Source organism: Sphaerisporangium sp. NPDC005288, assembly GCF_040607475.1.
Taxonomy (GTDB): Bacteria; Actinomycetota; Actinomycetes; order Streptosporangiales; family Streptosporangiaceae; genus Sphaerisporangium; species Sphaerisporangium rhizosphaerae.
Genome location: NZ_JBEXGT010000034.1, coordinates 1 through 57,671, shown reverse-complemented (window position 1 = coordinate 57,671; position 57,671 = coordinate 1). Strand labels below are relative to the sequence as shown.

Sequence of the window (57,671 nt, the reverse complement as noted above, 5' to 3'; positions counted from 1 at the left end):
GCCGCTGTTCCCGCACCAGCGCGAGGTCGAGCTGTCCTGGAAGATCATGGACCCGATCGAGCACTACTGGGCGTCGCTTCCGGATCAGCCGGAGGGCTACCCGGCCGGCACCGGCGGCCCGGCCTCGGCCGACGAGATGATGTCCAGAGACGGCCGGGCCTGGAGGCGGTTGTGATCGGCAACGGAACGCGGGAGTCGCTGTGACCACTTTCCTGATGGGGTCGACCACGGCCTCCGACATCTCCTCGCAGCTCACGCGCCTGCGCCACCAGGTCGGCGCGCCGGCCGTCGGCATGGTGCTGACGCTGGTGGTGGTGTGCGACGAGAGCCACCAGTACGACGCGGTGCGCGCGGCCTCGGAGGCCGCGCGCGAGCATCCCTCGCGCATCCTCGCGGTGATCCCGAGGGAGCGCGGCGAGGCCACCCGGCTGGACGCCGAGATCCGGGTGGGCGAGCTGACGACCGGCGAGGTGGTTCTGCTGCGCCTGTACGGGGAGCTCACCGAGCACGCCGACTCGGTGCTGTCGCCGCTGCTGCTGCCCGACATCCCCGTGGTGGTGTGGTGGCCCGGCGACGCCCCCGCCTCGCCGGCGAAGGACCCTGTGGGCTCGTTCGGGCAGCGCCGGGTGACCGACGCCCGCTCGGCGCCGGACCCGGTGGCGGCGATCAGGAGCCGGGCCGACGGCTACTCGCCGGGCGACACCGACCTGGCGTGGACGCGCATCACGCCCTGGCGCAGCTTGCTGGCGGCGGCGTTCGACCAGCCGGTGGACCGGGTCCTGTCCGGCTACGTCGAGGCCGAGCCCGGTCACCCGAGCGCCTCTCTGCTGGCGGTGTGGCTGTCGGAGAAGCTCGACGCGCCGATCAAGGTGACCGAGTCCCGGGGGCCCGGCCTGACCAGCGTGCACCTGCGGTTGCAGGGCGAGGGCGAGATCGTCGTCGAGCGGCACGACTCGCGCACCGCCACGCTGATCCGGCCGGGGCAGCCCGACCGGCACGTGGCCCTGGCCCGAAGGCCGACCTCCGACCTGCTCGCCGAGGAGCTGCGGCGGCTGGACCCCGACGAGCTGTACGCCTCGGCGATCAAGCGCGTCGCGGACTTCGACGGTTCCTGACCCGTCCGGCGGCGCCGGCCCCTGATTCCGGGCCGGCGCCCCCGGCTTTCCGACCTGGCGGCCCGGCACCGCCCCCTGCTCCGATCTTCGGTGCATAGGGTGGTGCCGGGCGCCGTCGTTTCATGTAGCTGGAGGGGTGTTGTCGTGAGTGTTCCCTCGGTCCTGATCCACCGGGACGCCGATGTGCTGGCCAAGGCCGTCGCCGCCCGCCTGATCACCGGGCTGGCCGACGCGCAGGCGGCCAAGGGGTCGGCCCACCTGGTGCTCACCGGCGGTGGCATGGGCGTCGCCACGCTGAGGGAGGTCGCCGCCACCCCGGCGCGCGACGCCGTCGAGTGGCGCCGCCTGGACGTCTGGTGGGGTGATGAGCGCTTCCTGCCCACCGGCGACGCCGAGCGCAACGAGACCGGCGCGCGGGAGGCGCTGCTGGACCGGGTGGAGGTCGACCCCGCGCGGGTGCACCCGATGCTCGGCCCCGACTCCGGGCTGAGCGCCGAGGAGTCCGCCGAGCGGTACGCCGACGAGCTGCGCAAGGCCGCGAGGCCCGAGGACCACGGGCCGGTGCCCTCGTTCGACATCCTCATGCTGGGCCTCGGCCCGGACGGCCACGTGGCCTCGCTGTTCCCCGAGATGCCGGCCGTCCACGACGAGCGTGCGGTGGTGGCGGTGCACGGCGCGCCCAAGCCGCCGCCGACGCGCATCTCGATGACCCATCCCACCATCAGGGCGGCCCGCGAGGTGTGGGTCATCGTGGCCGGCGAGGAGAAGGCCGGGGCCGTCCGGCTGGCGCTGCAGGAGTCGGGCCCCTACCAGGTGCCGGGGGCGGGGGCCAGGGGGCGGCTGCGCACCCTGTTCCTGCTGGACCGGGCCGCCGCCTCCAAGATCCCGCCGGGGCTCACCCGGCGCGCGTCTCCCTGACAGGGCGCGCGGCGGGCCGTCCCGCCGCGCGACTCCGGCGCCGTCCGCCGAGACCCGCCGCCGGGTCATCGGAGCCGGCGGCGGGTCAGGCGCTGGCGGGCCGGCAGCAGCGGGTCGGCGGCGGGTCAGGCGCTCGCCGGCCCGGCCGCGCACACCTGGTCGATCTCGTCGATGATCTCGCGCTTGGCCCGCTCGCCGAGGAAGGACGCCCGCACGGCGTTGCGGGCCAGCGCGGCCAGCTCGGCCTCCCCCAGGCCGAAGACGCGGGCGGCGACGCCGTACTCGCCGTTCAGGGTGGTGGCGAACATGGGCGGGTCGTCACTGTTGAGCGTGACGAACAGGCCCTCCTCCAGCAGCCGGGGCAGCGGGTGGGAGGCCAGGTCGCGCACCTGGCCTGTGCACACGTTGGAGGTCGGGCACACCTCCAGCGGGATCTGGGTCTCCTTGAGGCGGGCCATGAGGCGGGGGTCGCGCACGCAGCTGATGCCGTGGCCGATGCGCTCGGCGCCGAGCCCCTCGATGACCTCCCAGATCGTCTCGGGCCCGGTCATCTCGCCCGCGTGCGGCACGCTGTGCAGACCGGCGGCGGTGGCCGCGCGGAAGGCGTCCCTGAAGGCGTCGCGGTACTTGGGCCGCTCCTGCTCGATGCCGGCCAGGCCGAGGCCGACCAGCGCCTCCGGCGGCGCGGACAGCGCGTGGTCGAGCGTCGCCCGCGCGGCCTCGGGCCCGGCCTCTCCGGGGATGTCGAACACGTAGCCGACGCGCACGCCGTGGTCGGCCGCCGCGGCCCGGGCGGCCAGGTCCAGCGCCTCGGTGATCGCGGCGTTGGACATGCCCATCCGCTGGTGGGAGTAGACCGTGACCGTCAGCTCGGCGTAGCGGACGTTCTGCGCGGCCAGGTCGCGCGCGGCTCCGGTGACCAGCGTGGCGACGTCCTCGGGCTCACGCACCAGGCGGTTGACGTCGGCGTAGATCTCCGCGAAGTGGGGGAAGTCCCTGAAGACGTAGAAGGCGCGCAACTCCTCCTCGCTGGAGGGCACCGGGCCGCCGGGGTGCCGCCGGCTGAGCTCCAGGACCGTGGGCACCGAGGCGGCTCCCACCAGGTGCAGGTGCAGTTCGACCTTGGGCAGGGCGGCGATGAAGGCGTGTGTCGAGGCGGTGCTCTGCGTCATAGCGCCCGACCCTAAGCAGCCCGCCGGGATCGGTGGTAGTGTCCCGGCGGAAATCTCACACGAAGATGTCAGTTTCCGGTGCTCAGCTGCGAATGGCGCACAGCAAGCGGTCGTTCCCGTTCTGCCACAGGGTGCCCACCTCGGCGAAGCCGGCGTCGCGCAGGGCGGTGACGTGCGCGGACAGCTCCAGCGACTCCGATCCACGGTGGGCCGCGCCGGCGACCTTGCGGGCGCGCTCGTCCGCCAGTGCCGCCAGGTCGGGGTCGGCGGCCACGGCGTCCCACCACTGGCGCCAGTCCTCGGGCCGTCCGGCGCCGAACCTGCGGCGCATGGCGCGCTCGTGCACCGCCCGCTCCAGCTTGGCCAGGGCCGGCGCGATGTCGATCACTTCCATGTGGTCGCCGTTGAGGAACACGCCGCCGGGCTTCATCACGCTCGCCAGCTCGGGGTACATCACGCGCAGTTCCGGCTCGGCCAGCCAGTGCAGCGCGGTGGTGCTCACCGCCGCGTCCACCGGGCGGTCCAGGCCGAGGGACGAGGCCCACCCGGGGGTCCGCAGGTCCACGTCGGCGAAGCGCAGCCCCGGCCTGCCCTCGTGCGCGGCACGGGCGAGCGCGAGCAGCAGCGGGTCGGCGTCCAGGGCCACGACGGTGGCCTCGGGCAGGCGGTCGAGCAAGCGGACGGCGAGCGAGCCGGGCCCGCAGCCGAGGTCGAGCACCAGCGGGTCGGGCCGCCCGGCCCCGGCCTCCACGGCGTCGATGAGGGCGGCGAAACGGGCCTCGCGGTCGGGCATGTAGCCCTCCTGCTGGCGATCCCACCGCAGGATCCAGTCGCGGGCCCGCTCGCGGGGAACAATGGACATGAGGACTCCCTGTAACTGCCGTAAACTATTTGGACAGTCACACGGTAAGACGCGAGGATGTAACCGGTCAAGTGAATTTCAACAGTCACACCGATGCCGTCGTGGCCGTCGCCGCCGCCCTGGTCAACCGGCTCACGCCCGGCGAGGCGCACGGGAGGCCGTACACGCCTCCGCCGCCCGGCCCCGACCGGCGCGCCACCGTCACCGAGGCCCTGCGCGCCGGCCACCGGGGCTCGAGGGAGGTCACCGACGCCGAGGCGGCCGAGCTGTCCCGGGTGGCCGCCGAGCTGCGGGTGGTCTTCGACGCGGTCGAGACCGGCGACCTGGACACCGCCGCCCGGCAGGTCAACCGCGTCCTTGACCGCACCCAGGCCCGGCCGCACCTGGAGCGGCACGACGGCGAGCCCTGGCACCTGCACTTCCACGGCGGCGGGGGCACCCTGGGCGACGACTGGGCGGCGGGCTGCGCCAGCGGCCTGGCCATCGTCCTGGGCGGCGACCTGTACGACCGGCTCGGGATGTGCACGGCGTCCCACTGCGACCGCGTCTACGTCGACGTCTCGCGCAACGGCACCCGCCGCTTCTGCTCGACCACCTGCCAGAACCGGGTCAAGACCGCCGCCTTCCGGGCGCGCGCGAGCCGTCCGTAGCCCCCCGGGCGGCCTCGACGCCGGCGAGCCGCCTCGACCCCCGCGAGCCGCCTCACTCCTCGGAAACCGCCTCAGCCCCCGCTGGAAGCCTCAGCGCCCGCAAGCCGCCTCACTGCTCGCGAGCCGCCTCAGCCCCCGCGGGAGGCCTCAGCGCCACACCATGCCGGTGAGCCCCCAGACCTCCGCTACGCGCCCGTCGGCGAGGCGGATCATCTCCATGAGCGCAGGGTCCGGCCGCCCGTCCGCCCCCACGGCCCCGTGCACGGTGGAGCGCAGGGCGATCTTGTCGCCGTCGATGAGCATGTCCTCGAGGGTGACCCGCAGGTCCGGGTAGCGCTCGCGGATGTCCCTCCAGGCGCTCTTGACGGCCTCGGGTCCCGTCGTCCCCATCGGGTGGCTGTAGAAGTCCGGGGCGAAGATCTCCTCCACGGCGTCGAGGTCGCCCGCGTTGGCGGCCGCGTACATGCGTTCCACGATCGCCTTCATGTCGTCCCTGGTCATTTCGCTGCTCCGTCCGCTTGCCGACCGTTCGGTAAGTAAGCGTGCAGCACTTACTGAACGGTCGTCAAGTACACTGCTCCATGGAGGCGCGGACAGCGGGTCCGTCCTCCGCGGCCGGAGGGCGGGCGATGTCGGGCACCAGAGAACGTCAGGGCGGCCGAGCCGGGCAGAACGCCCAGGAGACCCGGCGGCGCATCCTGTCCATCGCCCAGGAACTGTTCGCCGAGCAGGGGTACGCCGGGACGTCCATCGCCGACATCGCCGGCCGGCTGGGCACGAGCAAGGCGGCCCTGTACTACCACTTCGCCTCCAAGGCCGAGATCATCGAGGCGCTGATGGCCGAGCCGCTGCTGGCCTACCAGCGGCTGGCCGACGCCGCCGCCTCCGGCCGCGCGGACGCCGGAGAACTGCTGGGCGCGGTCATCGACACCACGGCGGAACTGCACACGCTGATCGACCTCATCGGCGGCGACCCCTCCGCGCGCGCCGCGCTCCAGCGCGTGGTCCCGAGGTCCCAGGAGATCAACGCCGCCCTCACCGCCGCGCTCACCCCGCCCGGGCCTGACGCGGCCGGGCCTGACGCGGCCGGCGTCGTGCGGGCGCACGCCGCGTACGCGGTGGCGAAGAACGGCACGCTGGCGCTGCTGTCGGCCGGCGACGGCGCCCTCACCCCCGCCGAGCGGTCCGGCCTGCTCGCCGCCGCCCTCCGCGCCCTGCACGGCTGACGCCTTCAGCCCGCTGACCTGCTCTTTTCCGCGGTGAGCCGGTCGCGTATCCTGTGAGCGCGGAGGGGAGTACCCCTAGACGCCAGGGTCGTCAGTACGGCGGGCCCGATGCCCGCCCGGTCCTGGCGCCGTCCCGGAACACCATGTGGCCTGGGCGGCGGAGAGACCTCCGGTCGTCTCGACCGGAAAGGTGTCCCCTTGTGAACGTCGCCCTGTGGGCCTGGCCGGCGGTGCTCGGTGTCATCGCCGCGATGCTCGCCATCGACCTGTTCACCCATCGCCATGCCCATGTGATCGGCATGCGCGAGGCGGCCCTGTGGTCGGCGATCTGGGTGTGCCTCGGACTGGCCTTCGGCGCCGCCGTCTGGTGGTGGTGGGGCGCGGAGTACGCCGGCCAGTACTACGCCGGTTACGTGATCGAGAAGTCGCTGGCCGTCGACAACATCTTCGTGTTCGCGATCATCTTCGGCCACTTCGCCGTGCCGGCGCGCTACCAGCACCACGTGCTGTTCTACGGCGTGCTGGGCGCGCTGCTCTTCCGCGGCGTCTTCATCGCCGCGGGCTCGGCGCTGATCGCGAGCTTCTCCTGGGTCCTGTACGTGTTCGGCGCCTTCCTGGTGCTCACCGGCGTCCGCCTGGCCCTGCACCGCGGCCAGACCGTCGACCCGGCGCGCAGCAGGACGCTGCGGCTGCTCCGCCGTCTGGTGCCGGTCACCGACGACTACCACGGGCAGCGGTTCTGGGTCCGGGAGGCCGGCAGGCGGGCCGCCACCCCGCTGCTGTCGGTACTGGTGCTGGTCGAGGTGACCGACATCGTCTTCGCGGTGGACTCCATTCCCGCGATCTTCGCCGTCACCACCGAGCCGTTCCTGGTCTTCACCTCCAACGCCTTCGCCATCCTCGGCCTGCGCGCGATGTACTTCCTGCTGGCCGGGCTGATGCACCGATTTGTCCACCTGAAGCTCGGCCTGGCGCTGGTGCTGGTGTGGGTCGGGGTGAAGATGCTCCTGCTGGACGTCTACAAGATCTCGACCTGGGTCTCGCTGGCGGTGGTCGCCGCGATCCTCGCGACCGCCGTCATCGCGAGCTGGCTCACCACCCGCCAGGGCGCCGGCCCGGCGCCGACGAGCCGGCCCGCCGTGCCGGCGACCGGTGACCGGCCGGCATCGGAAGGCGATGGGGACAGCCCGTCGACCAGGGGCCAAGCCCTTCACAAGAGGCGCTCCCGAAGCTGAGCCGTATGAGGAACCCCATCACGGCCAGGTGCCGGGGGCGGCGTACGGCAGGTCGGGCAGACCGGCCTGGAACAGCGCGTCGACCTGCGGTGACACCGTCCCGGGACGCGCGAGGGGGATGTCACTCGATCGAGTGGCAGGAAGTGGTCAGCGGCGTGCAGTTTGCTGCCGCCGAATCGTCTGTTCCGAGGGCCCGCAATGGCGGAGAGTTGTTCTCACAAGGACGAACGACAAACCCTCCAGAAAAGAGACAGAAAATGACCGCCAACGCCTTCTCCGCCGCCACCGCCACTCGTTCCGCGGGCACCACCTGGGACTCCTACTCGCGCACCGCGGGCACCACCTGGGACGGTTACTCCCGCGCCGCCGGCACCACCTGGGACTGATATACGACCTTAACTTCGAACCGGATTCCAGCACCATCTACCCGATAATAGACCTCAAGCGAAAACGCCGGACGTACGATTCTCCGGCGAGGACGGCTGAACGCACCAGCCCGCCCGGGTGAACCGCATACGGTTCGCGAATACGGCGGAAGACAATGAACTCTTCGGCCCGGCGCCCGTATATTCGGAGAAATCGACGCCCGGCCGGCCGATCGCGACCGGCGCCCGGCCACGCGAGCGCACCACCGCTCCGGCCCTGCTCCCTCGGCCCTGCTCCCTCGGCCCTGCCTCGTCGGTTTTCCCCGTCGGCCCCGACCCTCGGCCCTGCTCCCTCGGCCCTGCCTCGTCGGTTTCCCCGTCGGCCCCGACCCTCGGCCCGCCTTGTCGGCCCCCGCCCTGTTGCGCCCCGCCGCGCACGGCACGTCGTTCCCGTCGGTCACCTCTCCGCACCGAGGCCGCCCTTGCGCCATGTCGTGGCCGTCGCGGCCATCGCACCAGGCCGGCGACGCCGGTGGCCCGTGAACGCGACAACGCCGCCGAGACCGCCATCTCGCGCGCACCGGTCCCGCGTCCGGCGGGACGATCGCATCGAGGCGATCCTTCCCCGGGCGGCCGATCAAGGCCGGACAAGGAGGGAACCGGCATGCGACGCCCGCGGCAGCCGTGTCCGCATCGCGCCACAACCCCGTCCAGCCCATCCGTGGCGCGCCGGCGCGGCCCGGCAACAGCGCCTGTGACCTGCACCGATGCGGGCAGTGCTTCTCTCGGCGACATGGCCGCCTTCCTGGTGGCAGCAAGTGGTCAGGGGCGTGCAGCTTGCTGCCGCCGAATTGTCTGTTCCGAGGGCCCGGAATGCCGGAGAGTTGTTCTCACAAGGACGAACGACAAGCCCTCCAGAAAAGAGACGGAAAATGACCGCCAGCGCCTTCTCCGCCGCCACCGCCACTCGTTCCGCCGGCACCACCTGGGACTCCTACTCGCGCACCGCGGGCACCACCTGGGACGGTTACTCCCGCGCCGCCGGCACCACCTGGGACTAAGACGGGAACCGGCACAACAATCCGGACGACGAGCAACGTCAGAGAAAAGAACACACTTCCCCGAACGAATTCTCGGACAATCCGGCACCCCACCGAGAAACCCCCACGAATCACCGACAGCGGCACCTCGCCGAAAAGCCCACCGCCATCCGGAACAAAACAGCGATTCCGGCCGACGGCAGCGGCAGCGGCAGCGGCAGCGGCAGCGGCAGCGTCCAAGCCACGAAATACGGAAACGCCGTGATCTGAGACGGCGACCATCGTGAGCCCGGATCGACGCACACGACCACCCTCCCGGCCCGCCGCCACCCTCCACGTCCGCGGCCCAGCCAGGACCCACCCCCTGAACGACCACCCCGGCAGCGGTCTCCCATGCCCTGACGCGCTCTCAGGGGCCGCGCCGACGCTCGGCTGAGCGCGGTGAGCGGGGCGCTAGACCGGCAGGGCCTCGACGCGGGCAGGGACGTGTTTGTGCCAGGGAGTGCCGGCGTAGGGGTCGCGGTCTTCCGAGGCGGTCAGCTCGTTCGGCGGGGCCCCGGTGGTGATCTCGCCCGTCTCGCCCGGGTAGGACAGGCCAAGGCCGTTGGGCAGGGATATGTGCCCCGCCTGGAGGGTGTCGGTGATCTCGACGGTCGCCTCGACCGAGCCGCGTCTGGTCGTCACCCGAGCCCGGGATCCGTCGGACAGGCCGAGGCCGGCGGCGTCCTTGCGGCTGACCCGCAGCACGCCGTCGGTGTCGCGCCTGCGCCAGGAGGGGTCGCGGAAGATCGTGTTGGCCGTGAAGGCCCGCCGCTCCCCTGCCGACAGGACGAAGGGATACTCAGGGTGCGCGTCCGGACCCGGCCCGAGGCGAGCCAGTTCGTCCAGCAGGTCGGGCAGCGCCAGGTGGATCTTCTTGTCCGGCGTGCCGAGCCGGTCCCAGCCGTCCCCGGGCTCGTCGACGGTGAACACCAGGCCGGAAGGGCTGTCCAGAATGGCGTCGAACAGCCGGTCGCCCAGCGCGAGGCCCTCGCCCTCGATGCCCGCCCGCCGCACCGCGTCGGGGTGGGCCATGGCGACCCGCACGGCCTGCGCCCACAGGGACGCGGCCGCCGCCGCGCCGCCGGGCAGCGTGGGCCCGAGGGTGCGGTAGAGCAGGGCGGGGGCCACCTTGGCCAGCTCGGGGTCGGCCATGGCGGCCAGGAACGCCTCGGCGAAGGCCGCGCGGCCCCGCTCGGCCGCATCGCGCAGGGTCTGGACGCGGTCGGCCGGCAGCGCGCCCACGGCCTCGCACAGCCGGGCGTGGATCTCCGGCTCGGGCAGCAGGTCGGCGCCCTGCGGCGGGTCCAGCACCGGGCGGCGCAGGTGGAAGTAGTTGGCCGGCGCCTCCAGGTTGAAGAAGGTCGCCTCCCACTTCTCGAACTGCGAGGGCGCCGGCAGCACGTAGTCGGCCAGCCGGGCCGTCTCGGTCATCGCGACGTCGATCACCACGAGCAGGTCCAGCGCCTCCAGCGCTTCGCGCATCCGCTTGGAGTCGGCGACCGAGTGCGCCGGGTTGGCCGTCTCGACGAGCATGGCGCGGTAGCGGCGCGGGTGGTCGGTGAGGATCTCCTCGGCGACCACGTTGGCCGGGACCAGGCCGGAGATGATGCGCGCCCCGGCCACCGGGCTGACCCGGTCGCGCTTGGGCCCGTGGTGGCCGAAGGTGATGAACGGCGCGAACAGGATGGGCGGGTTGTTGGTGCCGGGACGCCCGAAATTGCCGGTCAGCAGCCACAGCAGGTTGTCCAGATAGCTGTTGAGCGTGGAGTGCAGCGTCATCTGCACGCCGAGGTCCTCGAACACCGCCACGCCGGAGGCGGCGGCGATGCGGCGCGCCGCCGTGCGCACCAGTTCCTCGGGCACGCCCGCGATCGCGCAGTTTTCGGCGACCGGTACCGCTCGAAGGACGGCGCACACCTCTTCGAGGCCGACCGCGTGGGCGGCCAGCCACTCGTGGGCGATGAGGTTCTCCTGGACGAGCACCGCGGCCATCGCGGCGAGCAGCCAGGCGTCCGCGCCGGGGCGCACCTGCAGGTGGATGTCGGCCAGCTCCGCCGTCTCGGTGCGCCGGGGGTCGATGACGATCAGGCAGCGGGCCGGGTCGCGGGCGATCTCGCGCAGGGTGGGCCGGGCGCGCGGCAGCCCGTGGGACTGCCAGGGGTTCTTGCCGACGAACAACGCGACCTCGCAGTGGTCGAAGTCGCCGGTGGCGGTGTTACCCAGCATGCGGTCCGACACCCAGAACAGGCCGGTCTTCTCCTGGGCGAGGGCGTTGGAGCGGTACTTGGCGCCGAGCGCGCGCATGAAGGCGCCCGAGTAGGAGCCGCCGAGGTGGTTGCCCTGTCCTCCGCCGCCGTAGTAGAAGATCGACTCGCCGCCGTGGGCGTCGCGGACCGCGGAGAAGCGCGCGGCGATCTCGGCGATGGCGGTGTCCCAGCCGACGCGCTCGAACGTGCCGTCGGGCCGCCGCCGCAGCGGGTGGGTGAGCCGGTCCTCGGCGTTCTGGTAGTGGTCCAGCCGCAGCGGCTTCTCACAGGTGTAGCCCTGGGAGGAGGGGTGGGCCTTGTCGCCCCGGATCCGCGCGAACCGCCGGCCGTCCAGCTGGATCTGGATGCCGCAGTTGCAGGCGCACAGCACGCACGCCGAAGGCCGCCACTCGGTCTCCACGTCGCCTCCCCCAGCACGGGTTGAGTTCGATATTAAGACCCAGCCTAAAGCAGAATGTCCTTCTTGTCGCTACCTGGCGAACCGCCGCAAGACCGGCGATCCGACCCCCACCGAGGGGGTATTTGCCGCATAGTGGAAGAAGCCGCCCGGAGTCGGTTCCGCGTGTACGTGACGGCCGGCTTCACCGACACCCGCGGAGGGGTCCCGTGTTCGAGCGCTTCACCGATTCCGCCCGCCGCGCCGTGGTCTCCGCCCAGGAGGAGGCCAGGAGGCTCGACCACGGCCACATCGGCACCGAGCACCTCCTGCTCGGCCTGCTCGGCGAGGGCAAAGGGCTCGCGGGGACCATGCTCGCCGGGTCGGGCCTCACCCTGGAGGGCGTCAGGGCCGACATCGAGGAGATGGTCGGGCGCGGCGAGAACTCCCCCGGCGCCCACATCCACATCCCCTTCACCGGCCGGGCCAAGAAGGTGCTCGAACTGTCCCTGCGTGAGGCGCTGCAGCTCCACCACAACTACATCAGCACCGAGCACATCCTGCTCGGCCTCATCCAGGAGGGCCACGGCGTCGGGGCCAAGGTGCTGGAACTGCACGAGATCGATCTGGAGCTGATGCGCGGCAGGCTCATCGAGGCCGCCGCGGCCCGCCGCGAGCGCCGGCCGGTAGGCCCGCCCACCGTGGATCCGATCCCGCTGCCGTCCCAGATGTCGTTCATGGGACGTCTGGAGCGGATACAGGAGAGCCTGAACCGCATCGAGCGGCGGCTGGACACCATGGGCGTTCCCCCCGCGGACGAGGGCGACGACGCGCCGGAGAACAGGGGCACGCAGGAGGGCGGCGCGAGCCGGCCGTCGTGATCCGTGATCCCCGAGCGTTCCCGGAGCACGGCGGCCGGCCGGCGCTCAGTCGCGCGGAGCGGGCACCATCGCGCCGGTGGCGATCCGCGCCTCCAGCACCCCGGGGTCGTCGGTGTAGGCGAGCGTCGCGCCGAGGGAGATCAGCAGGCGGCGCATGCGCGTGTTGTCCGACAACAGACTGGCCTTGACCTCGGCGAATCCCAGGTCACGCGCCTGTTGCACCAGAATCCGCGCCAGCGCGCCGCCGAGCCCGCGCCCCTGCCAGCGGTCCTCGACCAGGAAGGCCATCTCGGCGATCCCGGGGTCGGGTGTGAAGATCAGGTTGGCCAGCGCCACGACCTGGCCGTCGTACCCGGCGACGATCGAGTATCCGCGGTCGCGGTCGCAGAGCCGGTCGAACATGCGCGGCGGCAGGGCGGGCATCGAGGTGTGGTACCGGAACCGGCGCGAATCCGGCGAGCAGCGGTCGTGCAGGTCGCGGACGGCCTCGCGGTAGAGCAGGGTCAGCGGGCGCACCTGCACCTCGACGCCGTCGTCCAGCGCCACGGGGCGCTCCGGGGAGGGCGTCTCGGCCGGCGGCTGCGCGAGCCGCACGAGGGCCGCCGCCCGGGCGGCCTCGGTCAGCGTGAACGGCAGCCCGGCCCGGCGCAGCCGCACGGCGCGGCGTGGCGCCACCGGGACGGTCAGCAGGGTGGGGTCGGGCAGGTCGGAGGACAGCTCCACGCCGTACACCCAGCGCGCGTCGTCGGCGCGCAGCAGGTCGCACAGCGCCTCCGGCAGCCGCCACGGCATCGCCCGCAGGCGCGCGCCCAGCAGCAGGACGCGGGTGGGCTCGTCGGTCAGCTCATGGGCCGTGGCGGACACCACCTGGACGCGCCGGCCGCCGGCCGCCTCCAGCGCCTCGCGCACCGCGTCCGCCGAGGCGGGGATGTCGGCGACGAACTCGTCCACGGTGCCGTCGGTGTCGGGCTGGACGCTCAGCCCAAGGATGTTGCCGCCCTTGGCCGCCAGCGCGGCAGCGAGCGAGGCCAGCCGGCCCGGTCGCTCGTCCACGGTGGTACGGATCCGCAGAAATCCCATCGAAACCCCCTGTCGTCCGAACAGCAGGATGCCTCCGAGCTGTTACCAGGTTGCTACATGGACATGAGCCCAGGGTTTCCGTTTCATCGGATTTGACGTACTAAGTCAGATTTTGCATGACATGTGGTGGTATGACGGTCGATTTCCTGGTCGTACGCCGGGCGGCCGCGACGGCTATAGCATCGTCTCCGATGACCGAACTGCTCTTCCGCGGCGGCCGCGTGTACACCGGCCCCGCGCGCCCGTCCGGCTCCCGCGCCTCCGCCGCGGCCGCCACCGTCCCCGCCGACCCCACCGGGGGCCCGGCGCCCGGCGCCCCGGCCGCCGGGCTCGTGGAAGCCGCCTTCGCCGAGGCGGTGCTCGTCCGCGACGGGCGCGTCGCCGCGGTCGGCGACGAGGCCGAGGTCGCCGCGCAGGCGGGCCCTCGCCACCAGACGGTGGACCTGGCCGGGCGGCTGCTGACGCCCGCGTTCACCGACGCCCACATCCACCCGATCCAGGCCGGCCTCGAGCGCGCCAAGTGCGACCTGTCGGAGGTGTTCGGCCTGGCGGCGTACGTGCAGCGGATCGCCGTGTACGCCCGCGACCATCCCGGCAAGGAGTGGATCGACGGCGGCGGCTGGGACATGGCCGCCTTCCCCGGCGGGCTGCCGCACCGCACGCAGCTCGACTTCGTCGACCGGCCCGTCTACCTCATCCAGCGCGACCACCACGCGGCCTGGGTCAACACCCGCGCCCTGCAGATCGCCGGGATCAGCGCGGACACCCCCGACCCCGCCGACGGCCGCATCGAGCGTGACCCGGACGGCACGCCGAGCGGCGTCCTGCACGAGGGGGCCATGGACCTGGTCGGCCTGCTGACGCCCCGGGCGAGCGCCGCCGACGTCGACGACGCGCTGATGGACGCCCAGGCCCACCTGTTCTCGCTGGGCATCACCGGCTGGCAGGACGCCATCGTCGGCTCCTACGCCGGTTCCGACGACCACTTCCCGGCCTACCTGTCGGCGGCGGCCTCCGGCCGGCTGCGCGCGCGAGTGGTCGGGGCGCTGTGGTGGGACCGCGCGCGCGGCGCCGAGCAGATCGACGAGCTGGCCGAACGCCGCGCCCAGGCCGGCGGGCTGTTCTCCGCCGGCTCGGTCAAGATCATGCAGGACGGCATCGCCGAGAACTTCACCGCCGCCGTCATCGAGCCCTACTGCAACTGCGGCCCCGACCAGCGCGGACTTTCCTACGTGGACCCCGAGCTGTTGAAGGGCTACGTCGCCGAACTGGACCGGCGCGGCTTCCAGGTGCACTTCCACGCCATCGGCGAGCGGGCCGTGCGCGAGTCCCTGGACGCGCTGGAGGGCACCTCGCCGCGCAACCGGCACCACATCGCCCACCTGCAGATCGTCGAGCCGTCGGACGTGCCGCGCTTCGCCCGCCTCGGCGTCACCGCCAACCTGCAGCCGTTGTGGGCCACCCACCACCTGCAGATGGACGAGCTGTGCATCCCCTACCTGGGCGAGCGGCGCTCCTCCTGGCAGTACCCGTTCGCCGACCTGGTGCGCACCGGCGCCCGGCTGTGCGCGGGCAGCGACTGGCCGGTCTCCTCGGCCGACCCGCTGCAGGGCATGCACGTCGCGGTCAACCGCACCGAGCCCGGCAGCTCGGTGCACGCGGGCTATCCGACCGCGCAGACGCCGTTCCTGCCGCACCAGAGCCTGGACCTGGCCACGGTCATGGCCGCCTACACCGCCGGGTCCGCGTGGATCAACCACGACGACGAGGCCGGCGTCATCGCCGCCGGCAACCGCGCCGACCTGGTCGTGCTCGACCGCGACCCGTACGCGCTGCCCGCCAAGGAGATCTGGACCACCCAGGTGGCCATGACCTTCGCCGCGGGAGAGCTCGTTTACGAGCGGCGCGGCTGACAGGCCCACGACCGAACACCGGCAGAGCGTGAGAAGGCCCCCGCGGAGCACCGCGGGGGCCTTTCGCTCGTCGGAGCGGTGGCCGCGGACCTACCAGGGTGAGCGGTTGTTGCGCAGCCGCTCGAGGGCCTCGGCGAGGATCGCCGCGCCGTCGGTGTCGCTGCGCCGCTCCTTCACGTACGCCAGGTGGGTCTTGTACGGCTCGTTGCGCGGCGGCGCGGGCGGGGCCGACTCGTCCTGACCGGCGGGAAGACCGCACCGGGGGCAGTCCCAGTACTCCGGGACGGCCGCGTCACTGGCGAAGCTCGGACGCGTCTCGTGCATGTTGGCGCACCAGAACGAGACCCGGACCCGAGGGGCCGCCTCGCCTCGCTCGGCCTCCCCCATCGGACCGGCGCCGACACGGCTACCACGGATGGCGTTGCCACTGCCCACGGATGAACTCCTCGCTTGATCGCCCCACCGCGCGGCGGGGAAAAGAATCTCTGTCAGGCTTCGGGAAAGGCGTCTACGCCGGCCGGAGCAGCAGTCCGAGCGCGATGATGCAGACGAACCAGATCGAACCGGTGATGATCGTGAGTCGGTCGAGGTTCCGCTCCACCACCGAGGATCCGCCGAAGGACGATGTGAAGCCGCCGCCGAAGAGATCCGAAAGACCGCCACCCTTGCCCTTGTGGAGCAGTACGAGCAGCACCATGAGGGCGCTCGACAGGATGAGGGCGATGGAGATGCCGATAATCACCGTTGACCTGTTTCCCTGTGATGCGCGCCGAAGCGCGACCTGACCTGCCCGGCGACCGCCGGGGTGACGATTCAAAGTGTCTCTTCGAGGGTACGTCGTAATGTCAACTCGTACCTCCCGAACAGCTCAGCTAGCCCGACATTTCGCCAAAACGACTAATCTTAACGAAGTCGGCCGGGTCGAGGGACGCGCCGCCGACCAGAGCCCCGTCGATATCCGGCTGAGCCATGATGCCGGCGATGTTGGCGCCCTTGACCGACCCACCGTAAAGGATACGGACGCCCCCGGCCACCTCGTCGTCGTACAGCTCGGCGAGTCGCGCGCGAACGGCCCCGCAGACCTCCTGGGCGTCGTCGGGCGTGGCGACCTCGCCGGTGCCGATCGCCCAGACGGGCTCGTAGGCGATGACGATCGACTTGGCCTGGTCGTGCTTGACGCCGTTCAGCGCCGCGTCGAGCTGCGACACGGTGTAGGCGACGTGGCCGCCCGCCTGGCGGACCGGCAGCCCCTCGCCCACGCACAGGATCGGCGTGATCGAGTGACGGTAGGCCGCCTGCACCTTGGCGTTGACGAGCTGGTCGTCCTCGCCGTGGTACTGTCGCCGCTCGGAGTGCCCGGCCAGCACGTACGTGCAGCCGAGCTTGGCCAGCATCGAGCCGGAGATCTCACCGGTGTAGGCGCCGGCGTCGTGCACCGACAGGTCCTGCGCGCCGTACACGATGCGGAGCTTGTCGCCGTCCACCAGGGTCTGCACGCTGCGCAGGTCGGTGAACGGAGGAAGCACCGCGACCTCGGCACGGTCGAAGTCCTTGTCGGTCAGGGTGAAGGCCAGCTTCTGGACGAGAGCGATGGCCTCGAGGTGGTTGAGGTTCATCTTCCAGTTGCCGGCGAAGAGCGGCTTGCGGGCTGTGCTCATGGGGCGCTCAGTCCTCCAGCGCGGCGAGTCCGGGCAGGGTCTTGCCCTCGAGGTATTCGAGGCTGGCCCCGCCGCCGGTCGAGATGTGGGAGAAGCCGTCCTCGGGCAGGCCGAGCTTGCGCACGGCGGCCGCCGAGTCGCCGCCACCGACGACGGTGAAGGCGCCGGAGGCGATCAGCGCCTCGGCCACGGCACGGGTGCCGCCCGAGAACGCCTCGAACTCGAACACGCCCATCGGCCCGTTCCAGAAGACGGTCGCGGCGTCGGCCAGCTTGCCGGCGAACAGCTCGCGCGTCTTCGGGCCGATGTCCAGGCCCTCGCGGTCGGCCGGGATCGCGGTGGCCTCGACCACCTCGAACGGCGCGTCCTCGGCGAAGGTCGTCGCGGCCAGGATGTCGACCGGCAGCACCAGCTCGACGCCGCGCTTGCCGGCCTCGGCGATGAAGCCGCTCACCTGCTCGAGCTGGTCTTCCTGCAGCAGCGAGTTGCCCACCTCGTGGCCCTGGGCCTTGAGGAAGGTGTAGGCCATGCCGCCGCCGATGACCAGGCGGTCGACCTTGTCCAGCAGGTTGGCGATCACGCCGAGCTTGTCGGAGACCTTGGCGCCGCCGAGCACGACGACGTAGGGCCGGGCGGGTTCCTCGGTGAGCTTCTTGAGCACCTCGACCTCGGCCACGACCAGGCCGCCGGCGGCGTGCGGCAGGCGCTGGGGCACGTCGTACACGCTGGCGTGCTTGCGGTGCACCGCGCCGAACCCGTCGCCGACGTAAAGCTCGGCCAGGGCGGCGAGCCTGCCGGCGAACGCGCCGCGCTGCTCGTCGTCCTTGGACTCCTCGCCGGGCTCGAAGCGGAGGTTCTCCAGCAGGGCGACCTCGCCGTCGGCCAAGCCCTCGGCGGTCTCGCGCGCGGAGTCGCCGACGACGTCGGAGGCGAAGGCCACCGGGCGGCCGAGCAGCTCGCCGAGGCGCGCGGCGACCGGCGCCAGCGAGAACTGCGGCGCCACCTTGCCCTTGGGACGGCCGAGGTGGGCGCAGACGATCACCCGCGCGCCGCGCTCGGCGAGCGCGGTGATCGTGGGCACCGAGGCGCGGATGCGCCCGTCATCGGTGATCACGTCCCCGTCGAGGGGGACGTTCAGGTCGGCGCGCACGAGGACGCGCCGGCCCTTCACGTCGAGGGAGTCGATGGTCTGCATCAGAGCTGCGAACCAACCAGCTCGATGAGGTCGCCGAGGCGGTTGGAGTAGCCCCACTCGTTGTCGTACCAGCCGACGACCTTGACCTGGTTGCCGATGACCTTGGTCAGGCCGGAGTCGAAGATGCAGGAGGCCGGGTCGGTGACGATGTCGGAGGAGACGATCTCGTCCTCGGTGTAGCTGAGGATGCCGCGCAGCGGGCCCTCGGCGGCGGCCTTGAGGGCGGCGTTGACCTCTTCGACCGAGGCGTCGCGCTTGAGCTCGACGGTCAGGTCGGTGGCCGAGCCGGTGGGGATCGGCACGCGCAGCGCGAAGCCGTCCAGCTTGCCCTTGAGCTCGGGGAGAACCAGGCCGATCGCCTTGGCCGCGCCGGTGGAGGTGGGCACGATGTTCAGGGCGGCGGCGCGGGCGCGGCGCAGGTCCTTGTGCGGGCCGTCCTGGAGGTTCTGGTCCTGGGTGTAGGCGTGGATCGTGGTCATCAGGCCCTTCTCGATGCCGAAGGTGTCGTTGATGACCTTCGCCATGGGGGCCAGGCAGTTGGTCGTGCAGGAGGCGTTGGAGATGATGGTGTGCGCCGCCGGGTCGTACTTGTCGTGGTTGACGCCCATCACGATCGTGATGTCCTCGCCCTTGGCGGGCGCGGAGATGATGACCTTCTTGGCGCCGTTCTCGGCGTGCACCTTGGCCTTGGCGGCGTCGGTGAACAGGCCGGTCGACTCGACGACGACGTCCACGCCCAGCTCGCCCCACGGCAGCTTGGCGGGGTCGCGCTCGGCGAACACCTTGATCGCCTTGCCGTCGACGGTGATCTCGTCGGCCGAGCTCTTGACCTCGTACGGCAGGCGGCCCAGGATGCTGTCGTACTTGAGCAGGTGGGCAAGGGTGGCATTGTCGGTCAGGTCGTTGACGGCGACGACCTCGATGTCCTTACCGCCGGCCGCCACGGCTCGCCAGAAGTTGCGGCCGATACGACCGAAGCCGTTGATGCCTACGCGGATGCTCACGGAACCTGATCTCCTCGAACGTCGTTGCGCCGGCTCGTGCCGGCGTCGTGGCGGGCTGAAACCTCAGATAACCCTACCGGGTGCCAATTGGTGTAGACCACGTGGCCATCCCCTTTCCCGCCGCCCCTGCGGACCTGGTGGATCTCCCCAGCTCACGGCCACTCCACGGCGCCCCCGTCCCCCTCGCCCTTCCCCGCCCGGCACCGCCGCCGCCCTGTCCCGCGGCCGCCGCGGCGCGGTCCGTCAGGGAGCGAGCATCTCGGCGGTGAGGTTGGCGTCGGTGCTGGCGATGCCGAGGTCGGAGGCGCGTTTGTCGGCCATGGCGAGCAGCCGCCGGATGCGGCCGGCGATGGCGTCCTTGGTCAGCGGCGGGTCGGCGATCTGGCCGAGCTCCTCCAGCGACGCCTGCTTGTGCTCCACCCGCAGACGCCCGGCGACGACCAGGTGCTCGGGGGCTTCGTCGCCGAGGATCTCCAGCGCCCGCTGCACCCTTGCGCCGGCGGCCACCGCCGCCCGCGCCGAGCGGCGCAGGTTGGCGTCGTCGAAGTTGGCCAGGCGGTGGGCCGTGGCGCGCACCTCGCGGCGCATGCGGCGTTCCTCCCATGCCAGGACGCTGTCGTGCGCGCCGAGCCGGGTCAGCAGGGCGCTGATCGCGTCGCCGTCCCTGACCACCACACGGTCGACCCCGCGGACCTCCCGCGCCTTGGCGTGGATCTTGAGCCGCCGGGCGGAGCCCACCAGGGCGAGCGCGGCCTCCGGGCCGGGGCAGGTCACCTCCAGCGACATCGAGCGGCCCGGCTCGGTCAGCGAGCCGTGGGCGAGGAACGCGCCCCGCCAGGCGGCCTCGGCGTCGCAGGTGGCCCCGGAGACGACCTGGCGCGGCAGCCCGCGCACCGGCCTCCCGTGGTTGTCGATCAACCCGGTCTGGCGGGCGAGCGCCTCGCCGTCGCGGTACACCCGCACCACATACCTCGACCCCTTGCGCAACCCCGCGGGCGCCAGCACCAGCACCTCGGCCTTGTGCCCGAACACCTCGCCGATGTCCTTGATCAGCCGCCGGGCGGTGACGTTGGTGTCCAGCTCCGCCTCGATCACGATGCGACCGCCCACAAGGTGCAGCCCGCTCGCGAACCGAAGCAACGTCGACACCTCGGCCTTGCGGCAGCAAGGCTTCAGCACCGACAGCCGGCTCAGCTCGTCCTTCACCACACCCGTCATGGCCATGTGCCTGTGTCCTCCCCCATACAGACGCCTTTCACGGTCGAAGCAGCCTCGTCGCGCCAGGCGGACCTCCGCCGGCGCCCGGCGCGGCTCCATCGGCCCCCGGCAAGTCTCTCGCACCCCGTGGGCGCGCTGACCAGGATCAACGCTTCCCACGGAAAATCTCGTCCAGGACCGAGGCAAGTCGTCGTGCATCATGCCTGGGTGAGCCGTCGGAGGCGGCGACGTCGGCGAGCACCAGACGCCCGCCCAGCGCGTCGGCGGCCTTCTCCAGTTCGTCGCGCTCGCCCACCACCCGGTGGTCGGCGAGCACCACGTCGACGGTGAGCCCGGGAGCGTGATCACGCAGCACCTGCAGGTGCTTCTCGGCGGAGAACCCGTCGGTCTCCCCCGGCTGCGGGGCCAGGTTGAGGGTGACCAGCCGCCTGGCGGCGGTGCCGTGCAGGGCGGCGGCGAGCTGGGGCACCTTCAGGTGCGGCAGCACACTGGTGAACCACGACCCCGGCCCGAACACCACCCAGTCGGCCTCGCGCACCGCCTCGACCGCCTCGGGACAGGCCGGGGGGTCGGCCGGCACCAGAGAGATCGCCTGGACGTTGCCCGGGGTGAGCGCGCACGCGACCTGCCCGCGGACCACGCTGACGAGCCCGTCCAGCTCGACCTCGGCCTCGATGTCCAGCGGCACCGAGGCCATCGGCAGGACGCGGCCGTGCGCGCCGAGCAGGCGGCCCACCCAGTCGAGCCCCGCCACCGGGTCGTCGAGCAGCTCCCACAGCGCCACGATGAGCAGGTTGCCGACGGCGTGGCCGTGCAGCTCGCCCTCGCTGAGGAAGCGGTGCTGGACCACCTTGCTCCAGGTCTGGCCCCAGTCGTCGTCGCCGCACAGGGCCGCGAGGGCCATGCGCAGGTCACCGGGCGGCAGGACGCCCAGCTCGCGCCTGAGACGCCCGCTGGAGCCGCCGTCGTCGGCCACGGTCACCACGGCGGTCAGCTCTCCGGTGACCCGCCGCAGCGCCGACAGCGAGGCGTACAGCCCGTGCCCCCCGCCGAAAGCCACCACCCGCGCCGCCCCACCCCGCCCGAACCGCTCAAGCCCGTCGAGCGGCGACGCCGAGCCGACCGGCCCGTCCGGAGTGGAGGATGCCGACACGTCCGCAGTGGAAAGCGCCGAACCGTCCGGAGTGGAGGATGCCGACACGCCCACGATGGAAAGTGCCGAGGCGTCCAGGATGGAGGATGCCGACACGTCCAGGGCGGAAAGCGTCGAAGCGTCCGCGGTGGAGGGCGCCGAACCGTCCGGGGTGGAGGGTGCGGGCGCCGCCGCTGGCTCGGCCGGGCCTCGGGGGCCGGCCGGCGCGTCGGTGGAGCGTGCCGGCGGCGCCGTGGACCCTGCCGGGCTTGGGGCGTCTTCGGTCTCCTCCGCGCCGCGGGCCGCGTGCCGGCGGCCCGCCGGGGTCTCGGTGCGGGCCCTGCCCGCGCGAGCCCCGTCATCGACGTTCACTCGCGGCCCACATCCCGGTGGCTGACCTGAACCTCCATGCCCCGATCGCGCAGGCGGGCGCCGATCTGCTCGGACATGGCCACGCTGCGGTGCTTGCCGCCGGTGCAACCGACGGCCAGGGTGGCATACCCCTTGCCCTCGCGGACATAGCCGGCGGCCACGACGCCGAAGGCCTCCTCATAGGCGTCCAGGAACTCCTTGGCTCCCGGCTGGCTGAGGACGTACTCGCGTACCGGGGCATCCAACCCGCTCATCGGCCGCAGCTCGGGCACCCAGTGCGGATTGGGCAGGAACCTGCAGTCGACCACCAGATCGGCGTCCACCGGCAGGCCGTACTTGAACCCGAAGGACACCACGTTGACCCGCAGGCCGGGACGGTCCTCCCCGCCGAAGAAGGAGACGATCTTGCCGCGCAGCTCGTGCACATTGTGCGAGGAGGTGTCGATCACCAGGTCGGCGTTGGCCCGCACCTCGCGCAGGATGCCCCGCTCGCGGGCGATGCCGTCCACCAGGCGCCCCTCGCCCTGGAGCGGGTGCGGCCTGCGGACGTTCTCGAAGCGGCGGACGAGTTCCTCGTCGCTGGCCTCCAGGAAGACCACGCGCACCCCGACGCCCCGGGCCTCGAGCTCTTCGATCGCGGTGTTGAGGTCGGTGGTGAAGGCCAGGCTCCGGACGTCGACCACGGCGGCGACCTTGTCGGTGTCGAGCTTGACCCGGCCGGCCTCCTCCGCCATGGCGAACAGCATGCCCGGCGGCAGGTTGTCGATCACGAACCAGCCGAGGTCCTCCAGGGCCTTGGCGGCCGTGCTGCGGCCGGCTCCGGACATGCCGGTGACGATGACGAACGCGGTGTCGCGCACCGCCCCCTTGCGGCCCCGCGGCTCCGCCGGCCGCGGCCGCGACACCTCGCGCCCGTTGCCGTCTGTCTGCTCGGTCATGTGCTCTCCCCCTTCAACGCGGCAACGATCGCCTCGGCGGTCGAAAGCCCGATGCCGGGAACCTCGCGGATCTCCTCGACGGTCGCCCCCTGCAACCGCTTGACGGACCCGAAGCGCTTCAGCAAAGCCTGTTTGCGCGCTGACCCGAGCCCCCGGATCTCGTCCAGAACGCTCACCTTGACAGACTTCGAACGTTTCGAACGATGGTAGGTGATGGCGAAGCGGTGTGCCTCGTCACGCACCCTTTGCAGCAGATAAAGGCTTTCGCTGGTTCTGGGCAGGATCACCGGCTGGTCGTCGCCGGGGACCCAGACCTCCTCCAGCCGCTTGGCCAGCCCGCTCACCGAGACGTCGTCCACGCCGAGCTCGTCCAGCGCCCGCTGGGCCGCCGCCACCTGGGCGGGGCCGCCGTCGACCACCACCAGGTTGGGCGGATAGGCGAACCTGCGCGGTTTGCCGGTCTCGGGGTCGATCGGCTCGGGGTCGAGCTCGCCGCTCTCGGCGCGCTCTTCGACCAGGCGCTTGAACCGGCGGTGGATCACCTCGTAGATGGAGGCGACATCGCCCTGCCCCGCCGTGCCGCGGATGGCGAACCGGCGGTACTCGCTCTTGCGGGCCAGGCCGTCCTCGAAGACGACCATCGAGGCCACGACGTCGTCGCCCTGCAGGTGGGAGACGTCGTAGCACTCGATGCGCAACGGAGCCTGGTCGAGGTCGAGCGCGTCGGCGATCTCTTGCAGCGCACGGCTGCGCGTGGTCAGGTCGCTGGCCCTGCGCAGCTTGTGCTGGGCGAGGGACTCTTTGGCGTTGCGCTCGACGGTCTCCATGAGGGCCTTCTTGTCGCCGCGCTGCGGCACGCGCACCTCGACCCTCGCGCCGCGCTGCTCGGTGAGCAGCTCGGCGACCGCGCCGGCCTCCGGCGGCAGGGCCGGGACCAGCACCTCACGCGGCACCGCCTCGGGCGTCGCCTCGCCGTACATCTGGAGCAGGAAGTGTTCGACCAGCTCGCCGGTGGTGGCCTCCTCGACCTTGTCGACGACCCAGCCGCGCTGGCCGCGGATGCGGCCCCCGCGCACGTAGAACACCTGGACCGCGGCCTCCAGCGGATCTTCGGTGAGGGCGACCACGTCGCAGTCGGTGCCCTCGCCGAGCACCACGGCCTGCTTCTCCAGCGCCCGCTGCAGGGCCTGGATGTCGTCGCGGAGGCGGGCGGCCCTCTCGTACTCCTCGGCGGCGGCGGCCTCGCGCATGGCGCGTTCGAGCCGCTTGATGAACCGGCCGGTGTTCCCGGCCATGAAGTCGCAGAAATCCTCGGCCAGCTCGCGGTGCTGCTCGGGGGTGACGTTGCCGACGCAGGGCGCCGAGCACTTGTCGATGTAGCCCAGCAGGCAGGGCCGGCCGATCTGCCCGGCGCGCTTGAACACCCCCGCCGAGCAGGTGCGCACGGGAAAGACGCGCAGCAGCAGGTCGACGGTCTCTCTGATGGCCCAGGCGTGGGAGTAGGGCCCGAAGTAGCGGGTGCCCTTGCGCTTGGCGCCGCGCAGCACCTGCACCCGGGGGAAGTCATCGCCCATGGTGACCGCGAGGAAGGGATAGGACTTGTCGTCGCGGTACTTGACGTTGAACCGGGGGTCGAACTCCTTGATCCAGGAGTATTCGAGCTGCAGGGCCTCGACCTCGGTGCCCACGACGGTCCAGTCGACCCCCGCGGCCGTGGTGAGCATGGTCTGGGTGCGCGGGTGGAGGCCGGCGAAGTCGGCGAAGTAGGAGTTGAGGCGCTGCCGGAGGCTCTTGGCCTTGCCGACATAGATGACCCGGCCATGGGCATCCCTGAAGCGGTACACACCTGGTGACTCAGGGATCGACCCCGGCTCGGGGCGGAAGCTCAGGGGGCTGTTCGCGGGTCTCGCCACAACAGAAAGCCTATCCGGACCCGCCGACAGAATAGGGCTGTCCGCCTCCCCCGGAGATCGCCCCCAGGCATCCCCACCCCCTGGCACACACCACCCCCGCCGCCCTCGCCCTGTGCTCGCCCTGTGCTCGCCGCGGAACCGCCCGGCCGCCGCCCGGATCGGCCTCGCACGACCGCACAGGACTGCGCCGTCGCGACCGCACCGCACTCGCGAGCCGTGTGGTCAGGCCGCCCAGACCGGCTCGGAGGACTCGCGCACGCGGCCGTCGGCGCCGAAGATCAGGAAACGGTCGAAGTCGGCGGCGAACCACCGGTCGTGGGTGACCGCGACGACGGTCCCCTCGAAGCACGCGAGCCCCTGCTGCAAGGCCTCGGCGCTGGCGAGGTCGAGGTTGTCGGTGGGCTCGTCCAGGAGCAGCAAGGTCGCGCCCGACAACTCCAGCAGCAGGATCTGCAGGCGCGCCTGCTGTCCGCCGGACAGCGTCTCGAACGGCCGGCGGGCCGCCGGCGCGAGCTCGTAGCGGGCGAGCGCCGCCATGGCCTCGTTCAACGTCAGCGCGTGACCTTGCGTGACCAGGTCGGCGGCCGTCCGCCCGTGCAGCTCGGGACGCGCGTGCGTCTGCGCGAAGTGCCCGGGGGCCACCCGGGCGCCCAGGCGGACCACGCCCGCGTGCCGGTAGCCCTGTCCCGAGCCGGAATCGGTGCCCGGACCCAGACCGCGATACGCGCCGGCGTGTGACCCGGATCCCGCGCCCGGACACGCGTCCGGCCCTGAGCCGGGTCCCACGCCGGATCGCGAGCCGAAATCCGCGCCGGTCCCTGCCCCGGCTCCCGAGCCGGGATCCGAGCCGGGACGCGGGCCAGGCCCTGAGCCCGCTCCCGAGCCGGGGGCCATGCCGGTGCCCGAGCCGGGGGCCATGCCGGTGCCTGAGCCGGGGGCCATGCCGGTGCCTGAGCCGGGGGCCATGCCGGCGAGCAGGCGGAGGAAGTGGGACTTGCCGGTTCCGTTCGAGCCGAGGACGGCGACGCGTTCTCCGTGCCATATCTCCAGGTCGAACGGTCGCACCAGACCGGGCAGCTCGACCGACTCGCAGACGACCGCCCGCTTGCCGGTGCGGCCGCCGCGCAGCCGCATGCGCACGTTCTGCCCTCGCGGCGCCCGCTCCGGCGGGCCGGCCTCCTCGAACCTGCGCAGCCGCGTGCGGGCGGCGCGGTAGGAGGAGGCCACCGCGTCGTTGTTGGCGGCGGTCTGGCGCAGGGTGTTCACCAGCTGCCTGAGCCTGGCATGCTCCTCCTCCCAGCGGCGCTTCAGCTCCTCCAGGCGCTCGACGCGGTCGTGCCGGGCCTGGGCGTAGGAGGCGAAGCCGCCGCCGTGGACCCACACTCCCCGGTCCTCCACGGTGAGGATGCGGTCGGCGGTGTTCGCCAGCAGGCGGCGGTCGTGCGAGACGAGCAGAACGGTCTTCCCCACGGCGCGCAGGCGCTCCTCCAGCCACTGCTTGGCGGGCACGTCCAGGTAGTTGTCCGGTTCGTCCAGCAGCAGCAGTTCGTCCGGCCCGCGCAGGAGAGCCTCCAGCACCAGCCGCTTCTGCTCGCCGCCCGACAGGGTGTTCACCGGCCGTTCCTCGACGCGGTCGTAGGGCAGGCCGAGGGCCGCGGTCGCGCAGGTGTCCCAGACGACCTCCGCCTCATAGCCGCCGGCATCGGCGTAGTCGGCCAGAGCCTGGGCGTACGCGAGCTGCGCCGGCTCGTCGTCCGCGCGCGCCAGCGCGGCCTCGGCGCGCGCGACCGCCACGGCCGCCGCGCGGACGCCTTCGGGGGCGACCGACAGCAGCAGGTCACGCACGGTGCGGCCGTCGCGCACCCCGCCGATGAACTGCCGCATGACGCCGAGGCCGCCCGAGCGGGCCACGCGGCCCCCGGCCGGCGGGAGGTCCCCGGCGATCAGCCTGAGCAGCGTCGTCTTGCCGGCGCCGTTCGGCCCGACAAGGGCCGCCTTGGCGCCCTCGCCGACGCGGAAGGACACCCCGTCCAGCAGCGGCCGCCCGTCGGGCAGGACGTAGGTCAGCTCGCTCACCTCGATGTGGCCCATCGCCGCCTCTCTCGTCCACTCCATCCCGCTCGATCGTCGATCGAGTACCGGACCGACGATCCAGTACTCGTTCACCATACTAGGATCACGTCATGGACATGAGCGCGACGGGCGAGTCGGGAACGGGCCGGAGGGCGCCGCGCGGCGGCGGCGGAGGCGGCGGAGACGTGTGGCTGCGGCCCCGCCCGGCGCGGCGCCAGGCGCCGCCGCTCACCCGTGACCGCATCGTCGCCGAGGCCGTGGCCGCGCTGGACGAGGAGGGCGAGGCCCGGCTGACCATGCGCCGCCTGGCCGAGCGTCTCGGCACCGGGTCCACCACGCTGTACTGGCACGTCGAGACCAAGGACGACGTGCTCGACCTCGCGTTGGACGCCGTGTTCGGCGAGGTCGCGGTGCCGGCGGAGCATTCGGGCGACTGGCGGGCGGAGGTCGGCGCACTGGCCGGCGAGTGGCGCGCCGCCCTGCTGAGGCACCCGTGGTCGGCCGCCGTGCTGGGACGGCCCCTCATGGGCCCGAACGTCCTGGCGCGCACGGAGTATCTGCACGCGGCGCTGGTCGGCGCGGGCCTGCACGGTCCGCATCTGACCGCGGCGGCGTACGGGCTGGCCAACTACGTCATCGGCTCGGCCATGATGCAGGCCGCGTGGGCGTCACGTGACGAGGACGAGGCGCGGCGGGCCGCCGACGAGCGGCTGCGGGCCGAACACGACCGCTACCCCACGCTGGCGGAGCACGGCCACCTGGTCGGCAAGGACTGGGACGAGGCGTTCACCCATGGCCTGAGGTACCTCCTGGACGGCATCGCCGCCCAGCTCGCCTCCGGTCCGGCTCACCCCTGACCGGTCCGCCGCCGAGACGCCCGCACGCCGGCGGTGACCGAGAACGGTTGAGCGGTCCCCGTGCGGACGACGCCTCGCCTGCGGGCATGCCCCGCCGGCCGGACGCGCCACGACCCGATCGAAGAGCACGCGGGCAGAGGCGGGGGCGGACGCGCCGCGGGCGGGGACGGAGGTGGTCCTCCGGCCCCGCCCGCGTGCGGTCGCCTGGTGGTGGCGGTGTCAGGCCAGGGTGATGGACCCGCCCTCGACCTTGATCTTCTTCTCCTCCAGCGGCGAGCTCGCGGGGCCGTCGGCCACGGAGCCATCGGCGATCTTGAACTTGCTGCCGTGGCACGGGCAGTTGATCGTTCCACCGGACACCGAGCCCACCGGGCAGCCCTGGTGGGTGCAGATCGCGCTGAACGCCTTGAACTCACCGTCCGCCGGCTGGGTGATGACGATCTTCTCGTCCTTGAAGATCTTGCCGCCGCCCTTGGGGATGTCGCTGGTCTTGGCCAGAGCGTTCCCGCCGCCGCCGGAGCCGGAGTCGCTCGCGGCGCCGTCCGACGAGGACGCGGGCGCCGGATCGGAGGAAGATTCGCCGCTGTCCGTCGAGGCCGACGTCCCATATCCGCCGCACGCGGTCAGCACGACGGCCAGCCCCGCGCCACTCGCGCCGAGCATCACCGCACGCCGTGTCGTATCCGTCTCGGTCATATTCGCCTTCCTCGGTTTTCCTTATCTCCTGCTACGGCTCTCGCCGCCACGTGGTTCAGCATGGAGCACACGTGACTCAGGCAGTATGAACAATTACGCATAAGACATGGGTCAGGCCCGCCGCTCCACCCGATGTGCGAAGGAGCGGCGGGCCGTCGTGACGCGGGCGAAGCGCCTCAGTCGCGAGGAGACGGGCTCAGCCGCCCAGGACCTTGCTGAGGAAGCGGCCGGTGTGGCTGTCCTCGATGCGGGCGACCTGCTCGGGAGTGCCGGTGGCCAGCACCAGGCCGCCCCTGGAGCCGCCCTCGGGGCCCATGTCGATGACCCAGTCGGCGGTCTTGATCACGTCCAGGTTGTGCTCGATCACGATGACGCTGTTGCCGCCGTCCACCAGGCGGCCGAGGACGCCGAGCAGCTTGCGGATGTCCTCGAAGTGCAGGCCGGTGGTGGGCTCGTCCAGCACGTAGATGGTGCGGCCGGTGGAGCGGCGCTGCAGCTCCGAGGCGAGCTTGACGCGCTGGGCCTCGCCGCCGGACAGCGTGGTGGCGGGCTGGCCGAGCCGGACGTACCCGAGGCCCACGTCGTTGAGCGTCTTGAGGTGGCGCTTGATCGGCGGGATGGCGTCGAAGAACTCAAGGGCCTCCTCGATCGGCATGTCGAGGACCTCGGAGATCGTCTTGCCCTTGTAGTGCACCTCGAGCGTCTCGCGGTTGTAGCGGGCGCCGTGGCAGACCTCGCAGGGGACGTAGACGTCCGGCAGGAAGTTCATCTCGATCTTGATGGTGCCGTCGCCCGAGCACGCCTCGCACCGGCCGCCCTTGACGTTGAAGCTGAACCGGCCGGGCTGATACCCGCGGATCTTGGCCTCGGTGGTCTGGGCGAACAGCTTGCGCACGTGGTCGAACACCCCGGTGTAGGTGGCCGGGTTGGAGCGCGGGGTGCGGCCGATGGGGCTCTGGTCGACGTGCACGACCTTGTCCACCAGATCGGTGCCGGTGACGCGGGAGTGCCGGCCGGGGACGGTCTTGGCGCCGTTGAGCTCCTTGGCCAGCGCGTTGTAGAGGATGTCGTTGACCAGGGTGGACTTGCCGGACCCCGACACGCCGGTTACCGCGGTGAACACGCCCAGCGGGAACTCGACGTCGACGCCCTTGAGGTTGTGCTCGCGGGCCCCCTTGACGACCAGCTTGCGCTTGGCGTCGCGCTTGCGCCGGGCGGCCGGCACGTCGATGCTCCTGCGCCCGGACAGGTAGGCGCCGGTGAGGGAGTGCTCGCTGGAGAGCAGGTCTTGCACCGTGCCCGACACCACGACCTGGCCGCCGTGCTCGCCCGCGCCCGGGCCGATGTCGACGACCCAGTCGGCGGCGGCGATGGTGTCCTCGTCGTGCTCGACGACGATGAGGGTGTTGCCCATGTCGCGCAGGCGGATCAGCGTGTCGAGCAGGCGCTGGTTGTCGCGCTGGTGCAGGCCGATGGACGGCTCGTCCAGGACGTACAGCACGCCGACCAGGCCCGACCCGATCTGCGTGGCCAGGCGGATGCGCTGCGCCTCGCCGCCGGCCAGGGTGCCGGCCGCGCGGTCGAGGGTGAGGTAGTCGAGGCCGACGTCCAGCAGGAAGCCCAGCCGCGCGTTGATCTCTTTGACGACCCGCTCGGCGATGTGCATGTCGCGCTCGGACAGGGTGAGCCCGCCGAGGAACTTGGCGCACTCGCCGATGGACATGGACGAGACGTGGGCGATGGAGCGGTCGCTGACCGTCACCGCCAGCGACACCGGCTTGAGGCGGGCGCCCTTGCAGGTGGGGCAGGGGATCTCGCGCATGAAGCCTTCGAAGCGCTCGCGCGAGGAGTCGCTCTCGGCCTCGGCGTGCCGCCGCTGCACCCAGGGGATCACGCCCTCGAAGGTGGTGTAGTACGAGCGCTGCCGGCCGTAGCGGTTGCTGTAGCGGACGTGGACCTGCTCGTCGTAGCCGCGCAGCAGGGCCTTCTGCGCCTGCTTGGGCAGCCGCTCCCACGCGGTGTCCAGGTCGAAGCCCATGGCCAGCCCGAGCGCCTCGACCAGCCGGATGAAGTAGTCACTGGTGTGGCCGCCGGCCCACGGGGACAGCGCGCCGTCGCCCAGGGTCTTCTCGGGATCGGGCACCACCAGGTCGGGGTCGACCTCCATGCGCGTGCCGAGACCGGTGCAGTCGGGGCAGGCGCCGAACGGCGAGTTGAAGGAGAACGACCGGGGCTCGAGCTCCTCGAACGACAGGTCGTCGTAGGGGCAGTAGAGGTGCTCGGAGTAGAACCGCTCGCGCCCGGGGTCGCCCTCGGGAAGGTCGACGAAGTCGAGCGTGATCGTGCCGCCGGAAAGCTGGAGGGCGGTCTCGACCGAGTCGGTGAGGCGGCGGCGCGCGCCGTCCTTCACCGAGAGACGGTCGACGATGACCTCGATGTCGTGCTTTTCGTACTTCTTCAGGGTCGGCGGCTCTTCGAGCCGGATCACGGTGCCGTCGACCCGCGCCCGCGCGAAGCCCTTGGACTGCAGCTCTCGGAACAGCTCGGCGTACTCGCCCTTGCGCCCGCGGATGACCGGGGCCATGACCTGGAAGCGCGTGCCCTCCTCCAGCTCGAGCACGCGGTCGACGATCTGCTGCGGGGTCTGCCGGGCGATGGGACGGCCGCAGGTGGGGCAGTGGGGCTTGCCGATGCGGGCCCACAGCAGACGCAGGTAGTCGTAGACCTCGGTGATGGTGCCGACCGTGGAGCGGGGGTTGCGGGAGGTGGACTTCTGGTCGATCGAGACGGCCGGGGACAGGCCCTCGATGAAGTCGACGTCGGGCTTGTCCATCTGCCCGAGGAACTGCCGTGCGTACGCCGAGAGCGACTCGACATAGCGCCGCTGGCCCTCGGCGAAGATGGTGTCGAAGGCCAGGCTGGACTTGCCCGAGCCGGACAGCCCGGTGAAGACGATGAGAGCGTCTCGCGGCAGGTCGAGCGAGACGTCTTTGAGATTGTGTTCGCGCGCGCCACGAACGATCAAGCGGTCGGCCACAGCAGATCTCTCATGTTGGGGTTGCGATCCACGGCGGCCGGAGAAGGCCACCTCTGACTAGTCGCCGCCACTGTAACGACGGGGTCCGACAATTTTTCCGCGCTCCGGCGAGGGACATGCCGGGCACCGGCCGCCCGGCACCCGCGGAAGATCGCGCGGGCGGAGGATTTCGGATGAAGGATGTGTCGCATGACCGTTTTGAACGCCCTCCGGGCCGAGCTCGCCGCGGCCACGAACCGTTTGCTCGCCACCACGGCCGCGTTGTCCGGCTCGGACGTCACGGCTCCCTCCCTGCTTCCGGGGTGGACGCGCGGCCACGTGCTGGCCCACATCGCGCGGAACGCCGACAGCCACGTCAACCTCGTGACGTGGGCCAAGACGGGTGTGTACACACCACAGTACCCAACGCACGAGGCCAGAGAGACGGAGATAGCGGAAGGAGCCGGCAGGCCCGCCGCGGAGCAGCACGCGGACATCGCCGCGAGCGCGGCGCGCCTGGACGACGCCATCGCCTCGATGCCGGCGCCCGCCTGGGCCGCCACCGTGGGCGGCCTGAACGGCGGCGGGCACCCCGCCTGGTACATCCTGGTGCGCAGGATCCGGGAGGTGGAGATCCACCACGTCGACCTGGACGCCGGCTACACCTGGGCGGCCTGGCCCGAGCCCTTCGTGTGGCGCGAACTGCACGACTCCATGGCCGCCTGGCCGCGCGAGCAGAGCCCGGTCGGCGCCCTCCACGCCGGCGGGCGGCGCTGGACCGGCCTCGGTGACGGCCCGGCGGTGGAGGGGCCGCCCGGGGCCGTCCTCGCCTGGGTGGCCGGCCGCCTGCCTTCCCGTGATCTGGGCGAGGTGGTGCGCCTGAGAGACGAGCCCGCCGGCCGGGCGGAGGGCGACGATCAACCTGGGCCCGGGAGGCTTAGGCTGGCGGGAAAGCCTCCGGCTGCGCCGCGGTGGCCAGCGACGGCACCTCCCGGCCTGCCGGCGACGCCACCTGAGGAGTATCCATGAGCTACACCGGTGATGTGACGGCCGGCGGCCCCGCGGACGTCCGCGAGCTGCCCGACCTGACGATCAGCAAGGTGGAGGTGGGCGGTTTCGGGAACAACGCCTACCTGCTGCGCTGCCGCGAGACCGGCGACGGGGTGCTGATCGACGCCGCCGCCGATCCCGCGAGGCTGCTGGAGCTGATCGGCGACCGGCCCATCAGCAAGATCGTCACCACGCATCGCCACCAGGACCACTGGTCGGCGCTGGCGGAGGTCGTCAAGGCGACCGGGGCCGAGACCGTCGCCCACCCGCTGGACGCCCCGCACCTGCCCGTCCCGGTGACCCAGCCCGTGGAGCACGGCGACAGGGTCACCGTCGGCGTGGTCACCCTGGACGTCATCCACCTGCGCGGCCACACCCCCGGCTCCATCGCGCTGCTGTTCCAGAACGCCCACCTGTTCACCGGCGACTCCCTGTTCCCCGGCGGCGTGGGCAACACCGAGCGCGACCCGGCCCGGTTCGAGCGGCTCTACACCGACGTGGTGGAGCGCGTCTTCGACCGGCTGCCCGACGAGACCTGGGTGTACCCGGGCCACGGCAAGGACACCACCCTCGGCGCCGAGCGCCCTTCCCTGCCCGAGTGGCGCGCCCGCGGCTGGTAGGCCGGCGACGCGGCGGCCGGAACGGCCGGACGGCCGCCCACCAGAGCGCGGAACGGCCGTCGCCGGAACGGCCGTTCATCGGAAACGGCCGCCCGCCGGACGCGAGACGGCCCGATCTCCTCGGTGTCGAGGGGACCGGGCCGTGTGCGCGTCGCAGGGACCGCCGCCGGGCTAACGGACGGCGGACTCGGTGTCCTTGCGCTCTTTGCGCTGCTCGCGCTTGAACATGAGCACGCGCAGCGGGATGGCCGACACCAGGGCGATCTGCATGCAGGCTCCGACCTGGATGAGCAGGTCACCGCCGGACAGGTCGGCCGCCCACACGATGAGGCAGACCACGTTGATCATGACCCAGCCGAGCACCACCGCCGCGAGGTTGCCCTTGGGCTTGGGGTACTCGATGCGGCTCACCATGAGCCAGGCCACGGCGAAGATGCCGAGCAGGGTGAGGTACGACGGCTGGAACAGCAGCACGATGGAGACCACCGTCATGGCGCCCATCGGGATGGGCAGGCCCATGAAGTCGCCGCTCTTGGTCTTGACGCAGGCGAAGCGCGCGAGCCGGACGACGCCGGCCACCAGCACCGAGACGGCCGCGCAGAGGACCACCCACAGCGGCAGCTTGTGGGAGAAGCCGGCCCAGGCGACCACCATGAACGCCGGGGCGAAGCCGAAACTGATCACGTCGGCGAGGTTGTCCAGCTCGGCCCCCATGGCCGAGGCGCGGAACTTGCGGGCGACCAGCCCGTCGAACAGGTCGCACGTGGCGCCGATCAGCAGCAGCACCACGGCGGTGGCGAAGTAGCGGGGGTCGGACTGGAACTCGCTCTGGGCCTGCAACTGACTGATCGCCGACCACGCCAGCACGCACACCGCGAGGAACCCGCAGACCGCGTTGCCGATGGACAGCGAGTCGGCCGCCGACAGCCGGAAGGCCTTGCCGACCGGTCCCCGGGGTTCTTCGTCCTCGTCCACGCCCTCTATGGACCAGCCTGCGTCAGCCGCGGTCAATGCGAGTCACTCCTGCCGTCGTCCGCTCCCCCACGCTCACCGCAGGGGCGATCCCTTCTGGAAGGTAGATGTCCACGCGGGAGCCGAACCGGATGAGCCCGATGCGCTCCCCTCGCGTGAGCTTCGCCCCCATGCCGACGTACGGCACGATGCGGCGCGCCACCGCTCCGGCGATCTGCACGAGCTCCAGGTCGCCGATCTCGGTCTCGAAGTGCCACACGACCCGCTCGTTCTGGTCGCTGTCCTTGTTGAACGCCGGGCGGAAGCCGCCCGCCACGTGCCGGATGGAGGTCACCGTGCCGTCGAGCGGCGCGCGGTTCACGTGGACGTCCAGCGGGCTCATGAAGATCGCCACGCGGGTGCGCCCGTCCGGCTGCGGGTCGATGCTCTGGACCACGCCGTCGGCGGGGCTCAGCACCAGCCCTGCGCCCGGCTCGCGGTCGGGGTCGCGGAAGAACCACAGCATGGCGCCGGTGAGAGCCGTCAGCGGAGCCGCCGCGAGCACCCACGGGCGGGACCGCCGGGCCAGGCCCGCCGAGACGACGGCCGCGGCGGCGGTGGGGGCCAGCCAGGGGGAGACACCACGTGCCAGCCGCACGCGGCGGCGACTGTGGCTTGGCGAATCGTTGGACACGGGGAACCTTTTGTGATGTTTGCGGCCAGAGACCGGTTCGTGACTTGTCGCCGAATGTTACCCATCCCGTCGCCATTGCATAGCGATACGAGACAAGCAAATCGCCTCATGCACCAATTCGCTACCCCTGGGACACCTTCGCCGGGGCGGCGGCGCCACCGGACCGCTTGTCGCGCCTGGCCTTGATGAGGCTGGCCACGGTGGTGACCACCATCGTCACGCCGATGACCGAGAGGGAGACCCAGATCGGCACTTCGGGCGCCCAGGAGACACCACTGGTGTGCAAGGCCTCCATGATGAGCTTAACCCCGATGAAGCCCAGAATGAACGACAGACCGTAGCTGATGTACACCAACCGCTGCAGGAGCCCACCGAGCAGGAAATAGAGCTGACGCAGGCCCATCAGGGCGAACGCGTTGGCGGTGAAGACGATGAAGGCGTCCTGCGTGAGCCCGAAGATCGCGGGGATGGAGTCCAGCGCGAACAGCAGGTCGGTGGTGCCGATGGCCACCATGACGATCAGCATCGGGGTCACCATGCGGCGGCCGTCCACCCGGGCGGTGACCTTCGAGCCGACGAAGCCGTCGGTGGTCGGGAAGATGCGGCGCACCCACCGCAGCAGCAGGTTCTCCTTGAACTCCTCCTCGTCGTGGCCGCGCAGCAGGTTCACGGCCGTGTAGAGCAGGAAAGCCCCGAACACGTAGAACAGCCAGCCGAAGCGCTGCAGGGCCGCCGCGCCGACCAGGATGAAGATCCCGCGCATCACCAGCGCCATCAGCACGCCCACCAGGAGCACCTTGTGCTGGTACACCCTCGGCACGGCGAAGCGGCCCATGATGATGTAGAAGATGAACAGGTTGTCCACGCTCAGGCTGTACTCGGTCAGATAGCCGGCGAAGTACTCGCCCGCGTGGTCCGGCCCGGCGATCATCCACAGGCCGATGCCGAACAGGACGGCCAGCGTGACGTAGAAGCCGACCCAGAAGCTCGCCTGCCTCAGCGAGAACTCGCGGGGCTCACCTCTGTCGACGATCCACAGGTCGAAGGCCAGCACCACCAAGAGCCCAGCAATGAGCCCCGCCCAAACCCATACGGAAACGTCCAAGACAAACCTCCGGCCCGCGTCAAAGTGCCGGAGGTCTCTCCCGCCCGCACCAGTGGCGCGGACCGGCAGCCCCGGGCCCGCCGTAAGGGACGTTCCGTGATGACGAGGCTGTCGCGAAGGGATACTCCCCCCCTCGCCGAGGAGTATAGGCGAGCGCATAAGCCGTACCTAATCAGCGGTTTCACCAGGCGCGGCCTTCCGGCCGCCCGCGCCCCCGAATCCGCTGATCAACGCCGGTTCCCGCACGATCCACCCCCGTCCGCGGCATCCCCACGAGGACGGCCGGCCCGAGAAGGACCACCGGAAACCGTGACCAGAACGCCCGAACGCCGAAAGGCAGGCCAACGCACAAGGACCATCCCGAGAAAGCGCCCGGACGCGCGAGAACCGTCCCCGGAGGGGCGCAAGGACAGTCAAGGACCATCCCGAGGAAGCGCCCGGACGCGCGAGAAACCCTGACGAGGGGGTGCCCAGGAGGCGCTGGGGCCGCCGGAAGGGCGGCCGGGACGCGAGCGGGCCGCCGCGGGAACGGTCAGGCGTGGCCGGTGACGGTCGCTCGCGCGGCCTCGTAGGCGGTGGCGGCGGCGCGCAGGGCGGCCTGCTCGTCCGGCAGCGGGCGAGCCGCCGCGGCGGCCGACAGGCGGGCGGCCAGCGCCGGGTCGGCGATCAACCGCACGATCGCCTCGCGCAGGGCGGCCGCGTCCCCGGGCGGGACGAGCAGCGCGGCGTCGCCGACCATCGCAGGGACGCCGCCGACCGCCGTCGCGACGATCGGCTTGGCGGCCCTGAGCGCCTCCTGGACGTTCAGCGGCTGTCCCTCCCAGCGGCTCGGCGACACCAGCGCGTCGGCCGCCTGGAGGAGGTCGGCCACATCGGCGCGGTCGCCCAGGAGCAGGACCGGGAGCCCTTCGGCCTCGACGCGCGACCGCAACTCGCCGCGCAGCGGCCCGTCCCCCGCGACGACGAACAGCGGGGCGGCGCCCTCCGCGTACGGCCCGCGCGCGGCGTCCAGGAGCGTCTCCAGGCCCTTCTGCTGGGCCAGCCGGGCGATCGTCAGCAAGATCGGCCCATCGCCCTCCCGGGCCCCTGCGGCCCCGTCGCCGGGCGTCGCATGCGGCACGAGGTCACCTGACACCCCACCCGGCTCGGCACCGACCTCCACCGCGTCCGACACCCGACCAGGCTCGGCACCGACCTCCACCGCGTCCGTCACCCGACCAGGCTCGGCGCCGGCCTCGACCGCGTCCGACACCCGACCCGGCACCGCGCCGGCCTCCGCCCCGTCCGACACCCCAGGCTCGGCACCGACCCCGACCACGTCCGACACCTCACCTGGCTCGGCGCCGGCCGCGGCTGCGCGCGGCGCCCGATCGGGTTCGGCGCCGACGTCGGCCGCGCCGGACGCGCGCTCCGGCTCGGCGCCGGCCTCGGCGGGGTTCGACCGACCAGGTTCTGCTCTCGGTCCTGCTCTCAGTTCGGCGCGGACTTCGGCGGGCGTCCTGGTCGCGGGCGACAGCGGCGGGGCCGGGACGACCGCGGCAGCGACGTGACGGGCCCCGAGGGTGGTCATCCGCTCCCCCAGGTCGGGAGCCACCACGAGCACCTGATCAGCCTTTTTCGCAACAATGCGCTCCAAAAGCCCATATATCGCGCCAACCGCTCTCCCGGCGGTCAGCGCGTTGTGCAAGGTGACCACCAGTGCGGTACGGCGGCCGGCCAGCGCCAGGGCCGCCAGCGCGCCGGCGCGCAGCCCGTGCGCGTGCACCACGTCGGCCCCCGCCAGCAGGGTCCGCAGCCGCGCCACGGCCCGCAGATCGGCCGCCGGACGGGGCCGGTCGGAGATGGGCACCCCCGCGAAGCCCGCGACGCCGGAGAAGCCGAACGCCTCGTCGGTGCTCGCCGGGCCGATCACCACGACCTGGCGGCCCTCCCGGGCGAGCCCTCCGGCGAGCATGCGCACGTGCCGCCCCACCCCACCGGTGCTCGTCCCGAGAACCAGGGCCACGCGCCGCGCCGTCTCAGCCATCTCCGCCGTTCCCTCCCCGGCCGCCCCCGCGCACGCGCGACAGCGCCGCCATCACATCAGGTCTGTCCACGACCAGCGCCACCGCCAAAGACGCCACCAGGGCCGCCGCACCGGCCGGCACCGTCACCGCCGCCCCGGCCACCGGCCCGCGGGCGGGCAGCAGCGCGGCGACCCACAGACCGGCCACGAAGCCGGCTCCGCCGCCCAGCACCGCGGCCAGCGTCGCGCGCCCCACCCCGGCCAGCGCCGCCGCGCCCCCGCTCCGCAGGACGGCGGCCATCAGCAACGCCCCGCCCGCCGTCATGCCCACGGCGCTGCCGAGCGCGAGGCCGCCGAGCCGCCAATCGGCGGGGAAGGCCACGGCGAAGGCCGTCTGCGCGGCCATGACCACCAGCCACCCGGCCACCGTGCCCGCGGCGGCCGCCCTTCCCCTTCCCCGCGCGTACAGCACGCGGCCCAGGTGGGCGATCAGGCCGTACCCGAGCAGGCCGGGCGCGAACAACGCGATGGCCCGCGCCAGCTCGGCCGGGGGCACCTCGCCGGCCTTGCCGCCGACGAAGACCTCCGCCACCGGAGCCGCCACCCCCGCCAGCGCCCCGGCGGCGATGCCGGACACCAGGATGACCGCCCGCGTGGTCTGCGCCGACAGAACGGCGAACCCGTGGCCGTCCCCCTCCTCGGCCCGCGCGGAAAGGGCGGGGAACGCGCTGGTGGCGATGGGCACCGCCAGGACGGCGTTGGGGACCTGGTAGATCGCCCAGGCGTAGTTGTACCCGGGGAGCCCGCCGGCGCCGAGGTACCTGTTGGCAAGCCACACCACCAGCGCCGTGGCCGCCTGCTGGGCGATCAGGGCGCTGAGTCCGGCCACCGCCAGGCGGCGCACCCGCGCGGCCACGCCTTCGGGGAAGCGCAGGGTCGGCCGCAGCCGCAGGCCGAGCCGCGAGGACGGGCCGATGACCGTCACGACCAGCGCGAGCACGCCGAGCGTGGTGCCGACGGACAGGGCCAGCTCGGCCGGGCGCGGCACCGCCGTCAGGGGGGCGGTGACGCCGTGGGCGAGCGGCACGAACAGCAGGTAGGCGACGATGACCACCAGGCTGGACACCAGCGGGGCCAGCGCCGGGCCGGTGAAGCGCCGGTGGGCCTGGAGCACCCCGTACAGCACCACGGCCAGGCCGTACAGGGGGATCTGCGGGGCGAAGACGACGAGCATCCGGGTCGCGGTGTCCAGCAGGTCACCCGGGTCGCAGCCTCGCACCTGCCCGGCGAACAGCTCCATCACCGGACGGGCCGCCAGGGCGGTGAGCGCCCCGAGCGGCACCAGCAGCACCAGCACCCAGCTCAGCAGCGCCGAGGTGATCCGCCCGACCCGGTCCCGGGCCTCTTCGGCGCTCGACTCGGCGCCCTCACCGGCCGCACCGCCGCCTACCGGCGCCGTGCGCGCGCCGGCGGGGACCGGCGCCGAGGAGCGGGAGGCCGCCCCGGCGAGCACCGGGACGATCATCCCGGCGAGCGCGCCGCCGACGACGACCTCGAACACGATGTTGGGCACCTGGTTGGCGGTGAAGTACGCCGTGGCCAGGCAGCCGGTGTCCACCGTGCGGGCCAGGACCAGCTGCTTGGCGAAGCCCACCACGCGGGCCAGGATCGTGACGGCCGCGATGAGGGCCGCCGCGGCGGCCAGGCCCCGGCCCACCCGTGCGGTCATGCGGGACGGCGGCCCAGCATGTCGAGGCGGTGGAGCACCGGGTTGCCGGCGATGACCTTGGTGAAGCTGACCTTCTCGGAGGCGGCGGTGAGCGTCGCGACCGCGCCGAGCAGCACCAGCCGGGCCGGGCGGCGCAGCCCCGCGACGGCCGCGACGCCGAGCAGCGCCCCGAGGGCGTTGGCGCCCGCGTCGCCGAGCATGGCCCGCTCGCCGAGGTCCTCCGGCAGCAGGGCGAGGCCCGCCCCGATCGGCACCGCGGCCAGCGCCGCCCCCGTGGCGGCGCCCAACCCGGCACGCCCGGCCACGCCCGCACGGCCGGGGACGACGCCCGCGCCCGCGGCCATGCCCGCGCGACCGGCGATGAGCCCCGTGCCGTCGATCGCGCTCGTACGACCGGCGGTCGCGCCCTTGACGAGCGAGGCCGTGAGCAGCGGCCCGCCGGCGAGCAGCCCCACCTTGATGGCCCGCCCGGGACGCAGGTCGAACAGGTTGGCCAGGTTGGCGCTGCCCGCGATGAGCGCGCCGTCGAGCAGGGTGTCCACGGCGGCGGACACCGCGCCGCGTCCCGCCTCGCCGGGGTGGCGGGGCAGCAGGGCGGCGGCGGCCAGGCCCGCCGCGCCGATGCCGAGGATCTTCACCGCGCCGCTGGTCACCTCACCGCGCGCCAGGGCCGTCAGGTGTCCCTTGAACCCCTTGGAGGACGTCGCCCCCCGAAGGTCGTCGTAGGCGCCGAGGGCGCCACTGCCCACGGTGGCGAGGACCGCCGCCGCGCGGGCCCGCGGAGGCAGGCCCGGCGCCAGCGCCACCGCCGCGCCGGCGCCGGCCACGAACGCGGGCCCCTCCAGCAGAGTGAGCGGCTCGCCGCGGTGGTTGGTGCGCGTCCAGGTCTTCTCGTCGCCGATCGGCGGGCGGCGTGTGAACGCCGAGTAGGCGGCGCGGGCGGCGACGGCGCCGAGGGCCGCGCCCGCCAGGGCGCCGAGCCAGGTGCGATGGGCCACAGCAGATCCCTCTTCGTCAGGAGCACCCGGCGCGGCCGCCGGGACTGGGCGTGCGGCGCGTCAGCCGCCCGCGCCCGCGGTGGGAGTGGGCGTGGACGAGGACACGGGGGTCGGTTCGACGGCCGTGGCGTCCGAGCCGAGACCGTACTGCCCGGCCTTGCCGGCCGCCTGCTCCCGCAGAGCGTAGACCACCACGGCCTGCCCAGAAGCCATATCGGGGTTGTCGACGGTGGAGACCTTCGCCGCCGCGTCGCTCTCGGCGCGCAGCGCCGCGATGACGCCCGCCGCGGTCGAGGTGGGCACCGCGCCGGTGACGACGGCGCCCTCTCCGCCATCGTCCAGCCCGGTGGCCAGCGCGACGACGGCGGAGTTCTGCGCGTCCGCGGTGTCGCCCTCGTAGGGGGTGGCCGGGGCCACGACCAGCGCCAGCGTCGCCCGCTTGCCGGGGTCGCCTTCGACCGACAGCAGCCCGTCACTCTCGAAGGAGCCGAGCACGCCGGCGGCGGCCGGCTCGTCCTTGCCGGCCTGGGCCTTGTCGGAGGTCATCAGGGCGCCGGCCAGCACCGCGGCCGCCTTGTCGTACGGCGTGGCGTTGAGGGGGAACTCCATGGCGGCGGGCTTGGCGGTGGTCGCCAGCTCGTCCAGGACCGCGGCCTGCTCGGCGTTGAGGTACTTCTCGGTGAGCGTGACCCGGCCGGTGACCACGGCCCCGGCCGCGGTGACCACGTGATCGATGGGGTCGCGCAGCTTGGAGTCCGCGCCGGGCGCCTCGACGATCACGACGCGCTCGCCGGTCAGGGCGCCCTGGACCAGCAGCGGGAGGCGGTCGGCGATGAAGGAGTCGTCGGCGCCTTCGCGGCTCTGCACCCCGCTCACCTGCGCCTGCAACTCGATGTTGCGGGCGCGCAGCTGCGCGGTCACCGCCTCGGTGGAGGCCACCAGCGGGGCGTTCAGCACCGTACTGCCCAGGACGATGCCGATGGCGAGCGCGAGGAAGATCGCGACGATGGAGACGAGGTGATAGCGGAAATCGATCACGAGAAGAGTCCGACCAACCAGAAGATGAAACCGTTCCAGGCGTCCCGAAGTCCGTTCAGCCAGACCTTCCCCATCGGGGAGAACCACAGCACGACGCCTACCGTGACCATCGCCGTCGCCACCAGCAGCAGCAACGAGCCGATCGAGATGCGGCTGCGGTACAGCCGGCTCACGCCCTTGGCGTCCACGAGCTTGCCGCCGACCCGGAGCCGGGTGAGGAAGGTGCTCGCCATGCCCGAGCGCCCCTTGTCCAGGAACTCCACCAGCGTGCCGTGGGTGCCGACCGCCACGATCAGGCTCGCGCCCTTGTCGTCGGCCAGCAACATCGCGATGTCCTCGCTGGTGCCGGTGGCGGGGAACACCACGGCCTGCTGGCCGAGCTGCTGGACCCGTTCGAGGCCGGGGGCCCGGCCGTCGCGGTAGGCGTGCACGATGAGCTCGGCGCCGCAGCACAGGCTGCGTTCGGACACCGAGTCGAAGTCGCCGACGATCAGGTCGGGCATGTAGCCGGCCTCCAGCAGGGCGTCGGCGCCGCCGTCCACCCCGATGAGCACCGGGCGGTACTCGCGGATGTAGGGGCGGAGGGTGGCGATGTCCTCCTTGTAGTGGTAGCCCCGCACCACGACCAGGACGTGCCTGCCCTCCATGGAGGTGCGGATGTCGGGGACGCCGACGCCGTCGATCAGCAGGTCGCGCTCACGGCGGATGTACTCCATCGTGTTGATGGCGAAGTCCTCGATCTGGACCGACAGGCCCGCCCGCGCCTCGGCCATCGCGGCGGCGACGCTGTCGGGGGTGGCGATCTCGCCCTTCCCGACGATCTCGTCCTCCAGGTACACCACGCCCTCGTGGACGCGCACCAGGTCGCCGTCACGGACGCGGTCGAACACCTCTGGGGTGACGTTGTCCACGAGCGTCACCCCGGCGTTGAGCAGGATCTGCGGGCCGAGGTTCGGATAGCGGCCGCTGATGCCGGCGGCGATGTCGAGCACGACGGAGACGCCGCACGCGACAAGAGCCTCCGCGCTCACCCGGTCGACGTCGACATGATCGATGATCGCGATTTCCCCGGGCCTGAGGCGCTTGGTCAGCCTCTTGGTCCGCCGATCGATCCTCGCCACTGCCGTCACCCCGGGAAGGTCTGGGACCTTCCTGCGGCGGAGGCCCTGAACCTTCAAGGTCGGCACCTTCATCACGAACCATCCTGCCAGAGCGTGCGACCAAGATGGGCCCGCATCACGGCGTGTCAGACCTGTCACTGTGGGTACACCGGACGCCCACCGCCGGATCAACCACTGCCCTCCACTCATCGTCACGAACGCCCAGCCCCCCTCCTCACGAACGCCCAGCCCCATTCTCACGAACGCTCGGCTCGCATCCGCACGAACGCCCGTGCGCGAAGCGCGGCAACGCCCCGCACGCATGGGCACGAACGCTCAGCACGCTTCCTCACAGACGCTCGGCACGCTTCCTCACAGGACGCCCAGCACGCATCCTCGCTGCACCGGCGGCATCCTCACGAACGCTCGGCACCGCCCTCGGACCATGCCACGCGCGTCCCCGGCCTCCCGCGAGGCGCCTGCGGAGGCACGCACTTCCAAGCCCGCATGTCTCTCATGTGCGTCCCGACGCCTTCGCGTACGCGAACCCCCGCCGGCTCCCGCGCGAGCACAAGCCGGCACAAGACCGTCCCCAGGGTACGCACATCCGGCCGCCCAGGACGGGCGGTCGCCGTGATCCACCCCCTGATGGGCGGCCGAATTCATCGGCCGTCCCCGCCGCGGGCCTCCGTCGCGGGGGCCGCCGGTGCGTGCGACCGACGGCTCGCGTGTGCTCGCCGCCGCACGGCTGGAGCGTGGCGCCGAAGACCGGGGACCGTCATGGCTCACGGGTTCGGTCGACGATCGACGGCCGGCGTGGACGACCGGCGGCCCGTGAGGGTCATGAGCGGCCGGTTGACTTTCCCGTGGCGGCGGGCTTGCCGGACGCGCCGGCGCTCCGGCCGCCGCGGGCGGGCCTGCCGGTCGGGGTCGCCGCCGTGGCCTTGTCGGCCGCGGCGATGGACAGCAGTTCCTCGGCGTGCGCGCGGCCCAGCGCCGAGTCCTCCAGACCGGCCAGCATGCGCGACAGTTCCCTGGCGCGGCCCTCCGGGTCCAGAGCGGTGACACCGCTGCGCACGACGCTGCCGTCACTGGCCTTCTCGACGACCAGGTGCTGGTCGGCGAACGCGGCGACCTGGGGCAGGTGGGTCACCACGATGACCTGCGAGGTGCGGGCCAGCCGGGCGAGCCGCCTGCCGATCTCCACCGCGGCCTTGCCGCCGACTCCGGCGTCGACCTCGTCGAACACGAACGTCGGCACCGGGTCGGCGCCGGCGAACACCACCTCGATCGCCAGCATGACCCGGCTCAGCTCGCCGCCGGAGGCGCCCTTGTTCAACGGCAGCGCGGGAGCCCCGGGATGGGACATCATGCGCAGTTCGACGTCGTCGGCGCCGTCGGGACCGAACGAGCCCGTCGGGGTGATCACCACGACGACCCGGGCGTGCGGCATGGCGAGCGCGGTCAGCTCGGCGGTGACCGCCGCGCCGAAACGCTCGGCGGCGGCGGTGCGGATGTTGGTGAGCTCGGCCGCCAGCTCGGTCAGCCGCGCCGTCAGCTCCTCGTGCTCGCGGCTCAGCTCGGCGATGCGGTCGTCGTCCCCCGCCAGCTCGCCGACGCGGACCGCGGCCGACTTCGCCCAGGCCAGGACCGCCTCGCTGTCCTGGCCGTACTTCCTGATCAGGCCGTTCAGCAGCGCGCGGCGTTCCTGCACGGCGGCCAGCCTGGCGGGGTCGGCGTCGACGGACTCGGAGTAGGCGGCCAGCTCGGTGGCCACGTCCGACACCAGGTACCCGGCCTCGGCGAGGCGGTCGCCGATGCCCGACAGCGCCGTGTCGTACTCGCGGACGGCCTCGACCGCCGCCCGGGCCTGCCCGAGCAGGGAGACGGCGTCCTGCAGCCCCTGGACGGCGGCCATGGGGTCGCCGAGCAGGGCGGAGTGGGCGGTCACGGCGGCGTTCTTCAACGCGTCGGCGTGCGCGAGGCGCTCTTCCTCCTGCCTGAGCTCGGCCTCTTCGCCGGCCCTGGGGTCGGCCTTTTCGATCTCCTCCAGCCCGAAGCGCAGGTGGTCGGCCTCCTGGGCCCGCTCGCGCGCCTTGGTCGTGAGCTCCTGGAGCGTCTCGCCGACCTCCCTGTGGCGCTTGTATGCCTGGGTGTAGGCCCGGAGCGGCTTGACGAGCTCCTCACCGGCGTAGCGGTCGAGCGCGGCGCGCTGGCGTCCGGGCTGCAGCAGCCGCTGCTGGTCCATCTGGCCGTGGACGGCCACGAGGTCCTCGGCGAGGTAGGTGAGCGTGCCCACCGGCACGGACCTGCCGCCGAGCCACGCGCGGGAGCGGCCCTCGGTGGAGACCGTCCTGGCGATGATCAGCTCGCCGTCCTCGATCTCGCCGCCGGTGTCCTCGACCTGCTGGGCGACGCGGCCGCCCTGCTCGACGAACAGCGTGCCCTCGACCGTGGCCCGCTCGGCGCCGGGGCGGACGCGCGCGGGGTCGGCCCGGCCGCCGAACAGCAGCCCGAGCCCTGTCACGACCATCGTCTTGCCCGCGCCGGTCTCGCCGGTGACGACGGTGAAGCCCGAGGAGAGCTTCAGGACAGCCTCGTCGATCACCCCGAGCCCTTTGATCCGGACCTCATCGACCCGTGGCCGCACTGGGTCCCTCCCGCCGTTTCGCCGCGCCGCCTCCGCTCGGGCACCTCGCCGGAGCGTGTGGAGCTTGGCTCGGTCACCTCTTTTGTGCGGGTCGATCCTACGCGGAAATCGCCAAGGTTTTCGATGACCGGTGCCCTCTGCGCCTCAAAGGAGCGCACCTAACCGGTCGATACGACCAGAAACCGTACATTCCACGTCTTGTGGCGACGGGACCTGGATGCCCGTCGCCCGCCCCGCCCTCGGACAGGGGGCGACGGCCGGGCGGACATCCCGGCCGCGCGGCCTCCGGCCGCGCATCCCACCGGCCCGCGCCCCCTGGAACCAGGGCTCAGTGGCGTACGCGGCCGCGCCAGCCCTGGACGGGCAGGTCGAACTTGGCGACGAGACGGTCGGTGAACGGGGCTCCGGTGGTGTCCGGGCCGTGCAGGCGCGCCAGCCGCACCGGCAGGTCGGCGCGCCGGACCTCCACCCGCACGCCCGGCGGCAGGTCGAAGCGGCGCCGCCCGTCGCACCACAGGACTCCCCCCGACGTGCCGGGAAGGATCTCGATGGCGATGTTGGAGCGCGGAGAGACCACCAAGGGGCGGGCGAACAGCGCGTGGGCGCTGTTGGGCACCAGCAGCAGCGCCTCGACCTCCGGCCACACGACCGGCCCGCCCGCCGAGAACGCGTACGCCGTCGAACCGGTCGGAGTGGCACAGATCACGCCGTCGCATCCCCACCGGGACAACGGCCTGCCGTCGATCTCCGCCACGACCTCCAGCATGCGGTCGCGCTTCTCGACGCTCGCCTCGTTGAGCGCCCAGGTCGAGGCCAGCAGCTCGCCGTTGGCGCGGACCTTCACATCGAGCGTCAGCCGCTCTTCGACGCCGTACCGGCCGGTCACGACGTGGTCCACGGCCTCGGCGAGGTCGGCCATCTCGGCCTCGGCCAGGAAACCGACGTGACCGAGGTTGATGCCCAGCAGCGGGGTGCGGGCCGGACGGGCGAGCTCGGCCGCGCGCAGCAGCGTGCCGTCGCCGCCGAGCACCATGAACACCTCGGCGTCCTCGGCGGCGGCGGGGCTCGCCGGCACCACGTCCACGCCGGGAGCGGCGATCTCCTCGGCCTCCGGCTCCATGACGCGGACCGTGAACCCCTCGGCGAGGAACCGATGGATCACCAGCCGCGCGCTCTCGACCGCCGGCTCGCGCCCCGTGTGAGCCGTGATCAGCACCGTACGCTTCGCGCTGTCCATCGTTGGCGCCGCTCCTCCCGCGGGTAGGTCGCGCACTACTGGGGACCTTCCGTGACCGCGCGATCGATCTCGGCGTCCAGGTCTGTGACAGGGTCCGGCCCCGGCCCCTTGCCGAGCCAGAGCAGATATTCGACGTTGCCCGACGGGCCCGGCAGGGGGCTCGCCGTCACACCGCGCACCGTGAGCGACAGCGTGGCCGCCGCGGCGGCGACGTCCCGGACGGCGCCGGCGCGCAGGCCGGGGTCGCGGACGACGCCCCCCGCCCCCACGCGGTCCTTGCCCACCTCGAACTGCGGCTTCACCAGCATGACGAAGTCGGCCTCCGGGGCCGCGCAGGCGGCGAGAGCCGGCAGGACCAGGCGCAGCGAGATGAACGACAGGTCGCCGACGACGAGCGTTGGAGGCTCGCCCACCGCGTCGCGGGTCAGGTCGCGCACGTTGACCCGCTCCATGACCGTGACCCGATCGTCGGTGCGCAGCGACCAGGCGAGCTGGCCGTACCCGACGTCGACCGCGAGGACGTGCGCGGCTCCGCGCCGCAGCAGCACGTCGGTGAAACCGCCGGTCGAGGCTCCGGCGTCCAGGCAGCGGCGCCCTTCGACGGCCAGGCCGCGCGGCTCGAACGCCTCCAGCGCGCCGATCAGCTTGTGGGCTCCCCGCGACACGTAGTCGGGGCCCTCCGGGGCTTCGACGACCACGATCGCCGAGGCCGTGTCCACCTGGGTCGCGGGCTTGGCCGCCGTACGGCCGCCGACGCTGACCCGGCCGCCGGAGATCAGCTCCGCGGCCTGCTCCCTGGAGCGGGCCAGGCCGCGGCGCACCAGCTCGCTGTCCAGCCGTATCCGACGGCTCACCGAACCCACCCCCCGGCCGACGTAGCCCGTCCTGCCGTCGCGCGAGTGGTGCGGCCCGAGAAGGCCCGCCCGGCCTGCGCAGGGGCCGATCGTCTCGGCGCGGGGACTGAGGCGGCCGAAGACGCCCACCTGGGCATGAGAATTCGCCCGGCCATCAGGAGACGCCGTCCCCCTGGATCGGGGAGGCGTCGTCCACGGAGGCGAGGGTGGCCTCCAGGCCCCCCAGAACCTCCTCGAACACCGGGACGTGCTCCCGGACGGGAACCTCGCCCAGGCCGCCCAGCCTGGCCAGGGCGGCGGCCACGCGGGCCTCGCCGCTCTCCGTCATGCGTCGTCTCCACGTCTCGTGCTTGCTCCGCCGTGCGGCGTGTCCGTTTCGCCCCTGTGCCGCCGACTCGCGGTGTGTTCGTTGGTCGCGGGGGCCGATCAGGGACATGATGGAATGGTCGCTCGCCGGGTCACCGCCGCCTACGCGACGGCCGTAGACCCTGACCGTATCGGAAGCGGCCATCCATGTGATGCTCTTCTCTGCCCGGGCCGCGCTCGCGCGCCGGATTTGGCGTAGTACTCAAGTGAAACGCTACCTTCCGTAAGTCAGAGGGGCTTCGGGGATGAGAAGGGGTACCACGCATGGCGACCGTCGACGAGTGCAGGGCGGCGTTGGACAAACTCGCCGAGCAGTTCGCCGAGCTTGATCCAGAGACCCGTACCAAGCATGTGGTGGACAGAAGCCTGAGCTGCCGGATCACCGATCTGGACGTGACCTTCTACGGGCGGATCCACCATGACGGCCTCGAGCCGTTCACCGACGCCCCTCCCTCGACAGGGCGGCCCGCCGATGTGCGCATCCGCATCTCCAGCGACGATCTGCTCTCCATGGTGAACGGCGAGCTCGACATGGCACGGGCACTTCTGGGCGGCCGGGTCAAGATCGACGCCAGCCTGGGGGACCTCCTACGGCTCCGCAAACTCCTCTGAAGCCCCCGGCCGGCGACCCCCGCGACCATCCGCCCTCCCTCACGGCTCCAGCACCGCCCGTCCCCACGCACAGACGATCAGGGCGCCGAAACGCACCACGACACCGGCGGACAGGTCCGTCAGAGGTGCGGAACCACCATGACCACCGCGGACAGGACCATCTGAGCGCCACCACCACCGAGGCGCCCGAGGGACGGGCCGTCAGGGGGACAGAGCCGCCATGACATGGGTGAGGGCGGCCTTGTCGGCCCGGCCGTCGCCCGCGTGCGCCCAGGAGGCGGCACAGGCGGCGCGGAGCCCGTCCAAGGGGTCACCCTCGCCCTTCAGGCGCAGCTCGCCGGACTCCCATCGCGCCACCCAGCCCTCCCGGACCCACTCGTCGCCCTCGCCGGTGACCGGCGCCGGCGGCAGGTGGACGGCGGAGACGTCCGTGCCGATGTGCGTCGGACGGTGCTCGAGCGGCGCGACGAGCAGGTCCAGCGGGCCGGTGACCCCGCTCAGCACGAGCAGGCTGTCGACGCCCGCCCGGGTCGCCGCCTCGATGTCGGTGTCCAGCCGGTCTCCCACGATGAGCGGCTTCTCGGCGCCTGTGCGCAGCATGGACTCCCGGTGCAGCGGCGGTTCCGGTTTGCCCGCCGACACGGGCTCGACCCCGGTCGCGGTCGCGATGACGCGGGTCATCGCACCGTTGCCGGGCAGGACCCCCCGGTTCGTCGGCATGGTGGTGTCACCGTTGGCCGCGACGAACCAGGCTCCGTGACGAACCGCGAGCGCTCCCTCACTCAGCAGGGCGTAGGACAGATCAGGCGAAATGCCTTGGACCACGGCCACGGGCGCGTCCGCGGCGGTCGTCACCGGGCGCAACCCCTGCCCGCGCACGGCGGAGCGCAGGCCCATGCCGCCGACCACGAGCACGGCCGATCCCTTCGGCACCCGTTCGGCGATCATGCGAGCGGCCGCCTGGGCGGAGGTCACGACGTCGTCCGGCGTGGCCGGAACCCCGATGGACACCAGGTGCTCGGCGATCGCCGCCGGTGTGCGAGAAGCGTTGTTGGTCACGTAGGCGAGCCGCACCCCGGTGTCACCGGCCCGGGTCAGCGCCTCGGGCGCGCCTTTCACCGGCTGGCGGCCGAGGTAGACGACTCCGTCGAGATCGAGCAGCAAGGTGTCGTAGAGGTCGATCAGCGTGGTTGCCATGGCCCCACTATTTCCGATGCCCGGACACTCCCATGACCCGGCCACCACCCTCACCCCGCACTCCCCCAACGCCCCAGATCAGACCAGCCCTCCTCAGGCCAGGCCGACCCACCTCCAGTCAGGCTTGGCGGGCTCGCAAGGTGGCGCGGACCTGCTTCAGGGCGGAGACGTAGTCGCGAAGGTCCGGGCGCATCGCCACGGCCATGGCCAGATGCTCCTGGGCGGCCTTCATGTCGCCGGTGCGCCACAAGGCCATGCCCAGGCCGAAGTAGGCGTAGTCCTCGGTGGGGTTGGCGGAGACGATCCAGCGAAAGCTGTCGGCGGCGTCCTCGTACCGGCGCGAGTTGAACTGCGCCCTTGCCAGAGCCTCCCGGATGCTGCGCGAATCGGGTTCGGCATCGGCGGCCCGCGCCAGGATCGCCGCCGCGGCGGCCGGGCTGCCGTCCTTCAGCAGCTTGACCCCGCGCTGAAACCATTCATAGACGTCACCGGCAGGAGCATTCGGGTCGTAGACATGATCCACAGGAGCGTTCGGCTGGTAGTCGGGGGGCTCCGGCCCGCTTCGTCCCTGCACCATCTTCAGAGGCCTCCTTCAGAGGACATGTCATCCCGGCTTCCTGACGAGCCGGGCAGCGCTACGACGTCGGGGCTGTCTCTGAGCGACGCGGGCCTTATGGCACCATGCCCGGTATGGCCATCTCTGAACTGCCGTCGCCTGACGGACTGGTATTGCGCCCGTTCCGGGGTGTGCGTTTCGCAGTGGACGATCTGGCTGCCGTCACCTCTCCACCGTACGACCTCGTCTCGCGCGAAGACGTCCGCCATCTCCTCGACGCTCACCCCAACAACGTGGTACGGCTGATCCTTCCCGGGGCCGACCAGCACCGTTACGCCGAGGCTCGGGAGACCCTCACCGTGTGGCTCGACTCGGGCGTACTCGTCGTCGACGATCTCCCTTCCCTTTACGTCTACGAGCAGAGCGGGCCTGACGTGCTGCTCCGCGGCCTGATCGGTGACCTCGCCCTCTCTGAACCGGAGAAGGGCATCGTGCTGCCGCACGAGAATGTCATGCCGGCGACGGTGGCCGATCGCCTGGCGCTCATGAAGACCACCGAGAGCAACCTGGAGCCCATCTTCCTGCTGTACGACGGCGACGGCGCCGCCGCCTCGGAGCTGGTCGACGAGGTGGCCTCGACGCGGACTCCGCTCCTGGACATCCGCACCGACGACGGCATCTCGCACCGGTTGTGGGCCCTCACCGATCCGGCGGAACTGCGGACCGTGGCGGACGCCCTCTACGGGTGCCAGGCCCTCATCGCCGACGGCCACCACCGGTACGCCACCTACCTCGCCCTGCAACGGGACTACCACTCACAGGGACGCGGCGCGGGCGCCTGGGACTTCGGCCTGGCCATGCTGGTGGACTCCCGGGCCTACCCGCCCGACCTCAAGGCCATCCACCGGGTCATCCCCGGGCTGCCCCTGGAAGAGGCCGCGGCACGGGCCAAGGGAGCCTGGCGGGTGCACGAGTTCGTCCGGCTGGAGGAGGCGCTGGAGGCCCTGGCCACGGCGACGGGCCCCGCCTTCGTCCTGGGCGGCGAGGGGCACAGCCACCTGCTGACCGACCCCGACGCCGTGCAGTTGGAGCATGCGATGCCGGCGGCCCGGTCGGACGCCTGGAAGTCTCTGGTCACGTCGATCCTCTCGGAGTTCCTCTTGCCCAAGGTCTGGGGGTTGCAGGACGACGAGCAGACCGTGCGCATCGTCCACCATGACCCCTACCTGGCCGTCCGGATGGCCGGCCGCGAGTCGGGTACGGCGGTGATCGTCCCGCCCCTGACGGTCGAGAACGTGCTGGCCATCGCCGCCGGAGGCGAGCGCGTGCCCCGCAAGTCCACCTCATTCGGCCCCAAGCCCCGCACCGGCCTCGTCCTGCGCACCTTCTCCACCAACTGACTCCGCTCCATGGCCGTTCGCTTCGCCTCCAACAGATGGGGCGCCGCTCGGTCCGTCCTGTCGACGGCTCACCCCGTCGCCGGCCGAATGCCGGACCGGTGGTCGGTGCTCGGCGGCGGTGGTGGGACCGTCCGCGTGGTCTTGGGCCGCGGCCGTGGGGGACGGGGCGGCCGTGTCTCTTCGTCCGGGATCTCGGGCCTGTAGGCGGCGCGCCTCGCGCACCTCGACCTCGTAGGTGCTGACTCCGCCGCCGGCGCCGCCCCGGTAGCGCTGGTGCAGCGCTCCCTCGACCGTGACGACGTCGTCGACCCGCCACCCGGCCACCCTGGCGCCCACCTCGGGATCAAAGGTGACGCACGCGATGCCGTCGGCCTTCTTGCCGCTCGGATGCTCGGCGGGCCGGCGCACCGCGAGCCCCCACATGGTCATCACATCTCCGCTGGGCAGCTCTCTGCGCCTCGCCGGCTTGGACAGCCGGCCGACCAGCGTCACCTCGTTGCGGTGCATGGGAACCCCTTTCCTGCCGCGTCCTGTCCATGGCAGGGCCATCCTTCGCCACCAGGCCGGACCACACGGGGTTCGAACGTCGTTCTGTGGAAAACATCGCGGGAGCCTGAGGCGAGCGGAGAAACGTGACCGCGGGTCACCCGTGGGATCGCCCAGGTGGTACGAACATAGGGGTCGCGGGCACGGCGCGCGCCCCGGGAACGAAGGAGCAGCTGTGGACAACGTCACGCCACTGGGCGGAGAAGTCTACGAGATCGACACGCGCATGGCGGGATTCTCAGGGATCACCGCGGGCTATCTGATCCTCGGCGACCGGCCCTGCCTGGTCGAGACCGGCACCTCGACCTCCGCTCCCGTCGTCCGCGACGCGCTCACCTCCCTGGGGGTCGGACCGGACGATCTCGCCACGGTGGTCGTCACCCACATCCACCTCGACCACGCCGGAGGCGTCGGCGACATCGCCGGGTTCTACCCCTCGGCCGAGGTCGTCGTGCACCAGAAGGGCGCACGTCACCTCGCCGATCCGACCGTCCTGATGGCCAGCGCGAAAAAGGTCTGGGGTGACCAGCTCGACACGCTCTTCGGAACCCTGTCGCCCACCGAGGCATCTCGCATCCGGGCCCTGGACGACAGCGACTCCATCGACCTCGGCGGCGGCCGCACGCTGTCCAGCCACTACTCCCCTGGGCACGCCAAGCACCACGTCGGACTGCTGGACTCGGCGACCGGCGACCTCTACGTCGGCGACGCCGCGGGGGTGTACCTGCCGCAGACCGGCGACGTGCGGCCCGCCACGCCTCCCCCGGACTTCGATCTGCGGACGGCACTGAACTCGGTGTCGCTGTTCAAGGACCTGGGCCCCCAGCGGTTGCTGTTCAGCCACTACGGACCCGTCTCCGACGTCTCCGAGATCTTGGACCGATCGGCCGAGGAGCTGCGCGTCTGGGTTGATCTGACCCGCCAGGCCCACGCCCAGGGCATGGACCTCGACCACGCGGTGGCGATGGTGGGCGAGAAGACCCGTCAGCGCTACGCCGCCCCCGCGCCGGAGGACGCCGAGACGGTGCGGCAGATGGAAATGATCAGCGGAGTCCCGTTCAACGTGGCCGGCATCCTGCACTGGCTCGACCGCGCCGAGCCCTCCTCGGGCTGAAGGCCGCTCTGGTGTCGTGCGCCGGGCGAGCCGGGGCACGGTGGCGATGTCTCGCGCCGAGCAGGCTTAGATCGATCTGGCGAGGGAACGATGAGTGGCGGGCGCCGCATGCCTCGAGTCTGTCGGCGCCCACCACCCTTCGTCAGCCTCCACGCCTGTCAGGCATCACGCCGGTCCGGCCTGCGCGGCTGGACATCGGCGTCGTCGTCGTCATCGTCGTCCTCCAGAACATCCCCCGGAACCGGTCTCGCCGAAACACCGAAGTCGGGTTCGATGAAGGCCGGCCCCATGCCGATCTCCATGCGCGGAGTCTCCGGCGCGGGACCGTCCGGTACCTGGGCCTCGGCGGCCTGCACGTCCTCGCCCCCCGTCCTCGACGCCTCGGTCGCCGTCCCCGACGCCTTGGCCGGCGTCTCGGCCGTCTCCATCCCCGCCGATTCGTCGGACTTACCCGGCTTGTCGGTCACTTCGGACGGTGAGGCCACCGAGGAGGACGCGGACGGTGCGGCGACGGACGTGACGACAGTGGACTTCGGCGACGGCGCCGGCTCTTCGGCCGAGCTGTCGGCGGACGCCACAGCCGCAGGGGCTTCCTCACCGGCGTCGGGATCCTCGGCAGCACTCACCTCGGATCCGACCTGGACACCAGCACCGGCCTGTTCCCCGGACTCGCCGCCCGAGTCATCCAAGTCATCCGACTCAGTGGCGGTCTCGTCATCGCGCTCGGCGCCCGGCTCGGCCGGGTCGCCGTCCTCGCCATCCTCGACGAGCGCGTCGCCGTCCACGTCGAACTCGCCGTCCTCCTCGTCCTCCTCGATGTCCTCGATGACGGCTCCGGTGAGGACCGCGTACCGCTCGGCCGCGTCGGTCTCTCCGTCCTCGTCGAACATCATGGCCCGCTCGAACCAGTCGGTCGCCGCACTCTCGTGCCCGGCTTCCGCCAGGGCGTCGGCGTAGGCGAAGGCCAGGCGGGCGGACCAGGGATGCGGCTCCTGGTTGCGCAGTTCCGGCACCCGCTGCAGAGTGATGACGGCCGCGTCGTGCTGACCGAGGTCGCGGCGGGCGCCCGACTCCACGATCGCCAGCTCGATGCGCCCCGCACGGTCGAGGCGCTCGGCCTCGGGCGAACGGACCAGGTCCAGCGCCCGTTCCGGACGCCCCAGTCCGCGCTCACAGTCAGCCATGATCGGCAGGAACTCGTCCGAGCCGGTCATCCTGCGCGCGGCGCGCAGATCACTGAGCGCCTCGGCGTAGTGTCCGGCACGGTAGGCGGCCAGGCCCACCGCCTCCCGCACCACTCCGATGCGCGCGGCGAACCGGCGGGCGACCTTCGCGTGCTCGTACGCGAGCTCGGCGTCGTCGTCCCCCAGCGCGCGCTCCGCGGCCACCAGATGAGAAGCGATCATGGCGGCGAGGTCGTTGGGGAGGGAGCGGAGCTCGTCGCGGACGTCCTTCTCCAGCTCCTCGGGAGTGATGTCCGCCGCCAGCTCCGGAATGGCGACATGCTCCTCCCGGCGCCCCTGCCCATCGCGGGGGCCGTGTTCGGTGTCGCGCGCGAACGGGCGGCCACCCTCCCGGCCGTAGCGGCCACGGGAGCCACCGCGCTCACCCTGACCGGCGTCGCCCCGGTCATCCCTGGAGCCGTACCGACCGCGGTCGCCGTACTCCCGGTTCCGGTCGTCAGTGGACGTGCGCCCCTCGCGGGGACCGCGGTCGTCCCGTCCTTCACGGCTGAACGGGCGCGGCCCTGAGCCGGCTCGGTCGTCGCGGCGGAAGGGACGATCGCCGCCTTCGCCTCGGGTGTCGCGCCCGTACGGCCGGTCGCCGCCACCGAACCGGCGCTCGCCGCCGCCCTGCGGACGGTCGTCGCGATCTCCGGGACGGGACCCGCGCGCCGCGAACCCACCGCGGTCACCGCGGTCGTCACGGCCCGGACGGCCTTCTCCGCCGAACGGGCGTGCTCCCGGACCACGGCGGTCGTCCCGCTGGAACGGCGGCCTTCCGCCCCGGTCGCCGGCGCCCGGAGGTCGCCCGCCACGGTCATCCCGCTCGAACGGACGGCCACCACGGTCGCCACGGTCGAACGAGCGACCGCCGCGGTCGTCACGGTCGAAGGAACGGCCACCACGGTCGTCGCGGTCGAAGGAGCGCGGACCACGGTCGCCGCGGTCATCCCGCTGGAAGGAACGCGGGCCACGGTCACCACGGTCGAACGAGCGACCGCCACGGTCGTCGCGGTCGAACGGACGGCCCCCAGGGCCACCACGGTCGTCCCTGAAGGAGGGCCGGCCCTGCCGGTCACCGCGGTCATCCCGGTTGTACGGACGGGAACCCGCGCCACCGCGGTCGTCCCGTCCTTGATGGCCTTCGCGTCCCTCACGGTTGAAGGGACGAGAGCCCGAACCTGTGCGATCGTCCCGCTGGAACGGGCGGTTCTCGCGGTCGCCCCGCCCGGGGCCGGAAGGACGGCCTCCACGGTCATCACGGTCGCGCCAGCCGGAGGAGCCGCCGGCGCCTTGCTCGCGCCGATCTCCGTAGCGCGACTCGGACCGGCCGCCGTACGGGCGGTCACCGCGCGGCCCCTGGAATCCCTGGCCGCTACGGGGGGCGCCGTCCCGATCGCCACGACTGTACGAACGCTCACCGGCGCCGGATCCGCCACTGCGGTCGTCACGACGATCCCCGCGCTCGAAGGAACGGGCGGGACGCTCCGGCCGGTCCCCTCGGTCGGAGGGACGGCCCTGGTAGCCGCCGCGCTCACCACGCTCAGAGGGGCGTCCAGGACGGTCGCCACGGTCGCCACGGCCGAACGTGGCGCGATCTTGATAGCCCCCCCGCTCAGAACGCTCGTAGGGCCGCCCCGGCCGATCTCCACGATCGAAGGAGCCACCCGGACGGTCACCGCGATCGAACGAGCCCCCGGGCCGGTCACCGCGATCCGACGGACCACTCGGACGGTCGCCACGGTCGTAGGAGCGGCCTGGACGGTCCTGGCGGTCGCCACGGTCGAAGCCACGGCCCGGGCGGTCGGGACGATCAGGGCGGTCACCGCGCTCGTAGGAGCGACCAGAGCCCCCTGCCCTGTCGTCACGGCCGAAGGACCGGCCTTCGCCGGCCCCGCTCCGGCCCTCTCGGTTGAACGGCCGACCGCCGCGGTCGTCGCGCTGGAAGGGGCGTCCTCCACGAGAATCACGGTCGCGAGACCCGTACGAGCCGCCGGGGCCGCCAGGGCCGCCTTCGCGGCGCTCGCCGTAGCGCGGACCATCGCCGGAGCGCCTCTCTCCGCGCGCTCCCGCGCGGTAGCCGTCGGCCGGTCGCCCCTCCTTCGCGCTGTCGGAGCGGTCACCGCGGAATGCTCCGGACCCCTCGCCCGAGCGGTTCCCGCCATCTTCGGGACGGCCCGAGTCCTCACGTCCGTTATCTCTGTTCACTTCTGTCCTTCGTTGCTCGCTCACCGCGTGCGCCGTGATCGGCGTTCACCCGTAGCGCCGACCATGGCGCGGAGGGGACGGGTCATCCGGCCGCGGGACTCAAGGCCCGTTCACTCTGTCGCTGCCCGCCCTTTGGCGCCTTACGCGACGAAGGCCACCCGTGGTGGGGTGGCCCGGCCCTGTCCAGCCTAGCAAGCCCCCACCCCCCAACCATCCATTCGCCCGAACACCGCGGGCTCTCCGTCACTGAAACGACCTTTCCGGCGGCTCTGACGTCAGCAGGCCGATCCACACTCACGACGACCTTGTGCGATCATCACTGGGCCCGATCCCCGTCAACGGCGAACAGGTCCTGCTGCAGACGGACTGGCACATGACCAGAAGCTTTCCCGTTCGAACACGATTCGCCCGCTGTAGAGGAGTCCGGAATGAAAGGGGTCCCCGCGCCATGGCATCCATCCGCCACGAGTTCGTGATCGACACGTCCCCTGAGTACATCTGGGACGTGCTGCGCGATGTGGGCGCCGTTCACCAACGCCTGCTGCCCGGCCGCGTCGCCGACACCCGCATCGAGGGCGACCACAGGTTCCTGACCTTCCCCGACGGACATGTGATCCACGAGTTGATCATCGCGATCGACGACGACGCCCGCCGCCTGGCCTACTCCGTCGTCGAGGGCGCTCGGCCACCGATCGAGCACCACCACGCCTGTTTCGAGGTTCACTCCGAGGGTGACCGGGCGGGCCGGGTCGTCTGGATCACAGACGTGTTGCCGCACGCGCTCGCCACCGAGATCAGGATCCGCGTCCAACGCGGCGCGGAGGAGATGAAACAGGTGATCGAGCGGCAGTACGAAGTCGCACTCGCCGACCCCGGACACTGACTGGCGCGCAAGATCGCGCCGAATGCGCCGGCGTGACGGCCGTGGAATCCCCGGTTCTCGTGAGCGGCTTCTTCGCGCGGATCCCGGGTGCCCGCGGACTGTCCGGAGCGGAGCCACCGCTCCACCGCCTCCAGCCAGGGCAAGACTAAAGGTCCGTAAACGCAGGTAGGCCATCCACACCGTGGATGGCCTACCTTGCATAACACACATAACTATCTATCAAATGTTGTCCGGCGGTGTCCTACTCTCCCACACCGTCCCCGGTGCAGTACCATCGGCGCTGGAAAGCTTAACTTCCGGGTTCGGAATGTAACCGGGTGT

The 57,671-nt window shown here is 72.1% G+C and carries 49 protein-coding genes, 1 rRNA gene and 1 pseudogene (1 of these 51 running past the window's edge); 17 read left to right on the top strand and 34 right to left on the bottom strand.

Annotation, left to right across the window (positions count from 1 at the left end; translation table 11 throughout):
• The 3 genes from zwf to pgl form a co-directional block, all read left to right on the top strand.
• Window positions 1-175 carry the final stretch of a glucose-6-phosphate dehydrogenase gene (gene zwf / locus ABZU32_RS28265; RefSeq protein ID WP_354926672.1) on the top strand. Its footprint begins 1,535 nt before the window's first position, so 175 of the gene's 1,710 nt are visible here — the last part of the coding sequence; its start codon lies off the left edge, out of view; the stop codon is at window positions 173-175.
• Between the two features lie 25 nt (window positions 176-200).
• Window positions 201-1,115, top strand: coding sequence for a glucose-6-phosphate dehydrogenase assembly protein OpcA (locus tag ABZU32_RS28260; protein WP_354844783.1), 915 nt, complete (start codon window positions 201-203; stop codon window positions 1,113-1,115).
• A gap of 144 nt (window positions 1,116-1,259) precedes the next feature.
• Entirely contained in the window at window positions 1,260-2,033 is a 774-nt protein-coding gene (gene pgl, locus ABZU32_RS28255; RefSeq protein WP_354926670.1) for a 6-phosphogluconolactonase, read from the top strand.
• Between the two features lie 125 nt (window positions 2,034-2,158).
• Here the strand turns inward: pgl and add are convergent, their stop codons facing one another.
• The gene (gene add, locus ABZU32_RS28250) at window positions 2,159-3,205 is read right to left on the bottom strand and encodes an adenosine deaminase (RefSeq protein ID WP_354926668.1); all 1,047 of its coding nucleotides are present in this window, start codon (window positions 3,203-3,205) and stop codon (window positions 2,159-2,161) included.
• Window positions 3,206-3,287: 82 nt separating this feature from the next.
• Complete coding sequence (locus ABZU32_RS28245; RefSeq protein ID WP_354926666.1) at window positions 3,288-4,067, bottom strand: class I SAM-dependent methyltransferase; 780 nt, start codon at window positions 4,065-4,067, stop codon at window positions 3,288-3,290.
• 71 nt (window positions 4,068-4,138) lie between these two features.
• Here ABZU32_RS28245 and ABZU32_RS28240 point away from each other — a divergent pair, with 71 nt between their 5' ends.
• Window positions 4,139-4,717: a CGNR zinc finger domain-containing protein gene (locus ABZU32_RS28240; RefSeq protein ID WP_354926664.1), complete on the top strand. Its 579-nt coding sequence runs from the start codon at window positions 4,139-4,141 to the stop codon at window positions 4,715-4,717.
• A 147-nt stretch (window positions 4,718-4,864) separates the two neighbouring features.
• Here ABZU32_RS28240 and ABZU32_RS28235 read toward each other — a convergent pair whose 3' ends face one another.
• Entirely contained in the window at window positions 4,865-5,218 is a 354-nt protein-coding gene (locus ABZU32_RS28235; RefSeq protein WP_354926662.1) for a nuclear transport factor 2 family protein, read from the bottom strand.
• A 128-nt stretch (window positions 5,219-5,346) separates the two neighbouring features.
• Here ABZU32_RS28235 and ABZU32_RS28230 point away from each other — a divergent pair, with 128 nt between their 5' ends.
• The 4 genes from ABZU32_RS28230 to ABZU32_RS28215 all read left to right on the top strand — a co-directional run bounded on the left by ABZU32_RS28230 (window position 5,347) and on the right by ABZU32_RS28215 (window position 8,604).
• Window positions 5,347-5,943, top strand: a complete 597-nt coding sequence (locus ABZU32_RS28230; RefSeq protein ID WP_354926660.1) for a TetR family transcriptional regulator — start codon at window positions 5,347-5,349, stop codon at window positions 5,941-5,943.
• A 200-nt stretch (window positions 5,944-6,143) separates the two neighbouring features.
• Entirely contained in the window at window positions 6,144-7,178 is a 1,035-nt protein-coding gene (locus ABZU32_RS28225; RefSeq protein ID WP_354926658.1) for a TerC family protein, read from the top strand.
• A gap of 257 nt (window positions 7,179-7,435) precedes the next feature.
• Entirely contained in the window at window positions 7,436-7,564 is a 129-nt protein-coding gene (locus tag ABZU32_RS28220; RefSeq protein ID WP_354844758.1) for a hypothetical protein, read from the top strand.
• A 911-nt stretch (window positions 7,565-8,475) separates the two neighbouring features.
• On the top strand, window positions 8,476-8,604 hold the full coding sequence (locus tag ABZU32_RS28215; RefSeq protein WP_354844761.1) for a hypothetical protein: 129 nt from the start codon (window positions 8,476-8,478) through the stop codon (window positions 8,602-8,604).
• 432 nt (window positions 8,605-9,036) lie between these two features.
• Here the strand turns inward: ABZU32_RS28215 and ABZU32_RS28210 are convergent, their stop codons facing one another.
• Entirely contained in the window at window positions 9,037-11,292 is a 2,256-nt protein-coding gene (locus ABZU32_RS28210) for a molybdopterin-dependent oxidoreductase (RefSeq protein WP_354926656.1), read from the bottom strand.
• 206 nt (window positions 11,293-11,498) lie between these two features.
• On the opposite strand from ABZU32_RS28210, the pseudogene ABZU32_RS28205 reads away from it, so the two are divergent.
• Window positions 11,499-11,924: pseudogene (locus ABZU32_RS28205) on the top strand (Clp protease N-terminal domain-containing protein); the annotation flags it as partial.
• A gap of 270 nt (window positions 11,925-12,194) precedes the next feature.
• Here ABZU32_RS28205 and ABZU32_RS28200 read toward each other — a convergent pair.
• Complete coding sequence (locus tag ABZU32_RS28200; protein WP_354926654.1) at window positions 12,195-13,229, bottom strand: GNAT family N-acetyltransferase; 1,035 nt, start codon at window positions 13,227-13,229, stop codon at window positions 12,195-12,197.
• A gap of 191 nt (window positions 13,230-13,420) precedes the next feature.
• Here ABZU32_RS28200 and ABZU32_RS28195 point away from each other — a divergent pair, with 191 nt between their 5' ends.
• Complete coding sequence (locus ABZU32_RS28195; protein ID WP_354926652.1) at window positions 13,421-15,142, top strand: amidohydrolase; 1,722 nt, start codon at window positions 13,421-13,423, stop codon at window positions 15,140-15,142.
• A gap of 90 nt (window positions 15,143-15,232) precedes the next feature.
• Here the strand turns inward: ABZU32_RS28195 and ABZU32_RS28190 are convergent, their stop codons facing one another.
• From ABZU32_RS28190 to ABZU32_RS28145, 10 genes are all read right to left on the bottom strand, one after another.
• Window positions 15,233-15,577: an RNA polymerase-binding protein RbpA gene (locus ABZU32_RS28190; RefSeq protein WP_189163482.1), complete on the bottom strand. Its 345-nt coding sequence runs from the start codon at window positions 15,575-15,577 to the stop codon at window positions 15,233-15,235.
• A gap of 73 nt (window positions 15,578-15,650) precedes the next feature.
• Window positions 15,651-15,884 carry a preprotein translocase subunit SecG gene (secG, locus tag ABZU32_RS28185; RefSeq protein ID WP_354844747.1) on the bottom strand — a complete coding sequence of 78 codons (234 nt, stop codon included), beginning with the start codon at window positions 15,882-15,884 and terminating at the stop codon, window positions 15,651-15,653.
• 130 nt (window positions 15,885-16,014) lie between these two features.
• Complete coding sequence (gene tpiA / locus ABZU32_RS28180) at window positions 16,015-16,800, bottom strand: triose-phosphate isomerase (RefSeq protein WP_354926650.1); 786 nt, start codon at window positions 16,798-16,800, stop codon at window positions 16,015-16,017.
• 7 nt (window positions 16,801-16,807) lie between these two features.
• Complete coding sequence (locus tag ABZU32_RS28175; protein WP_354926648.1) at window positions 16,808-17,995, bottom strand: phosphoglycerate kinase; 1,188 nt, start codon at window positions 17,993-17,995, stop codon at window positions 16,808-16,810.
• Window positions 17,995-18,999, bottom strand: coding sequence for a type I glyceraldehyde-3-phosphate dehydrogenase (gene gap / locus ABZU32_RS28170; protein WP_354926646.1), 1,005 nt, complete (start codon window positions 18,997-18,999; stop codon window positions 17,995-17,997). The genes ABZU32_RS28175 and gap overlap by 1 nt, the downstream gene beginning before the upstream one ends.
• A gap of 243 nt (window positions 19,000-19,242) precedes the next feature.
• A complete protein-coding gene (gene whiA, locus ABZU32_RS28165; protein WP_354844737.1) occupies window positions 19,243-20,223 on the bottom strand; it encodes a DNA-binding protein WhiA in 981 nt (326 codons plus the stop codon).
• A gap of 139 nt (window positions 20,224-20,362) precedes the next feature.
• Window positions 20,363-21,280, bottom strand: a complete 918-nt coding sequence (gene yvcK / locus ABZU32_RS28160) for a uridine diphosphate-N-acetylglucosamine-binding protein YvcK (RefSeq protein ID WP_354845272.1) — start codon at window positions 21,278-21,280, stop codon at window positions 20,363-20,365.
• A gap of 437 nt (window positions 21,281-21,717) precedes the next feature.
• Window positions 21,718-22,659, bottom strand: a complete 942-nt coding sequence (gene rapZ, locus ABZU32_RS28155) for an RNase adapter RapZ (RefSeq protein ID WP_354926644.1) — start codon at window positions 22,657-22,659, stop codon at window positions 21,718-21,720.
• Entirely contained in the window at window positions 22,656-24,572 is a 1,917-nt protein-coding gene (gene uvrC, locus ABZU32_RS28150) for an excinuclease ABC subunit UvrC (protein ID WP_354926642.1), read from the bottom strand. The genes rapZ and uvrC overlap by 4 nt, the downstream gene beginning before the upstream one ends.
• Before the next feature lie 222 nt (window positions 24,573-24,794).
• A complete protein-coding gene (locus ABZU32_RS28145; protein ID WP_354926742.1) occupies window positions 24,795-26,663 on the bottom strand; it encodes an ATP-binding cassette domain-containing protein in 1,869 nt (622 codons plus the stop codon).
• A 92-nt stretch (window positions 26,664-26,755) separates the two neighbouring features.
• Between ABZU32_RS28145 and ABZU32_RS28140 the strand changes: the two genes are divergently transcribed.
• Window positions 26,756-27,502, top strand: coding sequence for a TetR/AcrR family transcriptional regulator (locus tag ABZU32_RS28140; protein WP_354926640.1), 747 nt, complete (start codon window positions 26,756-26,758; stop codon window positions 27,500-27,502).
• A 219-nt stretch (window positions 27,503-27,721) separates the two neighbouring features.
• On the opposite strand, the gene ABZU32_RS28135 is transcribed toward ABZU32_RS28140, so the two are convergent.
• Both ABZU32_RS28135 and uvrA read right to left on the bottom strand, forming a co-directional pair.
• On the bottom strand, window positions 27,722-28,198 hold the full coding sequence (locus ABZU32_RS28135; protein ID WP_354926638.1) for a Rieske (2Fe-2S) protein: 477 nt from the start codon (window positions 28,196-28,198) through the stop codon (window positions 27,722-27,724).
• Window positions 28,199-28,394: 196 nt separating this feature from the next.
• Window positions 28,395-31,235, bottom strand: a complete 2,841-nt coding sequence (gene uvrA / locus ABZU32_RS28130) for an excinuclease ABC subunit UvrA (RefSeq protein WP_354926636.1) — start codon at window positions 31,233-31,235, stop codon at window positions 28,395-28,397.
• 189 nt (window positions 31,236-31,424) lie between these two features.
• Here uvrA and ABZU32_RS28125 point away from each other — a divergent pair, with 189 nt between their 5' ends.
• Complete coding sequence (locus tag ABZU32_RS28125; RefSeq protein ID WP_354926634.1) at window positions 31,425-32,243, top strand: maleylpyruvate isomerase N-terminal domain-containing protein; 819 nt, start codon at window positions 31,425-31,427, stop codon at window positions 32,241-32,243.
• Entirely contained in the window at window positions 32,240-32,884 is a 645-nt protein-coding gene (locus ABZU32_RS28120; RefSeq protein ID WP_354926632.1) for an MBL fold metallo-hydrolase, read from the top strand. Before ABZU32_RS28125 ends, ABZU32_RS28120 begins: the two co-directional genes overlap by 4 nt.
• 171 nt (window positions 32,885-33,055) lie before the next feature.
• Here the strand turns inward: ABZU32_RS28120 and pssA are convergent, their stop codons facing one another.
• The 12 genes from pssA to ABZU32_RS28060 all read right to left on the bottom strand — a co-directional run bounded on the left by pssA (window position 33,056) and on the right by ABZU32_RS28060 (window position 47,573).
• Window positions 33,056-33,895, bottom strand: a complete 840-nt coding sequence (gene pssA / locus ABZU32_RS28115; RefSeq protein WP_354844715.1) for a CDP-diacylglycerol--serine O-phosphatidyltransferase — start codon at window positions 33,893-33,895, stop codon at window positions 33,056-33,058.
• Window positions 33,882-34,529, bottom strand: a complete 648-nt coding sequence (locus tag ABZU32_RS28110; protein ID WP_354844712.1) for a phosphatidylserine decarboxylase — start codon at window positions 34,527-34,529, stop codon at window positions 33,882-33,884. Before ABZU32_RS28110 ends, pssA begins: the two co-directional genes overlap by 14 nt.
• A gap of 121 nt (window positions 34,530-34,650) precedes the next feature.
• Window positions 34,651-35,634 (bottom strand): TerC family protein, encoded by a 984-nt coding sequence (locus ABZU32_RS28105; protein WP_354844709.1) that lies wholly within the window; start codon window positions 35,632-35,634, stop codon window positions 34,651-34,653.
• A 532-nt stretch (window positions 35,635-36,166) separates the two neighbouring features.
• A complete protein-coding gene (locus ABZU32_RS28100; protein WP_354926630.1) occupies window positions 36,167-37,660 on the bottom strand; it encodes a glycosyltransferase in 1,494 nt (497 codons plus the stop codon).
• Entirely contained in the window at window positions 37,653-39,368 is a 1,716-nt protein-coding gene (locus ABZU32_RS28095) for a lipid II flippase MurJ (RefSeq protein ID WP_354926628.1), read from the bottom strand. The genes ABZU32_RS28100 and ABZU32_RS28095 overlap by 8 nt, the downstream gene beginning before the upstream one ends.
• On the bottom strand, window positions 39,365-40,366 hold the full coding sequence (locus ABZU32_RS28090; RefSeq protein WP_354926627.1) for a hypothetical protein: 1,002 nt from the start codon (window positions 40,364-40,366) through the stop codon (window positions 39,365-39,367). The genes ABZU32_RS28095 and ABZU32_RS28090 overlap by 4 nt, the downstream gene beginning before the upstream one ends.
• Window positions 40,367-40,426: 60 nt before the next feature.
• A complete protein-coding gene (locus ABZU32_RS28085) occupies window positions 40,427-41,404 on the bottom strand; it encodes a copper transporter (protein ID WP_354926626.1) in 978 nt (325 codons plus the stop codon).
• Window positions 41,401-42,597: a putative cytokinetic ring protein SteA gene (gene steA, locus ABZU32_RS28080; protein ID WP_354926624.1), complete on the bottom strand. Its 1,197-nt coding sequence runs from the start codon at window positions 42,595-42,597 to the stop codon at window positions 41,401-41,403. The genes ABZU32_RS28085 and steA overlap by 4 nt, the downstream gene beginning before the upstream one ends.
• A 748-nt stretch (window positions 42,598-43,345) precedes the next feature.
• On the bottom strand, window positions 43,346-45,154 hold the full coding sequence (recN, locus tag ABZU32_RS28075) for a DNA repair protein RecN (protein WP_354926622.1): 1,809 nt from the start codon (window positions 45,152-45,154) through the stop codon (window positions 43,346-43,348).
• A 328-nt stretch (window positions 45,155-45,482) separates the two neighbouring features.
• Entirely contained in the window at window positions 45,483-46,391 is a 909-nt protein-coding gene (locus tag ABZU32_RS28070) for an NAD kinase (RefSeq protein WP_354844688.1), read from the bottom strand.
• Between the two features lie 35 nt (window positions 46,392-46,426).
• A complete protein-coding gene (locus ABZU32_RS28065) occupies window positions 46,427-47,245 on the bottom strand; it encodes a TlyA family RNA methyltransferase (RefSeq protein WP_354926620.1) in 819 nt (272 codons plus the stop codon).
• 154 nt (window positions 47,246-47,399) lie between these two features.
• A complete protein-coding gene (locus ABZU32_RS28060; protein WP_354926618.1) occupies window positions 47,400-47,573 on the bottom strand; it encodes a hypothetical protein in 174 nt (57 codons plus the stop codon).
• 302 nt (window positions 47,574-47,875) lie between these two features.
• On the opposite strand from ABZU32_RS28060, the gene ABZU32_RS28055 reads away from it, so the two are divergent.
• Entirely contained in the window at window positions 47,876-48,223 is a 348-nt protein-coding gene (locus ABZU32_RS28055) for an SCP2 sterol-binding domain-containing protein (protein WP_354844678.1), read from the top strand.
• Between the two features lie 201 nt (window positions 48,224-48,424).
• Here the strand turns inward: ABZU32_RS28055 and ABZU32_RS28050 are convergent, their stop codons facing one another.
• The gene (locus tag ABZU32_RS28050) at window positions 48,425-49,420 is read right to left on the bottom strand and encodes an HAD-IIA family hydrolase (RefSeq protein WP_354926616.1); all 996 of its coding nucleotides are present in this window, start codon (window positions 49,418-49,420) and stop codon (window positions 48,425-48,427) included.
• Window positions 49,421-49,538: 118 nt separating this feature from the next.
• Window positions 49,539-49,997, bottom strand: a complete 459-nt coding sequence (locus ABZU32_RS28045) for a tetratricopeptide repeat protein (protein ID WP_354926614.1) — start codon at window positions 49,995-49,997, stop codon at window positions 49,539-49,541.
• Between the two features lie 104 nt (window positions 49,998-50,101).
• Between ABZU32_RS28045 and ABZU32_RS28040 the strand changes: the two genes are divergently transcribed.
• A complete protein-coding gene (locus tag ABZU32_RS28040; RefSeq protein ID WP_354844669.1) occupies window positions 50,102-51,376 on the top strand; it encodes a DUF1015 domain-containing protein in 1,275 nt (424 codons plus the stop codon).
• On the opposite strand, the gene ABZU32_RS28035 is transcribed toward ABZU32_RS28040, so the two are convergent.
• Window positions 51,320-51,883, bottom strand: coding sequence for a single-stranded DNA-binding protein (locus ABZU32_RS28035; protein ID WP_354926612.1), 564 nt, complete (start codon window positions 51,881-51,883; stop codon window positions 51,320-51,322). The two genes, ABZU32_RS28040 and ABZU32_RS28035, sit on opposite strands and share 57 nt — an antisense overlap.
• Window positions 51,884-52,097: 214 nt before the next feature.
• Here ABZU32_RS28035 and ABZU32_RS28030 point away from each other — a divergent pair, with 214 nt between their 5' ends.
• Window positions 52,098-53,036, top strand: a complete 939-nt coding sequence (locus tag ABZU32_RS28030) for an MBL fold metallo-hydrolase (protein WP_354926610.1) — start codon at window positions 52,098-52,100, stop codon at window positions 53,034-53,036.
• A gap of 158 nt (window positions 53,037-53,194) precedes the next feature.
• Here the strand turns inward: ABZU32_RS28030 and ABZU32_RS28025 are convergent, their stop codons facing one another.
• Entirely contained in the window at window positions 53,195-54,442 is a 1,248-nt protein-coding gene (locus ABZU32_RS28025; RefSeq protein WP_354926608.1) for a hypothetical protein, read from the bottom strand.
• A 2,473-nt stretch (window positions 54,443-56,915) separates the two neighbouring features.
• Between ABZU32_RS28025 and ABZU32_RS28020 the strand changes: the two genes are divergently transcribed.
• Entirely contained in the window at window positions 56,916-57,350 is a 435-nt protein-coding gene (locus tag ABZU32_RS28020; protein ID WP_354844654.1) for an SRPBCC family protein, read from the top strand.
• A gap of 228 nt (window positions 57,351-57,578) precedes the next feature.
• Here the strand turns inward: ABZU32_RS28020 and rrf are convergent.
• A 5S ribosomal RNA gene (gene rrf, locus ABZU32_RS28015) occupies window positions 57,579-57,671 on the bottom strand; the annotation flags it as partial.

What these genes read in the sequence shown, in the direction of transcription:
- add (WP_354926668.1), bottom strand. Translation starts at nt 3,205, where the DNA reads ATGACGCAGAGCACCGCCTCGACACACGCCTTCATCGCCGCCCTGCCC.
- ABZU32_RS28245 (WP_354926666.1), bottom strand. Translation starts at nt 4,067, where the DNA reads ATGTCCATTGTTCCCCGCGAGCGGGCCCGCGACTGGATCCTGCGGTGG.
- ABZU32_RS28235 (WP_354926662.1), bottom strand. Translation starts at nt 5,218, where the DNA reads ATGACCAGGGACGACATGAAGGCGATCGTGGAACGCATGTACGCGGCC.
- ABZU32_RS28230 (WP_354926660.1), top strand. Translation starts at nt 5,347, where the DNA reads ATGTCGGGCACCAGAGAACGTCAGGGCGGCCGAGCCGGGCAGAACGCC.
- ABZU32_RS28220 (WP_354844758.1), top strand. Translation starts at nt 7,436, where the DNA reads ATGACCGCCAACGCCTTCTCCGCCGCCACCGCCACTCGTTCCGCGGGC.
- ABZU32_RS28215 (WP_354844761.1), top strand. Translation starts at nt 8,476, where the DNA reads ATGACCGCCAGCGCCTTCTCCGCCGCCACCGCCACTCGTTCCGCCGGC.
- ABZU32_RS28200 (WP_354926654.1), bottom strand. Translation starts at nt 13,229, where the DNA reads ATGGGATTTCTGCGGATCCGTACCACCGTGGACGAGCGACCGGGCCGG.
- ABZU32_RS28195 (WP_354926652.1), top strand. Translation starts at nt 13,421, where the DNA reads ATGACCGAACTGCTCTTCCGCGGCGGCCGCGTGTACACCGGCCCCGCG.
- tpiA (WP_354926650.1), bottom strand. Translation starts at nt 16,800, where the DNA reads ATGAGCACAGCCCGCAAGCCGCTCTTCGCCGGCAACTGGAAGATGAAC.
- ABZU32_RS28175 (WP_354926648.1), bottom strand. Translation starts at nt 17,995, where the DNA reads ATGCAGACCATCGACTCCCTCGACGTGAAGGGCCGGCGCGTCCTCGTG.
- whiA (WP_354844737.1), bottom strand. Translation starts at nt 20,223, where the DNA reads ATGGCCATGACGGGTGTGGTGAAGGACGAGCTGAGCCGGCTGTCGGTG.
- rapZ (WP_354926644.1), bottom strand. Translation starts at nt 22,659, where the DNA reads ATGACCGAGCAGACAGACGGCAACGGGCGCGAGGTGTCGCGGCCGCGG.
- ABZU32_RS28145 (WP_354926742.1), bottom strand. Translation starts at nt 26,663, where the DNA reads ATGGGCCACATCGAGGTGAGCGAGCTGACCTACGTCCTGCCCGACGGG.
- ABZU32_RS28140 (WP_354926640.1), top strand. Translation starts at nt 26,756, where the DNA reads ATGGACATGAGCGCGACGGGCGAGTCGGGAACGGGCCGGAGGGCGCCG.
- ABZU32_RS28135 (WP_354926638.1), bottom strand. Translation starts at nt 28,198, where the DNA reads ATGACCGAGACGGATACGACACGGCGTGCGGTGATGCTCGGCGCGAGT.
- ABZU32_RS28125 (WP_354926634.1), top strand. Translation starts at nt 31,425, where the DNA reads ATGACCGTTTTGAACGCCCTCCGGGCCGAGCTCGCCGCGGCCACGAAC.
- ABZU32_RS28120 (WP_354926632.1), top strand. Translation starts at nt 32,240, where the DNA reads ATGAGCTACACCGGTGATGTGACGGCCGGCGGCCCCGCGGACGTCCGC.
- ABZU32_RS28100 (WP_354926630.1), bottom strand. Translation starts at nt 37,660, where the DNA reads ATGGCTGAGACGGCGCGGCGCGTGGCCCTGGTTCTCGGGACGAGCACC.
- ABZU32_RS28095 (WP_354926628.1), bottom strand. Translation starts at nt 39,368, where the DNA reads ATGACCGCACGGGTGGGCCGGGGCCTGGCCGCCGCGGCGGCCCTCATC.
- steA (WP_354926624.1), bottom strand. Translation starts at nt 42,597, where the DNA reads ATGAAGGTGCCGACCTTGAAGGTTCAGGGCCTCCGCCGCAGGAAGGTC.
- ABZU32_RS28070 (WP_354844688.1), bottom strand. Translation starts at nt 46,391, where the DNA reads ATGGACAGCGCGAAGCGTACGGTGCTGATCACGGCTCACACGGGGCGC.
- ABZU32_RS28060 (WP_354926618.1), bottom strand. Translation starts at nt 47,573, where the DNA reads ATGACGGAGAGCGGCGAGGCCCGCGTGGCCGCCGCCCTGGCCAGGCTG.
- ABZU32_RS28055 (WP_354844678.1), top strand. Translation starts at nt 47,876, where the DNA reads ATGGCGACCGTCGACGAGTGCAGGGCGGCGTTGGACAAACTCGCCGAG.
- ABZU32_RS28050 (WP_354926616.1), bottom strand. Translation starts at nt 49,420, where the DNA reads ATGGCAACCACGCTGATCGACCTCTACGACACCTTGCTGCTCGATCTC.
- ABZU32_RS28045 (WP_354926614.1), bottom strand. Translation starts at nt 49,997, where the DNA reads ATGGTGCAGGGACGAAGCGGGCCGGAGCCCCCCGACTACCAGCCGAAC.
- ABZU32_RS28040 (WP_354844669.1), top strand. Translation starts at nt 50,102, where the DNA reads ATGCCCGGTATGGCCATCTCTGAACTGCCGTCGCCTGACGGACTGGTA.
- ABZU32_RS28035 (WP_354926612.1), bottom strand. Translation starts at nt 51,883, where the DNA reads ATGCACCGCAACGAGGTGACGCTGGTCGGCCGGCTGTCCAAGCCGGCG.
- ABZU32_RS28025 (WP_354926608.1), bottom strand. Translation starts at nt 54,442, where the DNA reads ATGATCGCTTCTCATCTGGTGGCCGCGGAGCGCGCGCTGGGGGACGAC.
- ABZU32_RS28020 (WP_354844654.1), top strand. Translation starts at nt 56,916, where the DNA reads ATGGCATCCATCCGCCACGAGTTCGTGATCGACACGTCCCCTGAGTAC.